Source organism: Mitsuaria sp. GD03876, assembly GCF_029840635.1.
Lineage (GTDB): Bacteria > Pseudomonadota > Gammaproteobacteria > Burkholderiales > Burkholderiaceae_C > Roseateles.
The window spans coordinates 1-55245 of sequence record NZ_JAOCCU010000033.1 but is presented as its reverse complement, the minus strand read 5'-3'; the positions used below and the strand labels follow the sequence as shown (position 1 = coordinate 55245).

50 protein-coding genes and 2 tRNA genes are annotated in these 55245 nt (G+C 71.2%); 29 read left to right on the top strand and 23 right to left on the bottom strand.

Annotated elements, in window-relative coordinates:
• Nucleotides 1-70 precede the first annotated feature (70 nt).
• From N5D62_RS19775 to N5D62_RS19765, 3 genes are all read left to right on the top strand, one after another.
• Nucleotides 71-1267, top strand: a complete 1197-nt coding sequence (locus tag N5D62_RS19775) for a CaiB/BaiF CoA-transferase family protein (RefSeq protein WP_279759599.1) — start codon at nucleotides 71-73, stop codon at nucleotides 1265-1267.
• Between the two features lie 9 nt (nucleotides 1268-1276).
• Complete coding sequence (locus N5D62_RS19770) at nucleotides 1277-2266, top strand: hydroxymethylglutaryl-CoA lyase (RefSeq protein WP_279759598.1); 990 nt, start codon at nucleotides 1277-1279, stop codon at nucleotides 2264-2266.
• A gap of 125 nt (nucleotides 2267-2391) precedes the next feature.
• Nucleotides 2392-3381 carry a tripartite tricarboxylate transporter substrate binding protein gene (locus N5D62_RS19765; protein ID WP_279759597.1) on the top strand — a complete coding sequence of 330 codons (990 nt, stop codon included), beginning with the start codon at nucleotides 2392-2394 and terminating at the stop codon, nucleotides 3379-3381.
• 78 nt (nucleotides 3382-3459) lie between these two features.
• Here the strand turns inward: N5D62_RS19765 and urtE are convergent, their stop codons facing one another.
• The 5 genes from urtE to urtA all read right to left on the bottom strand — a co-directional run bounded on the left by urtE (nucleotide 3460) and on the right by urtA (nucleotide 9291).
• Nucleotides 3460-4164 carry an urea ABC transporter ATP-binding subunit UrtE gene (gene urtE, locus N5D62_RS19760; RefSeq protein ID WP_279759596.1) on the bottom strand — a complete coding sequence of 235 codons (705 nt, stop codon included), beginning with the start codon at nucleotides 4162-4164 and terminating at the stop codon, nucleotides 3460-3462.
• Nucleotides 4165-4274: 110 nt separating this feature from the next.
• The gene (gene urtD, locus N5D62_RS19755) at nucleotides 4275-5111 is read right to left on the bottom strand and encodes an urea ABC transporter ATP-binding protein UrtD (RefSeq protein WP_279759595.1); all 837 of its coding nucleotides are present in this window, start codon (nucleotides 5109-5111) and stop codon (nucleotides 4275-4277) included.
• A complete protein-coding gene (gene urtC, locus N5D62_RS19750; RefSeq protein ID WP_279759614.1) occupies nucleotides 5108-6286 on the bottom strand; it encodes an urea ABC transporter permease subunit UrtC in 1179 nt (392 codons plus the stop codon). The genes urtD and urtC overlap by 4 nt, the downstream gene beginning before the upstream one ends.
• A 27-nt stretch (nucleotides 6287-6313) precedes the next feature.
• Nucleotides 6314-7921: an urea ABC transporter permease subunit UrtB gene (gene urtB / locus N5D62_RS19745; protein WP_279759594.1), complete on the bottom strand. Its 1608-nt coding sequence runs from the start codon at nucleotides 7919-7921 to the stop codon at nucleotides 6314-6316.
• A gap of 80 nt (nucleotides 7922-8001) precedes the next feature.
• Nucleotides 8002-9291, bottom strand: coding sequence for an urea ABC transporter substrate-binding protein (gene urtA / locus N5D62_RS19740; protein ID WP_279759593.1), 1290 nt, complete (start codon nucleotides 9289-9291; stop codon nucleotides 8002-8004).
• Between the two features lie 157 nt (nucleotides 9292-9448).
• Between urtA and N5D62_RS19735 the strand changes: the two genes are divergently transcribed.
• From N5D62_RS19735 to N5D62_RS19720, 4 genes are all read left to right on the top strand, one after another.
• A complete protein-coding gene (locus tag N5D62_RS19735; protein ID WP_279759592.1) occupies nucleotides 9449-10036 on the top strand; it encodes a 2OG-Fe(II) oxygenase in 588 nt (195 codons plus the stop codon).
• A gap of 153 nt (nucleotides 10037-10189) precedes the next feature.
• Nucleotides 10190-11200: a hypothetical protein gene (locus tag N5D62_RS19730; RefSeq protein ID WP_279759591.1), complete on the top strand. Its 1011-nt coding sequence runs from the start codon at nucleotides 10190-10192 to the stop codon at nucleotides 11198-11200.
• 133 nt (nucleotides 11201-11333) lie between these two features.
• Nucleotides 11334-11678, top strand: a complete 345-nt coding sequence (locus N5D62_RS19725) for a hypothetical protein (protein ID WP_279759590.1) — start codon at nucleotides 11334-11336, stop codon at nucleotides 11676-11678.
• A 2-nt stretch (nucleotides 11679-11680) separates the two neighbouring features.
• Nucleotides 11681-12463: a hypothetical protein gene (locus N5D62_RS19720; RefSeq protein ID WP_279759589.1), complete on the top strand. Its 783-nt coding sequence runs from the start codon at nucleotides 11681-11683 to the stop codon at nucleotides 12461-12463.
• Between the two features lie 7 nt (nucleotides 12464-12470).
• On the opposite strand, the gene N5D62_RS19715 is transcribed toward N5D62_RS19720, so the two are convergent.
• Genes N5D62_RS19715 through N5D62_RS19700 form a run of 4 tightly spaced genes read right to left on the bottom strand, consistent with a single transcriptional unit; the run spans nucleotide 12471 to nucleotide 18503 of the window.
• Entirely contained in the window at nucleotides 12471-13364 is an 894-nt protein-coding gene (locus N5D62_RS19715; protein ID WP_279759588.1) for an NAD(P)/FAD-dependent oxidoreductase, read from the bottom strand.
• Nucleotides 13354-13824, bottom strand: a complete 471-nt coding sequence (locus tag N5D62_RS19710; RefSeq protein ID WP_279759587.1) for an Rrf2 family transcriptional regulator — start codon at nucleotides 13822-13824, stop codon at nucleotides 13354-13356. Before N5D62_RS19710 ends, N5D62_RS19715 begins: the two co-directional genes overlap by 11 nt.
• Before the next feature lie 54 nt (nucleotides 13825-13878).
• Nucleotides 13879-14904 carry a response regulator gene (locus N5D62_RS19705; RefSeq protein WP_279759586.1) on the bottom strand — a complete coding sequence of 342 codons (1026 nt, stop codon included), beginning with the start codon at nucleotides 14902-14904 and terminating at the stop codon, nucleotides 13879-13881.
• Nucleotides 14901-18503 (bottom strand): ATP-binding protein, encoded by a 3603-nt coding sequence (locus N5D62_RS19700; RefSeq protein ID WP_279759585.1) that lies wholly within the window; start codon nucleotides 18501-18503, stop codon nucleotides 14901-14903. The genes N5D62_RS19705 and N5D62_RS19700 overlap by 4 nt, the downstream gene beginning before the upstream one ends.
• A 226-nt stretch (nucleotides 18504-18729) precedes the next feature.
• On the opposite strand from N5D62_RS19700, the gene N5D62_RS19695 reads away from it, so the two are divergent.
• The 7 genes from N5D62_RS19695 to ureG are packed head-to-tail and all read left to right on the top strand — an operon-like array spanning nucleotide 18730 to nucleotide 23735.
• On the top strand, nucleotides 18730-19032 hold the full coding sequence (locus N5D62_RS19695) for an urease subunit gamma (RefSeq protein WP_279759584.1): 303 nt from the start codon (nucleotides 18730-18732) through the stop codon (nucleotides 19030-19032).
• 8 nt (nucleotides 19033-19040) lie between these two features.
• On the top strand, nucleotides 19041-19628 hold the full coding sequence (locus N5D62_RS19690) for a HupE/UreJ family protein (protein ID WP_279759583.1): 588 nt from the start codon (nucleotides 19041-19043) through the stop codon (nucleotides 19626-19628).
• Nucleotides 19625-19942: an urease subunit beta gene (locus N5D62_RS19685; protein ID WP_279759582.1), complete on the top strand. Its 318-nt coding sequence runs from the start codon at nucleotides 19625-19627 to the stop codon at nucleotides 19940-19942. Before N5D62_RS19690 ends, N5D62_RS19685 begins: the two co-directional genes overlap by 4 nt.
• Nucleotides 19942-21660 (top strand): urease subunit alpha, encoded by a 1719-nt coding sequence (ureC, locus tag N5D62_RS19680; protein WP_279759581.1) that lies wholly within the window; start codon nucleotides 19942-19944, stop codon nucleotides 21658-21660. Before N5D62_RS19685 ends, ureC begins: the two co-directional genes overlap by 1 nt.
• On the top strand, nucleotides 21660-22379 hold the full coding sequence (ureE, locus tag N5D62_RS19675; protein WP_279759580.1) for an urease accessory protein UreE: 720 nt from the start codon (nucleotides 21660-21662) through the stop codon (nucleotides 22377-22379). Before ureC ends, ureE begins: the two co-directional genes overlap by 1 nt.
• Nucleotides 22315-23064, top strand: a complete 750-nt coding sequence (locus tag N5D62_RS19670) for an urease accessory UreF family protein (protein WP_279759579.1) — start codon at nucleotides 22315-22317, stop codon at nucleotides 23062-23064. The genes ureE and N5D62_RS19670 overlap by 65 nt, the downstream gene beginning before the upstream one ends.
• Complete coding sequence (gene ureG / locus N5D62_RS19665) at nucleotides 23061-23735, top strand: urease accessory protein UreG (protein ID WP_279759578.1); 675 nt, start codon at nucleotides 23061-23063, stop codon at nucleotides 23733-23735. The genes N5D62_RS19670 and ureG overlap by 4 nt, the downstream gene beginning before the upstream one ends.
• Before the next feature lie 45 nt (nucleotides 23736-23780).
• On the opposite strand, the gene N5D62_RS19660 is transcribed toward ureG, so the two are convergent.
• The 3 genes from N5D62_RS19660 to N5D62_RS19650 form a co-directional block, all read right to left on the bottom strand.
• Nucleotides 23781-25934, bottom strand: coding sequence for a hypothetical protein (locus N5D62_RS19660; RefSeq protein ID WP_279759577.1), 2154 nt, complete (start codon nucleotides 25932-25934; stop codon nucleotides 23781-23783).
• A gap of 61 nt (nucleotides 25935-25995) precedes the next feature.
• Nucleotides 25996-26631 carry a hypothetical protein gene (locus N5D62_RS19655; protein ID WP_279759576.1) on the bottom strand — a complete coding sequence of 212 codons (636 nt, stop codon included), beginning with the start codon at nucleotides 26629-26631 and terminating at the stop codon, nucleotides 25996-25998.
• A gap of 95 nt (nucleotides 26632-26726) precedes the next feature.
• Nucleotides 26727-29870: a hypothetical protein gene (locus N5D62_RS19650; protein ID WP_279759575.1), complete on the bottom strand. Its 3144-nt coding sequence runs from the start codon at nucleotides 29868-29870 to the stop codon at nucleotides 26727-26729.
• Between the two features lie 152 nt (nucleotides 29871-30022).
• Here N5D62_RS19650 and N5D62_RS19645 point away from each other — a divergent pair, with 152 nt between their 5' ends.
• Complete coding sequence (locus N5D62_RS19645) at nucleotides 30023-31522, top strand: hypothetical protein (protein WP_279759574.1); 1500 nt, start codon at nucleotides 30023-30025, stop codon at nucleotides 31520-31522.
• Between the two features lie 91 nt (nucleotides 31523-31613).
• Nucleotides 31614-32384, top strand: coding sequence for an SDR family oxidoreductase (locus N5D62_RS19640; protein ID WP_279759573.1), 771 nt, complete (start codon nucleotides 31614-31616; stop codon nucleotides 32382-32384).
• Between the two features lie 4 nt (nucleotides 32385-32388).
• On the opposite strand, the gene N5D62_RS19635 is transcribed toward N5D62_RS19640, so the two are convergent.
• The 4 genes from N5D62_RS19635 to N5D62_RS19620 form a co-directional block, all read right to left on the bottom strand.
• Nucleotides 32389-33939, bottom strand: coding sequence for a tripartite tricarboxylate transporter permease (locus tag N5D62_RS19635; RefSeq protein WP_279759572.1), 1551 nt, complete (start codon nucleotides 33937-33939; stop codon nucleotides 32389-32391).
• Between the two features lie 7 nt (nucleotides 33940-33946).
• On the bottom strand, nucleotides 33947-34372 hold the full coding sequence (locus N5D62_RS19630) for a tripartite tricarboxylate transporter TctB family protein (protein WP_279759571.1): 426 nt from the start codon (nucleotides 34370-34372) through the stop codon (nucleotides 33947-33949).
• A 197-nt stretch (nucleotides 34373-34569) separates the two neighbouring features.
• Nucleotides 34570-36036 carry a methyl-accepting chemotaxis protein gene (locus N5D62_RS19625; protein ID WP_279759570.1) on the bottom strand — a complete coding sequence of 489 codons (1467 nt, stop codon included), beginning with the start codon at nucleotides 36034-36036 and terminating at the stop codon, nucleotides 34570-34572.
• Nucleotides 36037-36173: 137 nt separating this feature from the next.
• Nucleotides 36174-37127 (bottom strand): LysR family transcriptional regulator, encoded by a 954-nt coding sequence (locus N5D62_RS19620; RefSeq protein ID WP_279759569.1) that lies wholly within the window; start codon nucleotides 37125-37127, stop codon nucleotides 36174-36176.
• A 110-nt stretch (nucleotides 37128-37237) separates the two neighbouring features.
• Here N5D62_RS19620 and N5D62_RS19615 point away from each other — a divergent pair, with 110 nt between their 5' ends.
• Nucleotides 37238-38098, top strand: coding sequence for an NAD(P)H-dependent oxidoreductase (locus N5D62_RS19615; protein ID WP_279759568.1), 861 nt, complete (start codon nucleotides 37238-37240; stop codon nucleotides 38096-38098).
• 84 nt (nucleotides 38099-38182) lie between these two features.
• Here N5D62_RS19615 and N5D62_RS19610 read toward each other — a convergent pair whose 3' ends face one another.
• Nucleotides 38183-39052, bottom strand: a complete 870-nt coding sequence (locus N5D62_RS19610) for a cyanophycinase (protein ID WP_279759567.1) — start codon at nucleotides 39050-39052, stop codon at nucleotides 38183-38185.
• A 226-nt stretch (nucleotides 39053-39278) separates the two neighbouring features.
• Here N5D62_RS19610 and N5D62_RS19605 point away from each other — a divergent pair, with 226 nt between their 5' ends.
• Genes N5D62_RS19605 through N5D62_RS19595 form a run of 3 tightly spaced genes read left to right on the top strand, consistent with a single transcriptional unit; the run spans nucleotide 39279 to nucleotide 41768 of the window.
• The gene (locus N5D62_RS19605; protein WP_279759566.1) at nucleotides 39279-39983 is read left to right on the top strand and encodes a hypothetical protein; all 705 of its coding nucleotides are present in this window, start codon (nucleotides 39279-39281) and stop codon (nucleotides 39981-39983) included.
• Nucleotides 39980-41113 (top strand): M48 family metallopeptidase, encoded by a 1134-nt coding sequence (locus N5D62_RS19600; protein ID WP_279759565.1) that lies wholly within the window; start codon nucleotides 39980-39982, stop codon nucleotides 41111-41113. Before N5D62_RS19605 ends, N5D62_RS19600 begins: the two co-directional genes overlap by 4 nt.
• A 40-nt stretch (nucleotides 41114-41153) precedes the next feature.
• Nucleotides 41154-41768: a hypothetical protein gene (locus tag N5D62_RS19595; protein WP_279759564.1), complete on the top strand. Its 615-nt coding sequence runs from the start codon at nucleotides 41154-41156 to the stop codon at nucleotides 41766-41768.
• 85 nt (nucleotides 41769-41853) lie between these two features.
• On the opposite strand, the gene N5D62_RS19590 is transcribed toward N5D62_RS19595, so the two are convergent.
• A tRNA-Ser gene (locus N5D62_RS19590) sits at nucleotides 41854-41943 on the bottom strand.
• A 29-nt stretch (nucleotides 41944-41972) separates the two neighbouring features.
• Entirely contained in the window at nucleotides 41973-42803 is an 831-nt protein-coding gene (locus N5D62_RS19585) for a symmetrical bis(5'-nucleosyl)-tetraphosphatase (protein WP_279759563.1), read from the bottom strand.
• A gap of 99 nt (nucleotides 42804-42902) precedes the next feature.
• On the opposite strand from N5D62_RS19585, the gene N5D62_RS19580 reads away from it, so the two are divergent.
• From N5D62_RS19580 to N5D62_RS19565, 4 genes are all read left to right on the top strand, one after another.
• Entirely contained in the window at nucleotides 42903-44204 is a 1302-nt protein-coding gene (locus N5D62_RS19580; RefSeq protein ID WP_279759562.1) for a hemolysin family protein, read from the top strand.
• Nucleotides 44201-44944 carry a SapC family protein gene (locus N5D62_RS19575; RefSeq protein ID WP_279759561.1) on the top strand — a complete coding sequence of 248 codons (744 nt, stop codon included), beginning with the start codon at nucleotides 44201-44203 and terminating at the stop codon, nucleotides 44942-44944. Before N5D62_RS19580 ends, N5D62_RS19575 begins: the two co-directional genes overlap by 4 nt.
• Nucleotides 44945-45074: 130 nt before the next feature.
• Nucleotides 45075-46454, top strand: coding sequence for a lyase family protein (locus N5D62_RS19570; RefSeq protein ID WP_279759560.1), 1380 nt, complete (start codon nucleotides 45075-45077; stop codon nucleotides 46452-46454).
• A gap of 466 nt (nucleotides 46455-46920) precedes the next feature.
• A complete protein-coding gene (locus N5D62_RS19565; protein WP_279759559.1) occupies nucleotides 46921-47673 on the top strand; it encodes a long-chain N-acyl amino acid synthase in 753 nt (250 codons plus the stop codon).
• 5 nt (nucleotides 47674-47678) lie between these two features.
• Here the strand turns inward: N5D62_RS19565 and egtD are convergent, their stop codons facing one another.
• The gene (gene egtD, locus N5D62_RS19560) at nucleotides 47679-48593 is read right to left on the bottom strand and encodes an L-histidine N(alpha)-methyltransferase (protein WP_279759558.1); all 915 of its coding nucleotides are present in this window, start codon (nucleotides 48591-48593) and stop codon (nucleotides 47679-47681) included.
• On the bottom strand, nucleotides 48590-49861 hold the full coding sequence (egtB, locus tag N5D62_RS19555) for an ergothioneine biosynthesis protein EgtB (RefSeq protein WP_279759557.1): 1272 nt from the start codon (nucleotides 49859-49861) through the stop codon (nucleotides 48590-48592). The genes egtD and egtB overlap by 4 nt, the downstream gene beginning before the upstream one ends.
• Before the next feature lie 231 nt (nucleotides 49862-50092).
• Here egtB and N5D62_RS19550 point away from each other — a divergent pair, with 231 nt between their 5' ends.
• On the top strand, nucleotides 50093-50971 hold the full coding sequence (locus N5D62_RS19550) for a helix-turn-helix transcriptional regulator (RefSeq protein ID WP_279759556.1): 879 nt from the start codon (nucleotides 50093-50095) through the stop codon (nucleotides 50969-50971).
• Here the strand turns inward: N5D62_RS19550 and N5D62_RS19545 are convergent.
• Nucleotides 50940-51329, bottom strand: a complete 390-nt coding sequence (locus N5D62_RS19545) for a VanZ family protein (protein ID WP_279759555.1) — start codon at nucleotides 51327-51329, stop codon at nucleotides 50940-50942. The two genes, N5D62_RS19550 and N5D62_RS19545, sit on opposite strands and share 32 nt — an antisense overlap.
• 170 nt (nucleotides 51330-51499) lie before the next feature.
• Nucleotides 51500-52282 (bottom strand): siderophore-interacting protein, encoded by a 783-nt coding sequence (locus tag N5D62_RS19540; protein WP_279759554.1) that lies wholly within the window; start codon nucleotides 52280-52282, stop codon nucleotides 51500-51502.
• A gap of 58 nt (nucleotides 52283-52340) precedes the next feature.
• Between N5D62_RS19540 and N5D62_RS19535 the strand changes: the two genes are divergently transcribed.
• From N5D62_RS19535 to N5D62_RS19520, 4 genes are all read left to right on the top strand, one after another.
• The gene (locus N5D62_RS19535; RefSeq protein WP_279759553.1) at nucleotides 52341-52796 is read left to right on the top strand and encodes a MarR family transcriptional regulator; all 456 of its coding nucleotides are present in this window, start codon (nucleotides 52341-52343) and stop codon (nucleotides 52794-52796) included.
• A gap of 94 nt (nucleotides 52797-52890) precedes the next feature.
• Nucleotides 52891-52966: transfer RNA gene (locus N5D62_RS19530), tRNA-Thr, on the top strand.
• Between the two features lie 90 nt (nucleotides 52967-53056).
• Nucleotides 53057-54436 (top strand): amino acid deaminase, encoded by a 1380-nt coding sequence (locus N5D62_RS19525; protein ID WP_279759552.1) that lies wholly within the window; start codon nucleotides 53057-53059, stop codon nucleotides 54434-54436.
• A 311-nt stretch (nucleotides 54437-54747) separates the two neighbouring features.
• Nucleotides 54748-55014: a hypothetical protein gene (locus N5D62_RS19520; RefSeq protein ID WP_279759551.1), complete on the top strand. Its 267-nt coding sequence runs from the start codon at nucleotides 54748-54750 to the stop codon at nucleotides 55012-55014.
• Nucleotides 55015-55245 lie beyond the last annotated feature (231 nt).

Here is a 55245-nt window from a genome sequence, read left to right as displayed (position 1 = left end):
GCGTCTCCCGCATTCCGTTTCCGCCGCGACCTTCCCAGAATCCGCTCCCATCACAAGGAGACATCGGACCATGGACGGATTGCAGGCGCTGCAAGGATTGCGCGTCGTCGAGATGGGCCAGCTGATCGCCGGCCCGTTCGCCGGCAAGACGCTGGGCGATTTCGGCGCCGACGTCGTGAAGATCGAGGCCCCCGGCAGCGGCGACCCGCTGCGCAACTGGCGAATGATCCAGGACGGCACCTCCGTGTGGTGGCAGGTCCAGTCGCGCAACAAGCGCTCGATCGCGCTGGACCTGCGCCAGAAGGAAGGCCAGGACATCGCCCGCGCCCTCATCGCCGAAGCCGATGTCCTCATCGAAAACTTCCGCCCCGGCACGCTCGAGGGCTGGGGCATGTCCTACGACGAGCTCGCCAAGGCGAACCCCGGCCTGATCATGCTGCGCATCAGCGGCTACGGCCAGACCGGCCCCTATCGCGACCTGCCGGGCTTCGGCGTGATCGGCGAGGCGATGGGTGGGCTGCGCCACCTCACCGGCGAGGCCGGCCGCGTGCCGGTGCGCTGCGGCATCTCGATCGGCGACACGCTGGCCGCGCTGCACGGCACCATCGGCGTGCTCACCGCGCTCTACCACCGCAAGGTCAACGGCGGCCGCGGCCAGGTCATCGACGTCGCGCTGACCGAGGCGGTGCTCAACGTGATGGAAAGCCTGATCCCCGAGTACAGCGCCTTCGGCGCGGTGCGCGGTCCCGCCGGATCGGCGCTGCCGGGCATCGCGCCGTCCAACGCCTATCCCTGTGCCGACGGCGTCGTGCTGATCGCCGGCAACGGGGACTCGATCTTCAAGCGGCTGATGCAGGTGATCGGCCGGGACGACCTCGCCAACGACGAGGCGCTGGGCAACAATGCCGGCCGCGTCGCCCGCGTCGAGGAGATCGACGCCGCCATCGGCGCCTGGGCCGCGACGCGCAGCGTCGAGCAGGTGCTCGCGCCGCTGGCCGAGGCCAGCGTCCCCGCCGGCCGCGTCTACACCGCCAAGGACATCGTCGAGGACCCGCATTTCCGCGCCCGCGACATGATCCTGCGCCAGCAGACCCGCGACGGCCATGAACTGGACGTGCCCGGCATCGTGCCCAAGCTGATGGGCACGCCCGGGGCCGTGCGCCGCGCCGCGCCGCGGCTGGGCGGCGACACCGACGAGGTGCTGCGCGAGATCGGCCTCACCGCCGGGCAGATCGCCGCGCTGCGCGACCGCAAGATCGTTTCCTGAGGTGCCGCGATGACTGCTGCTTCCCCCGTCTGGACCGGCGCCGGCCGCCGCATCTTCATGCAGGACGTCGGCACCCGCGACGGCCTGCAGGCCGAGACCGCCTTCGTGCCGACCGCCGACAAGATCGCGCTGGTGGACGCGCTGTCCGAGGCCGGCCTGGCCAAGGTCGAGGTCACCGCCTTCGTCTCCCCCAAGGCGATCCCGGTGCTGGCCGACGCGTCCGAGGTGATGCGCGGCATCGCGCGCAAGCCGGGCGTCGTCTACACCGTGCTGGTGCCCAACGTCCGCGGCGCCGAGCGCGCGATCGACGCCCGCGCCGATGAGCTCAACCTGGTGATGTCGGCCAGCGAGAGCCACAACCTGTCCAACCTGCGCATGACCCGCGCGCAGTCCTTCGCCGGCCTGGCCGAGGTCGCCGCGATGGCGCACCAGGCCGGTACCGCGGTGAACGTGTCGCTGTCGTGCTCGTTCGGCTGCCCGATGGAGGGCGACGTGCCGGTCGGGACGGTGCTGGACTGGTGCGGGCGATTCATCGACGACCTCGGCGCGCGCGGCGTGACGCTGTGCGACACGACCGGCATGGCTTATCCGACGCAGGTGGTCGGCCTGGTGCGCGCGTTCCGCGAGTGCTGGCCCGGCGCCGAGCTGACGCTGCACTTCCACAACACGCGCGGCATGGGCCTGGCCAACGTGATCGCGGCGATCGACGCCGGAGCGGACCGCTTCGACGCGTCGCTGGGCGGCATCGGCGGCTGTCCGTACGCGCCGGGCGCGACCGGCAACGTCTGCACCGAGGAGATCGTCCATGCGCTGCAGCTGATGGGCTGCGACACCGGCGTCGACCTGGAGCGGCTGATCGCCGCGGCGAAGCGGCTGCCGCCGCTGATCGGTCATCCGGTGCCGAGCCAGATCGTCAGCGCCGGCCGGCGGCTGGACCTGCATCCGAAGCCGCGCGACTTCGACGCGATCCGCGAGCGCGCGCTGGCCCGCGAGGCCTGACCGCCCGGACCACGCCGGCGGTCTAACGCCGATCCCGAGCCCTTCGGACGCCCGTCCCCCATTCCCGATCACCCGATTCGCATCAACGACAACGCCGCCCCGAGCGGCCCTTCCTGGAGACACCCATGAACCATCTCCGCCGCCGCCTCGTCGCGGCCGCCGCGCTGAGCGCGACCTCCCTGGGCGCGCTGGCGCCGGTCGCCACCGCGCAGGCGCAGTCGCCTTACCCCAACAAGCCGATCACGATGCTGGTCGGCGCCGCGCCGGGCGGCACCACGGACATCGCCGCGCGCATGCTGGCCGAGCCGCTGGGCAAGGCGCTGGGCCAGACCGTGGTGGTGGACAACCGCTCCGGCGCCAGCGGCGCGCTGGCCGCCATCGCGACCAAGCGCGCGGAGCCGGACGGCTACACGATCCTGATGCAGTACTCCGGGTATCACGTGATCACGCCGCACATCCAGAAGGCGGCCTGGGACTTGAAGGACCTGCGCCCGGTGGCCAACGTGCTGACCGCGCCGCAGCTGATCGTCGTGCGCGAGGGTGTGCCGGCGAAGACCACCGCGGAGCTGCTCGCCTACGCGAAGAAGAACCCCGGCAAGCTGTCGTTCGCGTCGTCGGGCAACGGCTCGCTGCAGCACGTCACCGGCGTGATGCTGGAGCAGCAGGCCGGCATCCAGATGATCCACGTCCCCTACAAGGGCACCGGCCCGGCGCTGCAGGACCTGCTGGGCGGCCAGGTCGACCTGACCTTCGGCACGCCGCCGCCGTTCATGCCCTTCATCGCCTCGGGCAAGCTGCGCGCGGTCGCGGTGACCGGCAAGGAGCGCCTGTCCTCGCTGCCCGACGTGCCGACCGCGGCGCAGGCGGGACTGCCCAACCTGGACGCGGGCTCGTGGTTCGCGGTGTTCGCGCCGGCCAAGGTGCCGCAGGCGGTCGTCGACAAGCTGACCGCCGAGATCCAGAAGATCATGGCCACGCCCGAGTTCAAGAAGAAGGCCGCCGAGCTCGGCGCCACCGCGGACTACATGAATCCGCAGCAACTGCAGGCGCATTCGGATGCCGAGTTCCTGCGCTGGGGCAAGGTCATCAGCGCCGCCAAGATCCAGGCGGACTGAGGCCGTCGCGAGCGGAGCGGCGAGAGGGCGCGTCGCGGGCAAGCGATACCGCTGGCGGCGCCGGCCCTCGGATCGCGCTCAGATCGCCACCAGCCCGCGGATCTCCGGCGTCTGCATCGCCGCGTGGTCGCCCCGCGCGATGACGCTGCCGCGCTCCAGCACGAGGAACTCGTCGGCGAGTTCCGCGGCGAAGTCGTAGTACTGCTCGCACAGCAGGATCGCGACCGGGTGGCCGTCGAGGCCCTCGTCGGCGAGCCGCCGGATCACCCGGCCGATGTCCTTGATGATGCTCGGCTGGATGCCTTCGGTGGGCTCGTCCAGGATCAGCAGCCGCGGCGACGCCGCCAGCGCCCGCGCGATCGCCAGTTGCTGCTGCTGGCCGCCGGACAGGTCGCCGCCGCGGCGCCGCAGCATCTGCTGGAGCACCGGGAACAGCGCGTAGAGGTGCTCCGGGATCGGCGTCCCACCAGGCTTGCTCGCCAGCCCCATGCGCAGGTTCTCCTCGACCGTCAGCCGCGCGAAGATCTCGCGCCCTTGCGGCACGTAGCCGATGCCGGCCCGCGCGCGCTGGTACGGCGTCGCGCGCGTGATGTCGGCACCGGCCAGCGTCACGCGGCCCGCGCGGACCGGCACCAGCCCCATCAGGCTCTTGAGCAGGCTGGTCTTGCCCACGCCGTTGCGCCCCAGCAGCACGGTGATGCGGCCCGGCGTTGCGCTCACCGACACGTCGCGCAGGATGTGCGAGCCGCCGTAGTACTGGTGAATGGACTCAGCGATGAGCATGAAATGGCATCTCGTCGTTATCAAAGCAAGCGGACCCCATGGAACCGGCTTCGCCGGGCCATCGGGGTCGCCCCCTTGAGGGGGCCGGCGAAGCCGGCAGGGGGTGGGTCCTATCTCCCAAGGTACACCTCGATCACGCGTTCGTCGGCCTGCACCTGCGCCAGCGTGCCTTCGGCCAGGACCGAGCCCTCCGCCAGCACGGTGACCTTCTCCGCGATGCGGTCGACGAAGCCCATGTCGTGCTCGACGACGACGATGCTGTGCCGGCCCTTGAGCGTCAGGATCAGCTCCGCGGTGCGTTCGGTCTCCTGGTCGGTCATGCCGGCCACCGGCTCGTCCAGCAACAGCAGCTTCGGGTCCTGCACCAGCAGCATGCCGATCTCCAGCCACTGCTTCTGCCCGTGGCTCAGCAGCCCGGCCGCGCGCGTCATGCGGTCCTGCAGCCGGATCAGCGTCAGCACCTCGGCGAGCCGGTCCTTCTGCGCGCCGGTCAGCGTGTCCCACAGCGACGCCCGCAGCGCGCGCGAGCCCTGCAGCGCAAGCTCGAGGTTCTCCACCACGCTGAGCGCCTCGAACACGGTGGGCCGCTGGAACTTGCGCCCGATGCCGAGCTGCGCGATCTCGGCCTCGCTGTGGCGCAGCAGGTCGATGGTGCCGCCGAAGAACACGGTGCCGCGGTCCGGCCGGGTCTTGCCGGTGATGAGATCCATCATCGTGGTCTTGCCCGCGCCGTTGGGGCCGATGATGCAGCGCAGCTCGCCGGGCGCGATGTCGATCGACAGGCCGTTGATCGCGCGGAAGCCGTCGAAGCTGACGTGCACGTCCTCCAGGTACAGGATGCGGCCGTGCGCCAGGTCCAGCTGGCCCGGCAGCACGACGCGGCCGTAGCCGGGACCGCTGGCGGCGCGCAGCCGGTCGCTGCCTTGCTCGAGCAGGTCGGGGCTCATGGGGCGGTCTCCTCGGACTTCTTCCCGAACTTGCGCTTGAGCAGCCCGGCGATGCCGTCCGGCATGAACAGCGTCACCGCGACGAACAGCGCGCCCAGCAGGTACAGCCAGTACTCCGGTGCGACCTGCGTCAGCCAGCTCTTGGCGCCGTTGACCGCGAACGCGCCGGCGATCGGGCCGACCAGCGTGCCGCGCCCGCCGACGGCGGCCCAGACGGCGATCTCGATCGAGTTGGCGACGCTCATCTCGCCGGGGTTGATGATCCCGACCTGCGGCACATACAGCGCGCCGGCCAGGCCGCAGATCAGCGCCGACAGCACCCAGGCGGCCAGCTTGTAGGGCAGCGGCGAGTAGCCGCAGAACATCAGCCGCGACTCGGCGTCGCGCACCGCGCCGAGCACGCGGCCGAACTTCGCGCGCGTCAGCCAGCGCAGCCCGAGCGCGCAGCCGGCCAGCGCCAGCGCGCTCAGCACGAACAGCGCCATGCGCATGCCCGGCGTCGTGATCGACAGGCCCAGCAGCCGCTTGAAGTCGGTGAAGCCGTTGTTGCCGCCGAAGCCGGTCTCGTTGCGGAAGAACAGCAGCATCGCGGCGTAGGTCATCGCCTGCGTGATGATGGAGAAGTACACGCCCTTGATGCGCGAGCGGAACGCGAAATAGCCGAACACGAAGGCGATCCCGCCCGGCACCAGCAGCACCAGCAGCAGCGTCGCGGCGAAGCTGTCGCTGAGCGCCCAGTGCCAGGGCAGCTCCTTCCAGTCCAGGAAGATCATGAAGTCCGGCAGCGTGCTGCGGGATTGGCCCTCGGTGCCGATCTGGCGCATCAGGTACATGCCCATCGCGTAGCCGCCGAGCGCGAAGTACAGGCCGTGGCCCAGCGACAGGATGCCGGCGAAGCCCCAGATCAGGTCCATCGCCAGCGCGCACATCGCGTAGCAGCAGAACTTGCCCAGCAGGCTGATCCAGTAGCCGTCGACATGCAGCGCATGGCCGGGCGGCACGAGCAGGTTGAGCGCGGGCAGCAGCACGCAGGCGACGGTGAGCGCCGCCAGCACGGCGAGCCAGCCGGCGCGGCTGAGCAGGGCCGGCCGCTGAGGCAGCGTCAGCGCCACGGCGCGGGCGTCCGGCCGTGCAGCGGCTGGCGCAGCGGGCGCGAGGGGCGGAGGGGAGGTCATGGCGGGGGCGTCGGGGTCGGCGCGCATTCAGGTCTCCTGGGCGCGGCCCTTGACCGCGAACAGCCCCTGCGGGCGCTTCTGGATGAAGACGATGATGAACAGCAGCACGGCGATCTTGGCGAGCACCGCGCCGACGACGCCTTCGAGCGCCTTGTTCGCCAGGCCCAGTCCCAGCGCGGCCAGCACCGTGCCGGCCAGTTGGCCGACGCCGCCCAGCACGACCACCATGAAGGCGTCGACGATGTAGCTCTGGCCCAGGTCCGGGCCGACGTTGCCGACCTGGCTCAGCGCGCAACCGGCCAGTCCGGCCAGGCCGGAGCCGAGCGCGAAGGCGTAGGTGTCCACGCGGGCGGTGGGCACGCCCATGCAGGACGCGATCGGGCGGTTCTGCGTGACGGCGCGGACGAACAGGCCCAGCCGCGTGCGCGCGATCAGCAGCGACATGCCGCCCAGCACCGCCAGCGCGAAGACGATGATGGCGATCCGGTTGGTCGGCAGCGCCAGGCCCGGCAGCAGCGCGAGCGAGCCGCCCATCCACGACGGGCTCTCGACGGCCACGTTCTGCGCGCCGAACAGCGAGCGCACCGCCTGCATCAGCGCCAGGCTCAGGCCCCAGGTGGCCAGCAGCGTCTCCAGCGGCCGGCCGTAGAGCCAGCGGATGACGCTGCGCTCCAGCGCGGCGCCGACCAGCGCCGACGCGAGGAAGGCGGCCGGCATCGCCACGAGCAGGTAGAGGTCGAAGGCGCCCGGCAGCCATTGCCGGAAGGCGACCTGGACGAGGTAGGTCGCGTAGGCGCCGATCATCATCAGCTCGCCATGGGCCATGTTGATCACGCCCATCAGGCCGTAGGTGATCGCCAGGCCCAACGCGACCAGCAGCAGGATGCTGGCCAGGCTGACGCCGGTGAACAGCGCGCCCAGGCGTTCGCCCCAGGCCAGGGTGTCCTCGACCGCGCGCAGCGAGCGCTTGAGCGCGCGCTGGACCTCGGGGTCGGCTTCGTCGGCCAGGCGCTGGTTGAGCAGCAGCCGGGTCTCCGGGCTGTGGGATTCGCCGAGGAGCTTCGCGGCCTCGAGGCGCTTCGCGGTGTCGGGACTCGCGGCCAGCGCGGCGGCGCGGGCGAGCTTGAGCGCGTCGAGGACGGTGCCGTCCTGTTCCCGGGCGATCGCGCCGTCGAGCAGCGCGACGCGCCCGTCGTCGCCGCCGGAGTCGAGCAGCGCCTTCGCGGCGGCGAGGCGCTCGCCCTTGTCGGCGCTGGACAGATGCAGCGCGGCGAGGGCGCCGTCGAGCTCTCCACGCAGCCGGTTGTTGAGCATCACGTCCTCGAGCGAGGACAACGCATCCGGCGCCAGCGCCACGGCGGCGCCGGTCGCCGCGTCGACGACGCCGGTGTCGACGGCGATCAGCACGCGGTGGTCGGGTGTGAGCTTGAGGCGCTCATCGGCCATCGCCTGCAGCAGCGCCGCGGTGCGCGCGTCCGGCGCGGCGACGAGCCGGCCGATCGCCGCGATGCGGTCGTCGGTCTCGCCCTGCGCGACGGAGAGCGCCTGCGGCTGCGTCAGCGCGTGGGCGACCGGCGCGAGCGACAACAGGGCTACCGGCAGCAGCGCGGCGCACCGGCGAAGGAACTGGATCATGGTGAAGCGGTCTCTCGCAACGCCCTCTCCCGCACTGCGGGAGAGGGTGGGGGTGAGGGTCGTGCGCGACGCGCGGTGCCTTACTTCTTCACCGGCTCGTCAGGCTTGCCTTCGTTGCCCGCGATGTACGGGCTCCACGGCTTGGCCTTCACCGGCGCCGGCGTCTTCCACACCACGTTGAACTGCCCGTCCGCGCGGATCTCCCCGATGAACACCGACTTGTGCAGGTGGTGGTTCTTCTCGTCCATCGTCGAGGTGATGCCCGACGGCGCGCTGAAGGTCTGGCCGCCCATCGCCGCGATGACCTTGTCGACGTCGGTCGACTTGGCCTTCTCGACGGCCTGCTTCCACATGTTGATGCCGATGTAGGTGGCCTCCATCGGGTCGTTGGTCAGCGGCTTGTCCTTGTGGCCCGGGATGTTCTTCGCCTTGGCATAGGCCGACCACTTCTTGATGAACGCGTCGTTGGTCGGGTTCTTGATCGACATGAAGTAGTTCCACGCCGCCAGGTGTCCCACCAGCGGCTTGGTGTCGACGCCGCGCAGTTCCTCCTCGCCGACCGAGAACGCGACCACCGGCACGTCCTTGGCCTTCAGGCCGGCGTTGCCGAGTTCCTTGTAGAAGGGCACGTTGGAGTCGCCGTTGATGGTGGACACCACCGCGGTCTTGCCGCCGGCGGAGAACTTCTTGATGTCGGCGACGATGGTCTGGTAGTCGCTGTGGCCGAAGGGGGTGTACTTCTCGTCGATGTCCGAGTCCTTCACGCCCTTGCTCTTGAGGTAGGCGCGCAGGATCTTGTTGGTGGTGCGGGGGTAGACGTAGTCGGTGCCCAGCAGCACCCAGCGCTTGGCGCCGCCGCCGTCCTTGGACATCAGGTAGTCGACGGCGGGGATGGCCTGCTGGTTGGGCGCGGCGCCGGTGTAGAAGACGTTCTTGCTGAGTTCCTCGCCCTCGTACTGCACCGGGTAGAAGAGCAGGCCGTTGAGCTCCTCGACGACCGGCAGCACCGACTTGCGCGACACCGAGGTCCAGCAGCCGAAGATCACCGCGACCTTGTCCTGGGTCAGCAGCTGGCGGGTCTTCTCGGCGAAGAGCGGCCAGTTGGAGGCCGGGTCGACGACCACCGGCTCGAGCTTCTTGCCGAGCACGCCGCCCTTGGCGTTGATCTCGTCGATCGCCATCAGGACGGTGTCCTTGAGCACGGTCTCGGAGATGGCCATCGTGCCCGACAGGCTGTGCAGCACGCCGACCTTGATGGTGTCGGCGGCGAAGGCGGGCAGGGCGGCGAGGTTCAGGCCGGCCAGCGCGCCGGCGACGGCCAGCGTCTTGAGCGTTAGGCGGCGGGGGGCTTTCGTCGGATGCGAGGACATGGAGGGCTCCGGTGGATGGGGAGGGCGCCGGGCGGCGCCGCTGGACTTCGCAAGACTTCGGGAAGTGACCGGATGCTAGGAACGGGGGGCCGGGCGGCCTATACGGCACATGGCGTACGTGGGGCGGCGGCGCGACGCCGGGGGAGAATCGCCGGCCATGCAGATCCATGTCCACAACGACCGCGTCTTCACCGTGCCGGGGTTCCTGTCGCCCGCGGAATGCGCCGAGGTGACCGCGCTGGCCGAGCAGGGCGGCTTCGAGGCGGCGACGGTGCGGACCTACCTCGGTCCGAAGATGCTCACCGACATCCGCAACAACGAGCGCGCGATGGTCGAGAGCGCCGACTGGGTCGCGCGGCTCTGGGAGCGGCTGCGCGGACTGCCGCTGCCCGAGCTCGACGGCCAGCGCGCGGTGGGACTGCCCAAGGACCTGCGCTTCTACCGGTACTCGCCGGGGCAGCGCTTCCGCATGCACAAGGACGGGCCGTGGCGCGAGGACGGCCGGGTCAGCCGGCTGACCTTCCTGGTCTACCTGAACGACGGCTTCGCCGGCGGCGGCACCGACTTCCGGGACTTCGTCGTGCAGCCGGAGACCGGCACCGCGCTGCTGTTCATCCACGACACCTGGCACGAGGGCAGCGAGGTCACGGCGGGCGTCAAGTACGTGCTGCGCTCCGACGTGATGTACGCGCCGGCGTCGGAGATCGAGGCCGATCGGTTCGGCGCATCGAGTGACCGGTCGTAACACCTTGGCCGGGGGGGCGTCTACCGACCTCCGCGTCACGCCGTTGTGGCAAGGTCCGGCCCTTCCCGGGCGACGGCCCGCCGGGGCCGTCGAGGAAGGCGGACCCGCAGGACACCAGACAACATGAACGAACCAGGAGGTACCGTGCACACGATGACTTCAACCCTGATGCCGGCCACGCGGCCCCACCACGCGATCGCGCGGGCGCTGCTGATGGCGGCGATGCTGCTGATCTCGCTGCTGAGCGGCACGTCGGCGTTCGCGCGCGACGATGGCCAATGGCAGATCATGAATGCCCGGTACGGCACGGCGCAGCGCAACATGGACGTGACCGACCGGCTGCGCGAACTCGCCCGGCGCGACGACCGCGTGCGGGTGAGCAACGAGTTCTTCGGCAACGACCCGGCCTACGGCCAGACGAAGACGCTGCGCATCTACGCGCGCAGCCGTGACGGCCAGACCCGCACTTTCGAGTTCCCGGAAGGCAGCGTCATCGACGGCAACGACTTCACCGGCTGGCGCGGTGGCGAGTGGGGCCAGGGCGGCGGCAATGGCGGCTGGGAAGGCGGCGGCGGTGGCCGTGACGATGGCGCGTACGCGATCCTCGGCGCGCGCTACGGCATTCCCGACGCGAGCATCGACGTGACCGGCCGCCTGCGCGAGCTGGCGCGGCGCGACGCCCGGGTGCGGGTGACCAACGACCTGTTCCGCGACGACCCGGCGGTGGGCCGCACGAAGACGCTGCGCATCTTCGCCCGCGACCGCGCCAATGGGCAGATCCGGACCTTCGAGTACCGCGAGGGCTCGTGGATCGACGGCAGCCAGTTCTCCGGCTGGGGCCGTGGCGACTGGGGCCAGGCGGGATGGAACGGCGGCTGGGATGGCCGGCCGGGTTCGGGCTCGGGCGGCGGCTACAACCCGGGGCGCGATCAGCTGACGATCGTGCGCGCGACCTACGGCAGCGGCCTGCGTTCCATCGACGTGACGGACCGCCTGCGCAACATCAGCCGCGGCGGCTCGTTGGACGTGCGGGTCGACAACGACCTGGCTGGGCGCGATCCGGCGTATGGCGAGAGCAAGACGCTGCGCGTGGTGTACCGCGTCGGCCGCGGTCGCGATCAGTCCGCCGAGGCTCGCGAGGGCGATCGGATGCGTCTGCCCTGACGATCACGGCGCGATCGACGCATGCATGACGAAGGCCCCGAAAGGGGCCTTCGTCGTTTTCGCCTCTGCTTGAGCGTGTGGCAAACTGCAGCATATTGAAGCACTATGCGGCAGTTTGCGACGGGAGAGGATCATGAACTCGAACTCGATTCGAATCAGCAACCAGCTGTTCCGCGACGCCCAGGAGACTGGTGAGTTCGTCGCCCGATCGGCGGCCCAGCAAGTGGAGTTCTGGGCGCGCATCGGTCAGGCGCTGGAGGCGTCCGGTGTCCGCTCCCAGACGCTGCTGGAGTTGCTCCGCGGGGACCACGGCAGCCAGGCGTTGGTTCGCGTGGAGGATGAACTGCGCGCCGCCAAGCGGGTCGAGCAGGCGCGCGACATCGAAGCGGTCAAGTCTGGCAAGGCGGCTCCCGACGCGACGATCGGCGTCACCGCGAGACGGGCGAAGAATGCGAAGGCCTTGGACTCGCCCTATTGACCATGACCACGCAGCCCTCGATCCCGGATGACGAAGCGCCGTTGAACGGCGTCTTGCTTGAGCGCGTGCTCACCAGCCTGCCGCCCGGGGTCATCCTCGTGGGCGGCCAGGCGCTGGGCTTCTGGATGAACCGCTTCGGCATCCCCACGGAGGGCGCGGCGGTGACCGCGGACGCGGACGTCATCGGCAGCGTGGCGGACGCCCAGGAAATCGCTCGTCGCCTTCGGGCGCGCATCGAGCTGCCGAGGAAGACCGCGCGCACCTCGCTGGTCGCGCAGGTGCGGATTCCGACGACCGCGGGCAGGGAAGGCAACGTCGACGTCCTGCATCTGCTGTTCGCTCACGGCGGCCTTCGCAAGTGCGGCGTCTTCACGCGACGAGTCATCGCGGGCTGCCTTTCCTTCGATCTTGGCGGAGGTCACGTCCTTCGCGTGATGGATCCCTTCGACGTCCTCGAGTCGCGCATTCACAACCTGGCGGGCCTGCGCGGGAGCAAGGGCGACCACGTCGAGACGCAGGCGCGATGGGGCATCCAGGTGGCCAAGGCGGCGCTGTTCTCTCAGGCATCGGGGAACGAGGAATTCGCCTCCCGCGTGGGCGCGGCCGTCCAACGGCTCTTCCATCTCGCGAAGAGCGCAGCGGGCCGGAAAGCGTTCCGGCTGTACGGCATCGACGTGCTGGAGGCGATCGATGCGGACCTGCTCGAGGCGATCGTCCCCGCCTGCGCTCGTCAGCTCGACGGGGTCCGATCGATGCAGGCGGAACGCCGCACCGGCGAGGGCTGACCGCCGGTCAGGCCATCGACGCGCGATGCGCCGCGAGGCCCGCCATCGCGCCGTCCGAGACGGCCAGCGTGACGCTGCCGGCGGCGCGCGCGGCGTCCCCGCAGGCGAAGACGTTCGGGACGCTGGTGTCCTGCATCTGGCCGACCTTGATGAACGGGCCCATCGGGCCATCCTCCATCGCGCAGCCGAGCTGCGCCGCGACCGGGCTCACGATCTGCGTGCGCGGCTGCGTGAACAGCCCGTTCATCGTCAGCCGCCGCCCATCCTGGAGGACCACGTCCGCGAAGCCGTCGATGCGCGCGATCGGCGTGGGCTCCACGCGCGTGCCGCGGCGGGCGAACGCGTCGAGGTCCTCGGCGCTCGGCTCGTAGGCGCCATTGAGGAACAACGTCGGCTGCCCCCAATCCGGCAGCATCAGCGCGTGGTGCTGCGCCAGCGCCGACGCCGCGACGATGCCGATCTGCCCCTGGTCCGTCTCATAGCCATGGCAATAGGGGCAGTGGAAGACGCTGCGCCCCCAGCGCTCGGCGAGACCGGGCACCGGCGGGAGTTCGTCGCGCACGCCGGTGGCGAGGATCAGCCGCCCGGCGCTGACGGCGACATCGCCGACGTGGAATTCGAGCCGGCCGTCCGGCGCGACACGGGCGTTGTCGGCGAGACCGGCCATCCAGTGCACCGTTGGATAACGGCGCAGCTGGCGCAGTCCTTCCTCCGCGATCGCGCCGGGCGCGCGACCATCCTGGGTCAGGAAACCGTGGGCCTCGCCATCGTGGTCGTCGACGCACTGGTTGCGGCGGCGTCCCGCGTCGACGACGAGGACCTGGCGACGCGCCCGCGCCAGCTGGAGCGCGGCGGAGAGTCCGGCATAGCTGCCGCCGATGACGGCGAAATCAATCTTCATGGTGGTGCTCCTCGAGGCGATGGGGCGCGTGGCCGGTCTCGACCATGCGGCGATGGAAGTCCTGGGACAGGGTGGCGAGCGTCACGCCGCCGAGCCGCTTGAGCAGCACCGCTTCGGCCTCCTGCACCGCGTTGCCGAGCGCGTCGTTGACGGCGCGGGCGACCAGGCAGTCGGGGTGCTCCTCGCGGAAGCCGAGCGACACCAGCCCCGGCGCGCCGAGCGCCTCATGGACGTCGCGCAGCGTGATGCGGTCGAGCGGGCAGGAGATCACCCAGCCGCCGCCGTGGCCCTTGGCGGAGGAGACGAAGCCCGCTTCGCGCAGGCCGCCCATCAGGCGGCGCAGCACGACGGGATTCGTCCGCATCGCCGCGGCGAGCGCCTCGGACGTGGCGGGGGTGTCCCTCTCGGCCATGTGCAGCAGCACGTGAAGGACATCGGACAGTTGGCTGTTGACTCTCATGGAACATTATGTGTTGCATGAGAAAGGCCTTGTCGACGACGAGGCTTCCCAGCCTCACACCTCCCACTGCGGATGCATCTCCCTCACCCGCGTGAGCGCCATCGCTGCGGCCGCGGTGCGGGTCTCGACCCCCAGCTTGGCGTGGATCCGCTCCAGGTGCTTCTTCACCGTCGCCGGACTGGCCCCGAGGATCTCCCCGATGTCGCGGTTGATCTTGCCCTTCACCACCCAGTACAGCACCTCGCCCTCGCGCGCCGTCAGGCTGAAGGCCAGGCCCAGCGAGCGGATCACCGCCGCGTCCGACACCTCGCGCATCACGATCAGCCAGTCGCCGCCCGCCAGGCCGCTGCCGGGCGTCTCGTCGCCGCCGATGCAGTGATGCAGCCGGAAGCTCAGCCGCCGCGCGCCGAGCTCGGCGCTCAGCCGCGGCGGTTCCTGCGCCGGCGAGCCCGCGCCCGGGCCGCTCGACGCCATCTCCGCCAGGCACCTGCGCAGCCACGCGAGCACCGGTGCCGGCGTCTGCGGCGCCACCGTGCCGTAGTAGAGCTGCAGCAGCTCTCGCGCCAGCGGCGTCTGCCACAACAGCCGGCCCGACGACGCCCGCACCGCGATGCTCGCGTACCCGAACGCGTCCAGCGCCTGTCGCGTCTGCCGCGCCTGCCGAGCGCCCTGCAGGTGGACCTGCATCCTTGCGAGCACCGCCCGCGGGTCCAGCGGCTTGGTCACGTAGTCGACACCGCCGGCCTGCAGCGCGGCGACCAGGTGCTCCGTCTCCGTCAGCCCGGTCATGAAGATGATCGGCATGTGCGCCGTCGACGGATCGGCCTTCAATCGCCGCGCGACCTCGAAGCCGTCCATGCCCGGCATCATCGCGTCCAGCAGCACGATGTCGGGCCGGCCCTGCTGCGCGCAGGCCAGCGCCGCTTCGCCGCTGGTCGCCGCGAGCACCGTGTAGCCGTGCTCGTCCAGCGCGTCATGCAGCAGCGACAGGTTGTCCGGCACGTCGTCGACCAGCAGGACCCGGTCGCCCGGCTGGCGGTCCAGCAGCGCGGCCACGGAGGAGGGAAGCGGCGTGTTCATCGCGGTCGGTCCGGCAGGTCGTCATTCGCGGGCACTTCGCCGCGCGCCTCGCCGCGCATCAGGCCGCGCAGCATCGCCTCGAACTGGAATTGCCTGGCCAGCGCCCGCTGCGTCTCGCAGAAGGCGCGCCAGCGCGGGGCGGTCGCCTCGATCTCGTCGAGCTGCTGCATCACGCCCCGGTAGTAGCCGAGCTCGAGCGCCTCGCGCAGTCCCGCGAGCTGCGCCGGCGGCGGGATCTCGACCGGCGCAGGCGGTTCGACGGCGATCGCGGCCGCAGAAGCCGCAGCGCCCGGCACGGTCCCCGCATCGGCGCGCCAACGCAGCGACAGCCGCTCGGTCAACCAGTCCAGCAGCAGTTCATGCCGCACCGGCTTCAGGATGAAGTCGCGCGCGTCGATGCCGGCATCGTTCTCCTGCCCGCGCTCGAACGCGTTGGCCGACACGATCGCGATGACGGGCGGGCGGACGCCCAGGTCCTCCAGCATCCGCCGCAACCGGCGGATCGTTTCCCAGCCGTCGATGCCCGGCATCGCCAGGTCCATCAGCACCGCGTCCGGCACCCAGCCAGCCGCCACCAGGTCCAGCGCGTCATGGCCGCTCGACGCCTCCCGCACGGTGAAGCCGAGCGGCTCCAGCAGCTCGATCAGCAGGTGCCGGTCGTCCGACTCGTTGTCGACGACCAGCACGCGCGGCGAGACGCCGTCGAGCCGGGTGCGCTCCGGCGCCGGGCGCCGATGCCGCGTGTCATCGGGCACGCGGCCGTGCAGCTCCGGCACGAACAGCCGCACGCGGAAGGTCGATCCGCGCCCTGGCGCGCTGCTCGCCGACATCTCGCCGCCCATCAGCTCGGTCAGCATCTTCGCGATCGTCAGGCCCAGTCCCGCGCCCGGCGCGCCGCCGGCGCCGCTCGCCCCGCGGGCGAAGGGCTCGAAGATCCGCGCCAGTTCCGCCGCATCCAACCCGGGCCCGGTGTCCGCGATCTCCACCGTCGCCATCTCGCGGCCATGGCGCACGCGCAGCACGACCTCGCCCTCGGCGGTGAACTTGATCGCGTTGCCCAGCAGGTTGATGAGGATCTGGCGCAGGCGGCGTTCGTCGGCCCGCACCCATTCGGGCAAGGTCCCGTGCGGCTCGAAGCGGAAGCCGAGGCCCTTCGCTGCGGCCTGCGGCTCGAACATGTCGGCCAGTTCCCGCAACAGGTCGGCGAAGCGGACCGGCGCCGGCTCCAGGCTCAGCCGCCCGGCCTCGATGCGGGCGATGTCCAGCGTGCCGTCGATCAGCTGCATCAGGTGCTCGCCACCGCGCTTGATCACCTGCACCGCCTGCCGCCGCTGCGGCGGCAGCGAGGCGTCGGCCGCCATCAGCTGCGCGTAGCCCAGGATGCTGTTCAGCGGCGTGCGCAGTTCATGGCTGATGGTGCTGATGTAGCGGCTCTTGGCCTGGTTGGCCGCCTCGGCCGCGGCCTGCGCGCGCTCGGCTTGGTGGCGCGCGCCCTGCAGCGCCTCGTCGGTGCGTCGGTGCGAAGCGATCTCGCGCATCAGCGCCTGCGTCTGGCGCTTGGACTCCTCCTGCGCGACCTCGCGGCTCTGATGCGCCAGCACCAGCCACCACGCGACCGTGCCGGCCACCAGCAGCAAGGCGAAGAAGGCCTTCAGCAGCCCCGCGCGCAGGCTGGCGCGCAAGGCCTCCTGCGCCGCCGCGTCGATCAGCGGCGGCAACTGCTGCAGCTGCTGGTGATAGAGCAGGCCGAACAGCGTCGCCAGCAGCGGCGTGATCACGCCCATCAGCAGCAGGTAGTGGCCAAGGCCCGTGTCGAGATAAGGCCAGACACGACGCGGCAACACGCGGCGCAACGCCGCCGTCCATTGCGCCGACAGGTTCGCGCGCGGCTTGCACAGGTCGCCGCAGCGCGCGTCCAGCGTGCAGCACAACGAGCAGATCGCCCCGCGGTAGGCGGGGCAGTGCGCCATGTCGGGGCCCTCGTAATCGCGCTCGCAGATCACGCAGCGATGGACGGCGACAGCAGCCGCCTCGCCGCTCGCGCCGCCGAACTTGCCGGTGCCGGGCTCGCCGGGCCCGAGTTCGCCTGGATCGACCTCGCCAACGCCACCGAACTCGCCCGCCGGCCGCGCGAGGTAGTAGCGCCCCTCGGTCGCCCACGCGATCAGCGGCGAGGCGACCAGCGCCGTCACCATCGCGATCGCCGCGGACCACGCCTGCGCCATCGGTCCCATCACCCCCAGATGCGCCGCCACCGACAGCACCGAGGCCAGCGCCATCGCGCCAACGCCGACCGGATTCACGTCATACAGATGCGCGCGCTTGAACTCGATGCCCGGAGGCGACAGCCCCAGCGGCTTGTTGATGACCAGGTCCGCGACGACCGCCATGATCCAGGCGATCGCCAGATTGGCGTACAGGCCGAGCACGTGGCCGAGCGCCTCGAACACGTTCATCGACATCAGCATGAACGCGATGAGCGTGTTGAACACGACCCACACGACCCGGCCGGGATGGCTGTGCGTCAGCCGCGAGAAGAAGTTGCTCCACGCCAGCGAGCCGGCGTAGGCGTTGGTGACGTTGATCTTCAGCTGCGAGACGACGACGAACAGCGCCGTCGCCGCGACCGCCCAGCCGTAGCGGGGGAAGACGTACTCGTAGGCGGCCAGGTACATCTGATTGGGATCGACCGCGCGTTCCGGCGGCACCGCGTGGCTGACCGCCAGCCAGGCCAGCATCGCGCCGCCCAGCATCTTCAAGACGCCCAGCACGATCCACCCCGGCCCGCCCGCCAGCACCGCCGCCCACCAGCCGACCCGGTTGCGCGCGGTCAGGCGCGGCATGAAGCGCAGGTAGTCCGCCTGCTCGCCCATCTGCGTGATCAGCGCGACCCCGACCGTCAACGCCGCACCGAAGGCGTGCGCGTCGAAGGCCGCCGTCCCGGACTGCGACCCAACTTGGGTCGTGATGCCGTCGAACGCACCAGGATGGCGCCACCCCACCCACGCGAACGGCAGCACCAGCAGCGCCAGCCACAGCGGCTGCGTCCACAGCTGCAGCCGGCTGATCGCCGAGATGCCATGCGTCACCAGCGGGATCACCACCAGCGCGCACAGCAGGTAACCCCACTGCGGCGGAATGTCCAACGCCAGCTCCAACGCATAAGCCATCACGGCGGCCTCGAGCGCGAAGAAGATGAAAGTGAAACTCGCGTAGATCAGCGAGGTCAGCGTCGAACCGATGTAGCCGAAACCCGCGCCCCGCGTCAGCAGGTCCATGTCCACGCCATGGCGCGCGGCGTAGACGCTGATCGGCAAGCCCGCCAGGAAGATGATCAGCCCCGTCGCCAGGATGGCCAGCGCCGCGTTGGTCCAGCCGTAATGCAGCAGCAACGTGGCGCCGACCGCCTCCAGGATCAGGAAGGACGCCGCGCCGAACGCCGTGTTGGCGACACGCCAGGTCGACCAGCGCCGGAAACGGTGCGGGGTGTAGCGCAGCGCGTAATCCTCCAGCGTCTCCCTCGCCACCCAGGCGTTGTAGTCCCGGCGCAGCTTGATGATGTGCTGCGGGGCGTCGGGGGAGGGGAGTGGGGCGTCCATGGGCGTTCGAGGCGGAGGCTGCAGGAAACGTGCCGAGATCGAGCGCCAGACTGGCAAGCGGGGGCTGTCTTCTCCATGTCCTCCTTTGCCGGCCTACCCGGCCGGCAAATTCCCCCTAATACTTCCGAAGACAGCCCCCGCTCGCCAGTCCCCACGAGGCGCTCGCTGTGCGCGTTTTCTTGCACCGGCATGGGGATTGCTAGTCCTCCCTCAGGAAAGGTGATCCATGGAACTCACGCCCAGAGAGAAGGACAAGCTGCTGATCTTCACCGCCGCGCTCCTCGCCGAGCGACGCATGGCCAAGGGGCTGAAGCTCAACTACCCCGAAGCCGTCGCCTACCTCAGCGCCGCCGTCATGGAAGGCGCCCGCGAAGGCAAGACCGTCGCCCAGATGATGAAAGCGGGCCGTGAGTTGCTCACCCGCGACGACGTCATGGACGGCGTGCCCGAAATGATCCCCGACATCCAGGTCGAGGCCACCTTCCCCGACGGCACCAAGCTCGTCACCGTCCATCAACCCATCCCCTGAGGACCCCGATGACCCGACGCCTCCTCGTCGCGATCGCCGTCGCCACGCTGCCCGTCCTCGCCACCGCGCACACCGGCGACACCGCCCACGCCCACGGCTTCACCGACGGCCTCTCGCATCCGTTCACCGGCCTCGACCACCTCGCCGCCATGCTCGCCGTCGGCCTGTGGAGCGCGCTGACCCAGCGCGGCCCCCGCATGCTGGCCGCGCCGCTGGGCTTCGCCGCGCTGCTACTCGTCGGCGCCCTGGTCGGCGCGACCGGCATCGCCCGCGTCGCCTTGCCCGGCGTGGAGTCGATGGTCGCCGCCTCGGTGCTCGTCCTCGGCCTGATCGCCGCCGCGCGCTGGCAACTCGGCACCGGCGCCTCCGCCGCGCTCGTCGGCGCCTTCGCGGTCTTCCACGGCCTCGCGCATGGCAGCGAGTTGTCCGGCGCGGCCGCGCTGGCCGGCATGGTCGTCGCGACCGCGGTGCTGCATGCGGGCGGCCTCGCGCTCGGGCTGAAGCTGCGGGCGCTGTCGCCCCGGTGGTCCCGGCTGGCCGGCGGCGCGATCGCGCTGCTGGGCATGGGCCTGCTGACGCGCCTGGTGGCCGCATGAGCACCCGCCTCGTGCCCGGCGAACTGCTCGTCGACGACGGCGAGATCGCCCTCAATCCCGGCCGCCGCACGGCGACGCTGACCGTCGTCAACGGCGCGAACCGGCCGATCCAGGTCGGCTCGCATTACCACTTCGCCGAGACCAACGCGGCGCTGGTCTTCGATCGCGAGGCCGCGCGTGGCATGCGGCTGAACATCGCTTCCGGCACCGCCGTGCGTTTCGAGCCCGGCCAGCAGCGCACCGTCGAGCTGGTCGACATCGGCGGCCTGCGCGAGATCTGGGGCTTCCGCGGCCTGGTGCAGGGAGCGCTGTAATGGCCCGCATCGGCAAACGCGCCTACGCCGAGATGTTCGGCCCCACCGTCGGCGACCGCGTCCGGCTCGCCGATACCGCGCTGGTCATCGAGGTCGAGCAGGACCTGACGCTGCGCGCCGGCGGCTACGGCGAGGAAGTGAAGTTCGGCGGCGGCAAGACGATCCGGGACGGCATGGCGCAGTCGCAGCGCACGCGCGCGCAGGGCGCCGTCGACACGGTGCTGACCAACGCGCTGATCCTGGACCACTGGGGCATCGTCAAGGCCGACATCGGGCTGAAGGACCACCGCATCGTCGCGATCGGCAAGGCCGGCAACCCGGACACGCAGCCCGGCGTGGACATCGTCATCGGCCCCGGCACCGAGGTCATCGCCTGCGAGGGCGCGATCGTCACCGCCGGCGCGATCGACTCCCACATCCACTTCATCTGCCCGCAGCAGATCGAGGAGGCGCTGGCCAGCGGCGTGACGACGATGCTGGGCGGCGGCACCGGTCCGGCGACCGGCACCTTCGCCACGACCTGCACGCCGGGCCCCTGGCACCTCGAGCGCATGCTGCAGGCGGCCGACGCGTTCCCGATGAACCTGGGTTTCCTCGGCAAGGGCAACGCCAGCCGGCCGGAGGCGCTCGTCGAGCAGATCGAGGCTGGCGCGATCGGGCTGAAGCTGCACGAGGACTGGGGCACGACGCCCGCGGCGATCTCCAACTGCCTGGACGTCGCCGAGCTCACCGACACGCAGGTCGCGATCCACACCGACACGCTCAACGAGAGCGGCTTCGTCGAGGACACGGTGGCCGCCTTCAAGGGCCGCACGATCCACACCTTCCACACCGAGGGCGCGGGCGGCGGCCATGCGCCCGACATCCTGAAGGTGGTCGGCGAGGCCAACGTGCTGCCCAGCTCCACCAACCCGACGCGGCCGTACACGATCAACACGCTCGACGAGCACGTCGACATGCTGATGGTCTGCCACCACCTGGACCCGGCGATCGCCGAGGACCTGGCCTTCGCCGAGAGCCGCATCCGCAAGGAGACGATCGCGGCCGAGGACATCCTGCACGACCTCGGCGCGATCAGCATGTTCAGCTCCGACTCGCAGGCGATGGGCCGCGTGGGCGAGGTGGTGCTGCGCTGCTGGCAGACGGCGCACAAGATGAAGCAGCAGCGCGGCCAGCTGCCGGGCGACTCGGAGCGCCACGACAACGGGCGCGTGAAGCGCTACGTCGCCAAGCTCGCGATCAATCCGGCGATCGCGCACGGCGTGTCGCACGAGGTCGGCAGCATCGAGGTCGGCAAGTGGGCCGACCTGGTGATCTGGAAGCCGGCCTTCTTCGGCGTGAAGCCCTCGCTGATCCTCAAGGGCGGCGTGATCGCGCTGGCCGCGATGGGCGATCCCAACGCGTCCATCCCGACGCCGCAGCCGGTGCACTACCGGCCGATGTTCGGCAGCTTCGGCGGCTCGCTGGCGCGGGCCTCGCTGAGCTTCGTGTCGCAGGCGGCGCTGGCGGCCGGCGCGCCGGCGCGCTACGGCCTGGCCAAGACGGCGGTGGCGGTGAAGGGCATCCGCGGCGTGGGCAAAAGGGACATGGTCCACAATGCCTACGCCCCGCGGATGGAGGTCGATCCCCAGACCTACGCGGTGCGCGCCGACGGCCTGTTGCTGCACTGCGAGCCCGCCACGGTGCTTCCGATGGCGCAGCGCTACTTCCTCTTCTGATGATCCAAGTCTCCAAACTGCTGGCCCAGGGCGCCGGCCTGGCCCCGGTGCTGCTCAAGCGCGCCGCCACCGTGACGCTCGACTGGGACACGCGCCAGAAGAGCCGCTTCCAGGCGACCGACAGCCAGGGCCGCGAGCTCGGCGTCTTCCTGCCGCGCGGCACCGCGGCGCGCGGCGGCGACGTGCTGGTGGCCGAGGACGGCTCGCTGATCCGCGTGGTCGCGGCGCCGCAGCCGCTGCTGCGCATCACCGCCTGCGCCGCGCACGGCTCGCCGTTCGACCTGGTGCGCGCGGCGTATCACCTGGGCAACCGCCACGTGCCGATCGAGCTCAAGCCCGATCACCTCAAGATCGAACCCGACCACGTGCTGGCCGAGCTGCTGCGCGCGATGCACCTCATCGTCAACGAGGTCGAGGAGGGCTTCGAGCCCGAAGGCGGCGCCTACGCGGCCGGCGGTCATGGCCATGGCCACGCGCACGGCCACGCGCACGGCGACACGCACGACCACGGCCATGCGCACGGCCACGATCACGCGCATGACCACGGCCACGCGCATGGTCACGAGCACAAGCCCGCCGGGAAGAAGACGATCGCGATCCAGGCCGCGCCGGCACCGCACGTGCACGGCCCAGGCTGCGGCCACGACCATTCGCATGACCACGAGCACCCGCACGAGCACGGTCACTCCCACGCCCACGATCACAAGCACGGTCACTGATCCGGTCCCGCCGCTGCTGCGGCTGGTCTGGCTCGCGTCGCCGGCGCTGCCGATCGGGGCCTTCTCGTATTCGGAGGGGCTGGAGGCGGCGGTGGAGCACGGCCTGGTGCATGACGACGCGAGCGCCGGCGACTGGCTGAGCCAGCAGCTGCGTCTGCTCGCGCGCGGCGACCTCGCCGCCATCGCCCAGGGCATCGCCGCCTGGCGCGCCGACGACGGGCCCGTGCTGCGCGAGCTCGCGCGCTGGCTGCGCACGACCCGCGACGGCGCCGAGGCGCGGCTGCAGGGCGAGCAGATGGGCCAGTCCCTGCTCGTGTGGCTGCGTGGCCAGCCGATGGCGAGCGCCGCGCAGCTCGCGCGCCTCGCCGACTGCTGCGACGGACAGCCCCCGCCCTACGCGTTCGTGATGTCGCTGGCGCTGTCGACGATCGCCGTCCCCGCCGACCAGACGCTGCACGCGCAGGCCTTCGGCTGGGCGGAGAACCAGGTCCAGGCCGCGCTGAAGGCGGTGCCGCTGGGCCAGAGCGCGGGCCAGCGCGTGCTGGCGCGGCTCGCGTCCGAGATTCCCGCCGCGGTGGCCGAGGCCCTCGCGACGCCGCCCGCGCGGCGGCAGCTGTTCGCGCCGATGCTGTCCATCCTGGCGGCGCGCCACGAAATCCAGTACTCCCGACTGTTCCGATCATGAGCACCACGACCTCCACGGCTTCCGCTTCCGCGCTTCACCACATCCCGGGCCGCACGAAACGCCTGCCGCCGCTGCGCGTGGGCATCGGCGGGCCGGTCGGGTCGGGCAAGACGACGCTGCTGGAGATGCTGTGCAAGGCGATGCGCGACAAATGGGACCTGGTCGCGATCACCAACGACATCTACACGAAGGAGGACCAGCGGCTGCTGACGATCAGCGGCGCGCTGCCGCCGGAGCGGATCCTCGGCGTGGAGACCGGCGGCTGTCCGCACACGGCGATCCGCGAGGACGCGTCGATCAACCTCGAGGCGATCGACCGCATGCTGGCGCAGTTCCCTGACGCGGACGTCGTGTTCATCGAGTCCGGCGGCGACAACCTCGCCGCGACCTTCAGCCCGGAGCTCAGCGACCTGACGATCTACGTCATCGACGTGGCGGCCGGCGAGAAGATCCCGCGCAAGGGCGGCCCCGGCATCACGAAGAGCGACCTGTTCGTGATCAACAAGACCGACCTCGCGCCGCATGTCGGCGCCAACCTGGACGTGATGGCGGCCGACACGACCCGGATGCGCCCGACACGGCCCTTCGTGATGACCAACCTCAAGACGCTCAGCGGACTGGACCAGGTGGTCGCGTTCATCGAGGACAAGGGGATGCTGGGCGCCGCGTGACACCGCGCGTCCCGGGACGGACGCGCGGCGTCACGGCCGGGCGCCTCAGTTCGGCCCGGTGTAGCGGCGGGTGAACTCGACCGGGATCCGGACCTTCACCGCGCCGGCCTGCACCGCGGCGATCTGGTGCCGGCCGATGAAACTGGCCGGCGGGCCGCGGAACAGGTGGCAGAAGCTGCCGTCCGGACGCGCGGTCGTCGACCCCAGCGACGGGCCGTCAGGACCGTCCACGTGCAGCGAGACCGCGCCCGGCGTGAAGCCGGAACCGAAGACCGGGAACGTGTCCTCGACGCCGACCTTCTGCGCGTAGTCCGGCAGCGGACGCATCGGGCAGCCGGTGTCGCCGTAGAAGCTGCCGGTCAACAGGAGACGGGTGTTGCCGTTCCCGGCGCCGTTGGCCGCGGCCACCTCGATCGGAACGCTCGCCTGCGCGCCCGCCGTCGTGGCGCGCAGGCTGTGCGTGCCGCCCGCGAGTCCGGCGGGAATCCGCACCGTCGCGGTGAAGCTGCCGCTGCCGTCCGCCGTCGTGGTGCCGAGCGCGACGTTGCCGTCCAGCGCCAGCGCGATGCCCTGCGCGCCGCCCGTCGCGGTCGTCAGCGGCAGCGGCGGCGTCCAGGCGCTGCAGGTGAACGGATCGCAATCCCGCGCCCGCAGCCGGTACGCCGTGGCGGGCGTGAGGGGACGCAGCGCATGGCGACCCGCGCAGGCCGACCCGTTGCCGCTCGGCGGCAGCCGGTCGACGCGTGGCGCGGCGCCGGCCGCGGCCCATTCGAGGTCCGTGCCGCCGCCGTTGCAGGCCGCCGTCGCCGGACGGTCGAACGACAGGTTCAGCACCGTGCCGTCGACGCTGGCCGGGAAGAAGCGGCCGCCGATCTCGATCGCGGTGCCCGCCACGGCGATCGGCGGCGCCTGCAGGCTCGGTGGCGCGAAGCCCGGCGTGGCGTTGCCCAGCACGCGCCGTCCGGACGCGAGCGCGTTCTGCCGCGCGGTCTGCGTGCGCTGCGCCGGCGTCACGCAGACGACGTCGCCGGAGCGGCCGTCGCGCCAGACAAAGCCGGATCGGCAGGTGTTGGGGCCGTAGGCGCCAGGGGTGCGGCGCGAGGCCGCTGCCGCGTTGTCGAGCGCCGCCTGGCGACGCTCGTCCGGCGTCACGCAGACGGTGTCGCCGGACCAGGCCTCGCGCCAGACGAACCCGTCGCGGCAGGTCGCCTCGCCGAAGGGCAGCGCGACGTTCTCGAAGCGCGGCGGCGCGATCGCCGGATGCACCGCCTTGAGCACGAGGTCCTGCCGCTCGATGTCCACCTCGAGCGTGCTGAACGCCGCCAGCACGCGCCCTCCCGGACTGGCGCCGTCGGCGCACGCGGGACTGGCGCGCAGCTCGGCGATCGCCGCGTCGAGGGGAAGCGAACGCCTCGAGCTCGCGGCTTGGATGGCGCGCTCGGCGGCGGGGAACTTGTTGCCCAGGAAGATCGGATCGACGATGTTGCGGGCGATGTCGCCGGCGGCGTTGTGCGTGTCGATCTGCACCGCATGCAGGTTCACCGTGCCCGGTTCCGTCGTCATCGCGCACAGGCCGGGCGTGCGCAGCACGGTCCAGACCTCGCTCGCGAAGCGCACGCTGAGCAACGGATCGGTCGGGCAGAGCGGGGTGCCGCCACCGGGACGACAAGTGAACGGCGAGGTCGCGCGGAACTCGACCAGGTTGCCGGGCAGTTGGTAGCTGAGGTAGAGGGTCGCGCCGACCTGTCGAACCAGCACCATGCCGGTCGTCGCCAGGCGGCACTGGATATCGTAGGCCGAGAACCCGGCGCCGATCTCGCTGACCTGCCGCGCCACGCGCTCGCGGATGCCGTCGGGACCGTCGCAGGCGGACTGGCGCGGCGTCATGCCGCTGCGCGGGTCGACGGTGGTGTTCCAGTCGTTGTCGAACAGCGGCCCCAGCGGCTTGCCGAGCAGCGCGCCCATCTTCGGCCCCAGCAGCGCGTCGGGCAGCGCGATCTCGACCGGCTGGCCGCTGTCGCGCTGCGGCGCGATGGCGCGCAGCAGCACCCGGCCGCCGGTGATGTCGATCGGACTGGTGTACACGGGCAGGTTGCCCGAGGGTTGCGCCTGCCCCGCGATCGCGGCGGCGGCCAGGAGGGTGGTGACCGACAGCCGCCGGGAACGCCGGACGATGTCGATGCGAGTTGAAGCTTTCATGGTTTTCTCCCTGACAACGGATTCCCCGGATCGCGCCGCGCGGCGCGCGGGGATGGGGTATTCAGATCGAACGGGACCAGCCGGCCTGGACCAGCTTGGCGCCGCCGCTGGCATAGGCGCGCTGCAGGGCGCCGGCGGGCACGTGGGCCGCGGCGTCCTCGAACTGCAGCCCCATGACGATCAGGTCCACGCCGCCCAGCTGCGACTGCCAACCGGGCGGTTCGGGCCGGGGCCGGGGCAGGTGCAGCCGCAGGTCGTTGCCGCACAGTTCGTCGACCTGCGACAGCAAGCGCGCGCCGACGCGGATGCGACCGTCGTCGCCGGCGTGCGCCCAGGCGGCCCATTCGTCGGCCTGGGCCGCGCGCTGGATCAACTCGTCCGCCAGCGTCGCGGCGAATGCCCAGCGCGGCGGGAGCGGCTGCGGATTCAGCGCCGCCAGGTCCGGCGACGACGCGACGGCGAACAGCCAGGGCGGACGTGGCGGATAACCGGGGTCGAGTTCCTCCGGCGGCGGCAGCGTGAGGCGCGATCGCGTCCCCAGCAGGCGCTTGCCCACCCGGGACAGCACCGCATCCCACGGCGCGGGCGGCGGCGTGTCGTCCCGGTCGGGCATCGCGCCCAGCAGCCGACGCACGAGGCTGATGAGCTGGCGCTGCGAGAGCCCGCTGGCGCCGGCCTGTGTTGCAAGCGTTTCCATGACAGCTGTTCCTTGTCACCGGCGGCGGGCGCCGGGAAGGCGCCGCTTGAGGACCGCGGTGACCGGAGCGTGCGGCGGCGCGACCTACCGATCGCTTACGCATGCGCGGCAACGGCGCGCGGGCCGGTGGGAGCGCGGCCCGGGCCGCTCAGGCCGGGAGCAGGGGCTCGACCAGGCGCCGGATCGGCGACGCGTCGGGATAGAAGTCCAGCGCGCGCAGGTACAGGGAGGTCGAGGCCCGAGGGTCGCCCTCCAGCCGCCGTTGCTCGCCCAGGCGCAGCGCCAGGTCGAGCAGCTTGCCGCGCACCCGCTCCGCGGCCGACAACGCCCAGGGCTGCAGGCGCTCGGCGGGCAGCAGCGGCCCGGGGAAGTCGAGGAAGGCCTGCTCGACGAGTGGGCCGGGGACGGCCCCCGGACGCTGCCAGGCCAGCGCGTCCCGCACGCGCGATTCCCACCACCCGAGGTCGACCCACACCCGGCCCGCGGCGAAGCGCACGCTGCCTTCCGCGCTGGACGACCAGCTCGGCGTCCCCCAGCAGGCGGCGCAGGCGGTGCAGCGCCTGCTCGCAGGCGGCCTTGGCGCGATCGCCGTCGGCATCGGGCCAGAACGCGTCGTGCAGGTCCACCAGCGCGCAGGTGTGGTCCCGGGCCAGGGCGAGCATGCGCAGGATGTCCAGCGACCGCGCCGGCGTCTTGGCGCCGGGTTCGAGCGGGACGCCGTCGCGCTCGACCGCGAAGCCGCCGAGCACCCGGATCCTGAGCGCCCAGGGCCAGTCGGGCGGCGCATCCGCCGGCGGGTCGAGCCGGCGCTCGCGGATCAGCGCGCGGCAGCCGTCGGGGTCGATCCGCTCGGCCAGCGCGTCGGCGCAGACCTGCGCCAGCTGCCGCGGCAGGTTGGCCCACACCGACGACCAGCCGGTCTGCCGCAGCAGCGTCCACGCCGCGCGCAGCCGGCGCCGATAGGCCCTCGGGTCGGTCGACTGGCGCGCCTGCCAGGCGCGCGCGAGGGCGATGCAGGCCTCGGTGCGCAGCCGGATGCCGCCGTCGAACAGCGCGAGCCGGTCCTCGAGGCACCGCGCCGCCTCGTCGGCCCGGCCGTCCGCGACCAGCACCTGATGGGCGGTGATGAAGTGGGGCCAGCGCTCGATCGGCGGTTCGTCGGCGGCATCGATCGCCGCCATGAAACGCGCGCAGTCGAGGTGCGCCGCCGCCAGGTCGCCCTGGTGGACGTGCGCCGCCGCCTGGCAATCGGCGACCACGGCGACCTGGGTCGTGTGGCGGCTGTCGGCGATCGCCGCGAGCCGCGCGACCCAGGCCGAGCACGCCACCCAGTCGTTGCGCAGCTTCGCCTGCAGCTGCAGGTGGTAGAGCGCGCCGAACTCGACGCCGCGCAGCGCTTCCCGCTCGCCGATCGCCACCGCTTCCCGCAGCGCGGCTTCCGCCGACGCATAGGGCAGTCCGCGGCGCGCGCAGGGGAAGTAGCGGCCGCTGGCGGCGCCGAAGGCGACCAGCCACAAGCCGAGGGCCCAGGGCGACGCGTCGCGGTGGCGCAGGTCCTCCAGCACGCAGTCGACGGCCTGCGCGAAGAGGTCGGCGTCGCCGGCCGAGCCGGCGCATTCGATCAGCGTCTCGCTGGCCAGCAGGCGCGGCGTGGGCGCGGTGCCGTCCGGGTGGCGCAGCAGGGCCAGCAACCGTTGCGAGATCGCCTGTCGGGCGGCTTCGCCGCCGCCGTACTCCTCGCCGAAATCCAGCGCCCGGAGCAGCCCGGTCAGCACCAGCAGCGCCTCGGGCGGACGCAGCGGCGGCAGCTCGCCTTCCAGCAACTGGCGCGCGCGCTGCGTCCACAGCGCCAGGCCGTGGTGGGTCCGCCAGCTGTCGGTCTTGGCCAGCACCGCGTGCGCCGCGGTGAGGCACTGTCCGGCCCGGTCGCCCCGCGCCGCGAAATCCGTCCAGGCGCGCGCGAACCAGCCCTCCGCGACCGCGTCGTCGCCCAGATGCGCCACGCCCAGCCAATAGCTCAGCCAGGCGTCGAGCTCGCCGGCCGGCATCCTCGCGCACCACTCCGAGAGCGTGACGCGCCGCCCCTCGGCCAGCAGCGCTTCGGCCCGTGCCGAGATCAGGCGCCGCGCGAGCGGCCAGGACGCCGCCCGCAGCGCCAGGTCGATGGCCGCGTCGACATGGCCGGCCGCCTCCAGCAGGCCGGCGGCGTGCGTCCTCAGGCGGGCCAGCTCGGACGGCGCCAGCCGGCGTTCGAGGCAGCCCTGCAGGAACTCGCGCATCAGGTCATGCATCCGGAAGGTCACGCGTCCCTTCCAGCCGCTCATGACCAGCAACTGGCGCCGGTGCAGCTGTTCGAGCGCGTGCCTGGGCTGGTCCGGGCCGGCAAGCGCCGTGGCCAGGTCCGCGGTGATCTCGGGCAGCAGGCTGAGGTGGAGCAGCAACTGCTGCTCGGGCGGGGGCAAGGTGTCGAACAGGCGCGGGCCGAAGGCCGAGAAGACCGCGCCCTCGTCGCTGGGCGGCTGCTCGCCCGCGATCATCCGCGCGTGCTCCGCGCCGCCGGCCTCGCGCTGGGTGAGCGTCAGCAGGCCGACGGCCCAGCCCCGCGCCGCGGACAGGGCGCGGGCATCGGGCGCCGCCTGGCCGCGCGCGCCGGCCATCGCGCAGGCTTCCTCGTCGGTGAACTCCAGCTCCGACTGGCCCAGGACGGCCATGCGGCCGGTCAGCAGCAGGTCGTTGAACTCGGGCGGCGGCAGGGTGCGCGACAGGCAGGCGCAGCGCAGCGCGGCGGGCAGTTCCTGCAGCAGGATCGCCAGCGTGGCCCGGAAGGACGCCGAGTCGGCGTGGTGCAGGTCGTCGAGCACCAGCAGCGTCCCGGGACGAAGACGCGCGAAGCGCTCGCGGAAGTAGCGGCGCGCGAAGGCGGCGGGCTGCTCGGCGTACTCGGGCCCGAAGACCGCCGCGCGCGCCTGGCGCGGCCGTGCGATCGCGAAGGCCTGGGCCAGGTCGTGGAAGAAGGCGGCGATGTCGCGATCGCCCTCGTCGACCCGGTACCAGAGGCTCGGGGCCGGGAGCGCCGCGGCGAAGTCGGCCATCGCGGTCGTCTTCCCGTAGCCGGCCGGCGCGGCCATCCAGCAGATGCCGCCCTGCAGCGACCGCTCGATCGCGTCGGCGACGCGAGGCCGCCGGACCGTGCCGGTGGCGCGAGGCGCGACGAGCTTCGCGATCTGGACAGCGTCCATGCCTCACCTCCCCGTGGGCTTGTTGGCCGGCCAGTCTGCCCGCGGCCGGTGCCGGCCGCACCCCCACGTTCGTGGAACCCGCGATGTCGGCGTCGGGCGACCACGCCCGCTTGGGGGAAGAACCCGTCGGAGGACCCCGGGACTGATCGGCGATGCAGTCCATCACGCCGACGTCCTCCGCCGCGAGCACCAGTGCTTCTTCCGGCGCCAGTGCCAGTGCCAGCGCCAGCTCCAAGGCCTCCGAATCCGCGCTGATCGACGACGCCGTCGACACGCTCGGCGCCGCCGGCGTCGAGGCATCCGCGCGACTCGCACGCGATCTCCTCGACGGCATCGATCTCCGCGCCGCCCGCGACTCGGCGGCCGATCGCGTCGACCGCTTCCTCCGTGACGGCGATGCGCAACGCCTCCCGGACGCGCTCCAGGACACCGCCGCCGAGGCGTTGGCGCTCGAACCGGACTCGCGTTGCGCCAGCGGCCGGCTGCGCGCCGTGATCGCCGCGTTCGGCCGCGCGGCGGTCAACCTCGCCCACTGCGGCGCGCGCAGCTTCGGCTCGGTCGCGCTGCCCACGATGGCGCGCCAGGCCGTGGGCCGTGCGCTGGACCTGGCGTTGGCCGACAGCGTGTCCGAGACTGCGCGCACGCTGCTGTCCTGCGCCTGCCTGGCGGTGCCGGTGAGCGGCCAGGTCGTGCTGCTGCTGCGCGACGAGTTCAGCGGCGACGCCACGCGCTACTCGCGCGCCACCCGCGTCGTGCTGATGGCGTTGCCGGCCGGCGCGGCGGCGCTCGGCGCGACGACCGGCACCTTGCTCAACGCCGGCACGCGCTTCGCCGAAGTGATGCTCTACCCGCTGCTGCGCGATGGCGTGCAGGCGTGCTGGCCGATGCGCACCGCGCCCGACAGCGGCCCGACCCGGCGCGCGCTCGCGCTGACGGGCCTGGGTTATGCGATCAACCAGCTGGCGGTCAGCCGCGCGTTCACGGCGGCGCCCGATGTCGGCCCTGGTGGCCGGACGCTGTTGCCCGGCGGCATCGTGCTGCGTGGGCTCGCGAACTGGGGCGGCGAGACGGTGGACCTGTGGACGCTGCTGATGCTGTATCACGCCTGCCGGCACGGCACCGCCACGCAAGCGCGCATGCGCGTCGGGGAGGGCAGCCTCGGGGAGGCGCTGCGCTCGCCGGGTCACTGGGACACGATGTCGGCGCGCGGCTGCTTCGTCGCGGGGTTCAACCAGCTCTACGACTCGCTGTTGGACGAGCGCACGCTGGCGCGCTGGCTGCAACCCCTCGTCGGCGACGCCCGCGCGCCGGTGGCCGCGGACTGGCTGACCGAGCTCATCGCCGGCGCGCTGACCGCGCCCACCTACCTGTTCTGGACCGACCCGCTGCATGCGCGCGGCATCGAGCTCCAGACGCTGGACGAGCAGGCGAGGGGTGTCGCGCCGCCGCGCCAGTACGCCGGCAATCGGCGCGAGCCGGCGCTGCCGGATGCCGAGGGCATCGTGTTGACGCACGTGCGTGAGTTGCGGGAGGCATCCGAGACGCAGGAAGCTCGGCAGACGCGAGAGACGCGAGAGACGGGAGAGACGCGCCGCGACGTGTCCGGCGCGAAGCCTCTTCCTGACCCGACCGCTCCGCCGGACGGCGCGTGACGAGCGGAATTTCATGTCCGCATCCGGCCAGACGCCGGGATCGCGCGACGGAACACTGCGGCTCCTTCACCACCACCCCAGGGAGCCCCTCATGCAATCCTTTGAACTGACCGGCCAGGTCGCGCTGATCACCGGCGCCAGCAGCGGCATCGGCCGTGCCGCCGCGACGCTGTTCGCGCGCGCCGGTGCCGCCGTCGTCGTCGGCGCGCGGCGCCGGGTGGAACTCGACACGCTGGTCGCGGAGATCGAAGCCGCCGGCGGCCACGCCGCCGCGCTGGCCGGCGACGTGCGCGACGAGTCCTATGCGCAGGCGCTGGTCGCGCTGGCGCGCTCGCGCTTCGGCGGCCTGGACATCGCCTTCAACAACGCCGGCGCCTTCGGCCACCTCGGCCCGACGACCGAGGCCTCGCTCGAGGCCTGGCGCGAGGCGGTCGACGTGAACCTGACCGGCGCCTTTCTCGGCGCCAAGCACCAGCTGCCCGCGATGCGCGAACGCGGCGGCGGCGCGCTGATCTTCACCTCGACCTTCGTCGGCCACACCGCCGGCATCCCCGGCACCGCCTGCTACGCGGCCAGCAAGGCCGGTCTGGTCGGCCTGGCGCAGGCGCTCGCGGTGGAGGTCGCGGCCGACGGCATCCGCGTCAACGCCTTGCTGCCCGGCGGCACCGACACGCCGATGGCGCGCGAGATGAACGGCACGCCCGAGCAGATGGCCGCCGTCGCGCGGCTGCACGCGCTGGGCCGCATCGCCGCGCCCGAGGAGATCGCCCGCGCGGCGCTGTTCCTGGCATCGCCGGCCTCGTCCTTCATGACGGGCACGGCGATGCTGGTCGACGGCGGGGTGTCGATCCGCAAGGTGTGAGCGGTCAGGCCTCCTGAGGCGCCACCGTCCCCGCGTCCGGATCCTGGTCGTGGTCGTTGCCGCCCGTCTTCTTCGCGCCCTTGCGGTTGGCCATCAGGAAGGCGATGAACTGCCAGCCGATGAACACCGCGATGATCCCCAGCAGCGTCGCGCTGATCGGGCGCTGCACGAAGACATCGAAGTGGCCGCGGCTGATCAGCATCGCCCGGCGGAAGTTCTCTTCCAGCATCGGGCCCAGGATGAAGCCCAGCATCAACGGCGCCGGGTCCATGTCCAGCCGCATGAAGATGTAGCCCGCCAGGCCGAAGGCCGCCGTGACGAAGATGTCGTCCAGGTTGTTGTTGACGCTGAACGTGCCGATGCAGCAGAAGAACAGAATCGACGGGAACAACACGTTGTACGGGATCTTGAAGACCGACAGCCAGTAGCGCACCAGCGGCACGTTCAGCACCACCAGGAACACGTTGCCGATCCACATCGACGCCACCAGGCCCCAGAAGATGTCCGGGTGGCCGGCGATCATGTTGGGACCCGGCTGGATGCCCTTGATGATGAACGCCGCCATCATCAGCGCCATCACCGGGTTCTCCGGGATGCCGATGCTCATCAGCGGGATGAAGCTGGTGCGCGCGGCCGATTCGTCCGCCGCGGCCTGGCCGGCCACGCCCTCGATCGCGCCGTCGCCGATCTCGTGGCGGTACTTGCTGACCTTCTTGTCCACGGCATAGGCCGCGAACTGCGCGATCGTCGGGCCGCCGCCGGGCAGGATGCCCAGGATAGACCCCACCACGCTGCCGCGCAGCGCGCTCGGGATGATCCGCTTGAACTCCGGCCACGTCGGCATCAGGTGGATCTTGCCGTTGAAGGGCGTGCGCTCGTTCTTGGCGTCCAGGTTCTTCGAGATCTCCGCGATGCCGAAGCAGCCCAGCGCGATGCTCACCAGGCCCACGCCTTCGGCCAGGAAGGGCATGTCGAAGGTGTAGCGCTCCATGCCCGAGTTGACGTCGGTGCCGATCTGGCCGAACAACACGCCGATCAGGCACATCGCCAGGCCGTTGAGCAGGCTGCCCGTGGTCACGAAGCTGACGCACAGGAAACCCAGCAGCATCAGCGAGCAGTAGTCCGCCGGGCCGAACAGGAAGGCCACTTCGCCCAGCGTCGGCGCCAGGCAGGCCAGCACGACGATGGCCACGGTGCCGCCGATGAAGCTCGAGATGCCCGCGGTGAACAGGGCCAGGCCCGTCTTCCCCTTCAAGGTCATCTGGTACCCGTCGATGCAGGCCACGATCGAGCTCGCATGCGGGATCTTCATCGTGATCGCGCTGACGCTGTCGCCGTACTGCGCGCCGTAGTAGATGCCGGCGAGCATGATCAGCGCGCCGTTGACCGGGATCGAATAGGTCAGCGGCAGCAGCACGCTAATCGTGGCCAGCGGGCCCAGGCCCGGCAGCAGGCCGACCAGGGTGCCCACCACGCAGCCGATCGCGCAGAACATCAGGTTCTGCCAGGTCAGCGCGTGCTCGAAGCCGAAGGCGAGGTTGTGCAGGATTTCCATGGGCACCTCAGAGCAGCGGCAGGTTGAGACCGAGGAACTTCTGGAAGACGAAGGCGATCGCCAGCAAGCCGGCCGAGATCACCACATTGCGCTTCCAGGAGTAGTTGCTGCCCGCGGCCGTCGCGATGAAGACCATGACGACGATGCCGGCCGACATGTTCGCGAAGCGCGAGACCAGCGAGAACGCGCACAGCGCCCCCAGGATCAGGCCGATGTTGCGGTACTTGAAGTCCAGCCCCGGGCCGCCGGAGACGAGGCCGCGCACGATGGTGGCCAGCGCCACCAGGCCCAGCAGGACGCTGATCATCAGCGGGAACAGGCCCGGACCGGCATGGTCCATGCGGCCGATGGGATAACGCAGCGCGCCCAGTCCGAAGAACAGGGCCACCGCGGCGAGGAACAGGCCTCTCGCGAGCGAACGGTTGAAGGTCATGGAACACACCAGGGAGGGTCCGAGATGTGCCCATGGTTCCGGCGACGCCCCGCCGTGTCGTACGCGTTTCTGCGCAGCGGCGCGCCGTTCGACCCGCCTCGACAGCTTGCGGACAGCTTCAGGTCAAGAGGTCGTTAGCGCGCTGTTGAAGCCGCGTTGTCGAGGTGTCGCGAGCGCGTCGCGATGTCGCTGATCCGCTACGCCGAGGCGCCCAGGTCGAACGCGCCGACGACGCGGCTGAGGCGGCTGGCGTGGTCGTCGAGCGTGGTCGCGGTGGAGGCCGACTCGACCACCAAGGCCGCGTTGCGTTGCGTCATCTCGTCGAGCTGGCTGACCGCCGCGTCGATGCGGCCGAAGTCGCGGCGCTGCTCGCCGGCGGCATCGGCGATGTCGTTGATCAGCGCCGAGACGCGCTGCACCGCGCCGACGATCTCGCCCATCGTGCTGCCGGCTTCCCGCACCAGCGCCGCGCCGGTGCCGACCTGCTCGGTCGACGCGGTGATCAGCGCCTTGATCTCGCGCGCGGCCTGGGCCGAGCGCTGCGCCAGCGATCGCACCTCCGCCGCGACGACGGCGAAACCGCGGCCTTGCTCGCCGGCGCGGGCCGCCTCGACCGCCGCGTTCAAGGCCAGGATGTTGGTCTGGAAGGCCAGGCCGTCGATGACGCCGATGATGTCGGCGATGCGGCTCGACGCCTGGTGGATGTCCGTCATCGTCGCCACCACGCGCGTGACCGCGCTGCCGCCGGCGTCGGCGACCCGCATCGCCTGGTCCGACAGTTCGCGCGCCTGCTGCGCCGCCTCGGCCGTGTGGCGCACCGTCGCGGAAAGCTGCTGCACCGACGCCGCCGTCTCCTGCAGGCTGGCCGCGGCCAGCTCGGTCCGGCCGGACAGGTCGGCGTTGCCCGCGGCGATCTGCGTCGACGCGCTGCCGATGTGCTGGGCCGCTTCGCGCACCCGCGCCATCGCGCCGTTCAGCCGTTCGAGCGATTCCTTGATCCGGCGGCCCGCCGGCGTGCTCGCCTTCACGTGCGCCACGTCCAGCGCCAGCCGGTCGTCGCGGCTGCCCAGCGCGCGCACCAGGTCGTGCAGCTCCAGGCCTTCCTTCGTGTTGCGCCGCATGTGCGCGGCCATCACCAGCTCGATGCCGGTCTGCGCCACCACGTAGGCCGCGTGCAGCACGATGCGGCCCAGGTCCGGCTCGCTCAGGCAGTAGGTGCCGAAGCCCGCGGCCAGCAGCCGGTCGAACAGCAGGTGATGGACCGCGAAGAGCGCCGCGCCCACCACCAGCACCTTCCAGTCGCGGTACATCAGCAGGTAGGCCAGCGTGACGAAGACGCCGAAGTGCAGCTCCACCATGCCGCCGCCCACGTGGATGTGCAGCATCACCATCAGCGCCTGCGCGGTGGTGAGCGTCATGCGGGTGGCCATGGCGCCCGGCGCCGCCGCGTAGGCCAGCCCGGCGCCGGCCAGCAGCGCGGTGCCCAGCCCCGCGGCCAGCCCCATCTGCGCGTAGCGCCAGCCCAGCCCCAGCGCGAGCAGCCAGCTCACCGCCAGGATCAGCAGCATGGCGCGGTCACATGCCGCGTAGATCTTTCGGAAGCCCGTCAGGCCGGCGTTGCGGTCGGGGGTGGCGGTCTGGCTGGCCCCGGTGTGCTGAGTCATCGTCGTTCTCCCTCGCTGCGATGGACGTGGCGGCGCGTTCAAGTCGGCTCTGGCCACGCGGGGCGGATGTTCGTTTCAGGATGTGACGAACGCCCTGGGAGAAACGCCGAGACGCAACACCCGCCCCGCGACGGAATTCACGGAACGGCGGCACCGTGGTCAGCGTTGTCAGCCGTCGCGCCGGCGCGGCCGCGCGGGGCCGCCGCCGCCAGCACCTGGTCGCGCAGCCAGCGCTGCGCGGCGTGGCCGTGGTTGCGTTCGTGCCAGACCATCGCGATGTCGAAGCCGTCGATCTTCAGCGGCGGCGGCAGCACCTGCAGCCCGGCGGCGCGGCCTTGGACCAGGCGCTCCGGCACCAGCGCGACGAGGTCGGAGCGGCTGACGATGTCGGGCACGAACAGGAAGGACGCGGCCGACAGCACCACCTGGCGCTTGAGCCCGAGCGCCGCCAGCGCATGGTCGACCGGCGTGGCGAAGGCGCCGCCGGCCGGCGAGACGACCACCTGCTCGAGCGCGGCGAAGGCCTTCGCGCTGAGCTTGCCGGACGCCGCCGGATGGCGGCGGCGGGCGATCAGCACGTAGCGCTGGTGGAACAGCGCGCGCATGCGCAGGCTGGGCGCGGCCTCGATCGGCTGCATCAGGCCCAGGTCCACGTCGCCGCGCGCCATCTGCGCCGCGTGCTGGCTCGGGTCCAGGTGCCGGATGGCGACGCGCACGCCCGGCGCCACCCGGCGCAGCCGCAGCACCAGCGGTTGCAGCACCACCGCCTGCAGGTAGTCGGAGGCGGCGATCGTCACCGTCAGGTCGGCGGTGGCGGGGTCGAAGCTCAGGTGCGAGCCCGCGACGCCGCGCACCTGGTCCAGCGCCTGGCGCAGCGGTTCCAGCAGCGCCAGCGCCTTGGCCGTCGGCGTCATGCCGCGTTGCGCGGGCAGCAGCAGCGGGTCGTCGAAGACGTCGCGCAGCCGGCTCAGCTGCGCGCTGACGGCGGGTTGGCTCAGGTGCAGCCGCGCGGCCGCCTTGGTGACGTTGCGCTCGGTGAGCAGCGCCTCGAGGGTTACGAGCAGGTTCAGGTCGAGTCGGCTGGTATCCATGCGGTCGATAGTAGGGCAGAGGACAAGCAATTTCACGGATGGCGACCGGATCGTCAGACTCACATCCATTCCCGCTTCATCCCTCTCTGTCCTTCTCCAAGGAGTCCGTCATGAGTTCCGCCGCTTCCTTCCAGATCCCCTCGTCGTCCCCGTCCTCGTCGTCCGCCTCGTCAGCTTCCCCGTCGGCTTCCGCCGACGGTGGCAAGACCGTGCTGATCGTCCACGCGCAGCCGGAGCCGACCTCGCTGACGCGCACGCTGGTCGACGCGGCCGGCCAGGCGCTGGGCGCCGCCGGCCACCGCGTGCTGCAGTCCGACCTGTATGCGATGGGCTGGAAGGCCGTCTACGACGAGCACGACTTCCCGCGCCGCGCCGATGTCGAGCGGCTCGACTTCGTGCGCGAGTCCGGCCACGCGTATGAGCAGGGGCACCAGCCCGCCGACGTCGTCGAGGAGCAGCGCAAGCTGCTCGCCGCCGACCTGGTGATCCTGCAGTTCCCGCTGTGGTGGTTCGGCATGCCGGCGATCATGAAAGGCTGGATCGACCGCGTCTGGGCACGCGGCCTGGCCTACGGCCACGCCGGCCAGGGCAACCGCAGCCGCTACGGCGAGGGCGGCTTCTCGGGCCGCCGCGCGATGGTGTCGGTGACGACCGGCGGCCCGGCGGCGGACTACGGCCCGCGCGGCATCAACGGGCCGATCGACCAGTTGCTGTTCCCGGTCACGCATGGGACCTTGTTCTATCCCGGCATGTCGGTGCTCAAGACCCACGCGGTGCATGGCACTGGCCGGATGACGGCCGAAGGCGTCGAGGCCGCGGCGGCCGCGTGGCGCGAACGGCTGGCGGGCATCTTCGACGAAGCGCCCATCGCCTTCCGGGCCCAGAACGGCGGCGACTATCCGAACGGCCATGAGCTGGGCGAGGACGTCGCGCCGGGGCTGGCGGGCTTCGCGGCGCACGTCGCGGCCTGAACCGCCAGGGCTGCCTGTTGTTCCGTCGACCTGGTGGGCGATGAGGCCGTCGCCCGCCGGCGGGCGGCCGCGACGGCTCGCCGTTCAGCCGCGCAGCGAGGCGGCTGACGCCAGCGTGCGCAGCAGGCGCCGCAGGTGGGGCGGCGCGGGCGGATCCTCGAAGCGCAGCGTCGTGCCCGCGGGCAGCAGCGTGAGGCCGAGGTGCTCGAACGCGACGATGTCGCCCGGCTCGCGGCGGTCGGTCATGCGCGAGCCGTCGACGACGGTCACTGCGCCGGCGCCGACGACCCGAAGGTCCACGTCCGGGCGCACGATCAGCGCGGTGTCCTCGTCGATGCCGACACCGGTGCGGCGCGGATCGAGCGAGACCAGCTGCAGCAGCCGCGCATGGCGCTTGCGCTGCGCGAAGTGCTGGTCGACGACCAAGGCGGGCATCAACCCGAGCGCGCGGTGCAGCGGCTGCGCGGGACCGGCGAACTGCTCGTTGAGGTCGCCCACCGGCATGTGCGCGCCCAGCGCCGACGCGCCGGCGCTGGTGCCGGCGACGGCGAGCTCGCCGGCCGCGTGGCGTTCATGGATGAGCGCCTGCATCGGCGTGTCGGCCAGCACGTCGACGAGGCGCTCCTGGTCGCCGCCGGTCAGGAACAGCAGGTCCGCGTCGCGCAGCGCGTCCAGCGCGGCCGCGGCGCCGGCCGCGGCGCGATCGCGCGGGTCCAGCCAGGACGGCGTCGCGCCGAGGGCGCGGAAGGCGGGCTCGTACTGGGACCAGAGCAGCTCGGGCTCGCCGCTGGCGGTGCTCAGGACCACGATCCGCGGCGGCGCCGCGTCGGCACGCGCGGCGCGGCAGGTCGCGACCAGCTCGCGCAGCACCGGGCCCGGGGTCAGGCGGTCTTCGTTGCCGCCGATGAGCGCGAGCGGGGCCGGCAAGCGGGCGGGGAGGGAGCGGGAATTCATGAAGCTCGGAACGATACGCCAACCGCGATTCGAGCCCGCCGTCAGATCGCCCGGGCGTTGCATGGCGATGACGCCCCCCATTCCTGGGGACTTCCGTGGCGTGCGCCACGAAACGGTGGGCCATTAGGGGCCGCTCCCGATGTGGACCTCCCAGCCGGATGGGCTAGATTCCCGCACCCGTCGGCGGAGATCGGCGGGACTTTCGCATCGAGGAGGGGGAAATCCCATGAGCATCCGCAATCTGCTGGCCGCCGCATTGCTGGCCGCCGGCGTGGCCGTCGCGCCGGCCGTCTTCGCCCAGGACAAGAACCTGGCACCCGGTTTCACCCAACTGCCCAAGGCGTCCGAAGTGGTCGTCATGCCGGTCGACGTCGAGCTGTTCTCGATGTCCGCGGGCGGCGTCAACGAGCCGCGCGCCGACTGGACCACGTCGGCGCAGGGCTTCATGAAGTCCGCGCTGCAGAAGAAGACCGGCACGCTCGGCCTGAAGACGCTGCAACTGGAAGAGAAGGACGCCGACGAGTTCGGCGAACTGATGTCGCTGCATGCCGCGGTCGCGCGTTCGATCGCGCTGCACCACTCGGTGGGCGGCGGCTGGAAGCTGCCGACCAAGGAAGGCCGCCTGGACTGGAGCTTCGGCGACGCGATGCGTCCGCTGCAGGAGAAGACCCATGCCCGCTACGGCCTGTTCCTGTGGGTGCGCGACAGCTACGCCAGCGCCGAGCGCAAGGCCGCGATGATCGCCATGGCGCTGCTGGGCGTGGGCCTGACCGGCGGCGCGCAGGTGGGCTACGCCTCGCTGGTCGACCTCGAGAGCGGCCAGGTGCTGTGGTTCAACCAGCTCGCGCGCGCCTCGGGCGACCTGCGCGAGGCCACGCCCGCCGCCGAATCGATCGACGCGCTGCTGAGCGGCTTCCCGCGCGTGCAATGAAGCGCCGCGCGATGCTGGCCGGCCTGGGCGCCGGCTGCCTGCACTGCACCGGCTTCGCCCAGGCGGGCGACTGGGTCGCGCCGCCGCGTTTCGAGAAACCCGCCGTCGAGAGCGACGAGGGCGGCCTGTGGGCCATGATGGAACGCGAGGAAACGAAGCTGCGCCGCAGCCCGTTCCTGATGCGCGACGCGCCGCTGCGCGACTACCTGCAGGACATCGCCTGCAAGCTCGGCGGCGAGCATTGCGCCGACGTGCGCGTCTATCCGGTGCGCACGCCGTTCTTCAACGCCAGCATGGCCCCCAACGGGATGATGCAGGTGTGGTCCGGCCTGCTGCTGCGGGTGGACAACGAGGCGCAGCTCGCCGCGGTCATCGGCCACGAGATGGGGCATTACCTGCAGCGCCACACGCTCGAGCGCATGCGCGACATCAAGTCGCGCAGCGCCGGCAACCTGGTGCTGGCGATGTTCGGCGTCATTGGCGCGGTCGGGCAGATCATCAACTCGGCGGGCGCCTTCGGCTTCTCCCGCGACCATGAGCGGCAGGCCGACGCGATCGGCCTGGCGCTGATGCGCAAGGCCGGCTACGACACGCGCGAGGCCGCCAAGATCTGGGAGAACCTGCGCCTGGAGATGGCCGCCGCGCACGACCCGACCAAGAGCAGCGGCGGCGGGCTGTTCGCGACGCACCCGCCCAGCGCGGAGCGCAGCGACACGCTGGCGCGCCTGGCCGAGGCCGACACCGGCGGCTTCGTCGGCGACACGGAGTTCAACCAGCGCCTGGCCGGCCTGCAGCAGATGATGCTGGAGGACGAGCTCAAGCGCGGCCAGCACGGCGAGACGCTGGTGCTGCTGAACCGGTTGATCGGCCGCTCGCCGCAGCGCGCGGACCTCGTCTACTACCGGGGCGAGACCCACCGCATGCGCAACCAGCCCGAGGACGGCGACATGGCGCTGGCGGACTTCGACGCCGCGCGCGCGATGGGGCACGAGCCGCCGCAGCTGTACCGCTCGATGGGCTACCTGATGAAGGCCCGCGAGCAGACCGACAAGGCGCGCGAGGCATTCGCGCGCTACGTCGAGATGGCGCCCGACGCCGCCGACGCCAGCCTGATCAAGAGCTATCTGTAATGAACATGCGGACGCCGCGGGCGTCCGCCGAGGAGCAATCATGAACAAGCAATCCTGGACATCCGTGAACGCCGCCTGGACCCAGCGCCTGGCCGCCCTGGCCGTGGCCGTGGTGCTGACCGGCTGCGCGGCGGTGAGCCACGTGGCCACCGGCGACGCCGTCGTCGGCAACCGCCTGGCGCTGAAGCTGGACACGCCGTGGAACCAGTTCGAGCAGGGCATGAGCACCTCGACGCCGACCTGGACCGTCGAGGGCATCACCGTGGACGCGCTGCAGTTCTACGTCGGCGTGAAGGACGGCGCGCCGATCACGCGCGTCAACGGCTCGGACAACGGCAAGAAGCCGCTGACCTTCAAGGCCGCGATGCAGCCGCAGGACATCGTGTCGCTGTACGAGGCGCTGCTGACCCGCGACGGCTCGAGCTTCCAGCTCGAGAAGCTGGAGCCGACCGAGTTCCTCGGCGGCCAGGGCTTCCGTTTCGAGTACACGCTCAACCGCAAGACCGACGACGTGCCGATGCGCGGCCTGGCCGTCGGCGCGGTGCGCAACGGCGAGCTGTTCGTGATCCAGTACAGCGCGCCGCGCCTGGTGTTCTTCCCCCGCTACCAGCCGCGCGTCGAGGCGCTGATCCGCAGCGCGTCGCTCAAGGGCTGAGCGCCGGGCCTTGGCCCAAAGACGAAGACCGCCCGAGGGCGGTCTTTTTCATTGGGGCCTCGCCAGTGGCAGGGCGGGCGGATTCTGGCGGAGACGGTGAGATTCGAACTCACGGAGGGCGCGAACCCTCGGCGGTTTTCAAGACCGCTGCCTTCAACCACTCGGCCACGTCTCCTGGAAGAAGGCGCGCATTGTATGCGCGGCTCAGTCGGCGCCCGGCTTCCTCGCCTGCGCGCAGGGCACCTGGATGATCTCCAGCGCCTGGCCGTCGGCCACGCGGGCCGCCGTCAGCTCGCCGCCCCAGACGCAGCCGGTGTCCAGCGCCAGCAGGTCGGGACGCTGCACCAGCCCCAGCGTCGACCAGTGCCCGAACGCGACCGGCTGTCCCGCCGTGAGCCGCCCCGGCACGTCGAACCACGGCAGGTAGCCCTCCGGCGCCGTGCCCAGGCCTTCCTTGGTCTTGAAGTCCAGCTTGCCCCGGGCATTGCAGTAGCGGATCCGCGTCAGCACGTTGATGATGAAGCGCAGGCGCGGCACGCCGGCCAGATCGTCCTTCCAGCGGTCGGGTTCGTTGCCGTACATCTGCGGCAGGAACTCCGCCAGCTCCGGCCCGCGCAGCAGCGCGTGCACTTCCTCCGCCAGCGCCAGCGTCCGTGCGGTGTCCCACTGCGGCACCATGCCGGCGTGCACCATCAGCCAGCCCTGCGCCTGCATCGCCAGGCGCTGCCGGCGCAGCCACTCCAGCAGCGGCTCGCGGTCGGGGGCCTGCAGGATCGCGTCCAGGGTGTCCCCTTTGTGCGGGGCGCGCACGCCCGCGGCGGTGGCCAGCAGGTGCAGGTCGTGGTTGCCCAGCAGGCACTGCGCCGCGTCGCCCAGCGACTGCAGCCGGCGCAGCGTGGTCAGCGAATCGGGGCCCCGGTTGACGAGGTCCCCCAACAGGTAGAGCCGGTCACGCGACGGGGAGAAATCGATCTTGTCGAGGAGCCGCGCGAGCGCGTCGCAACAGCCTTGGAGGTCGCCGATCAGGTAATGCATAGCGGGATTTTGCGGTGTCGATGTCACATCGGCTCTGCTACCCTTGCCGGCCTTGTGTTTTGGGCGCGACTCGGGGTAACTACCCGGTCCGCGCTGTCAATGGATACCGCCCTAGTTCTCTTCCTGATACTGCTCAACGGATTGTTCGCCATGTCGGAGATGGCCCTCACGGCCTCCCGCAAGGCTCGCTTGCAAGTGATGGTGGAGAGCGGCGAGGCCGGGGCGCAGGCCGCGATGGACCTGCATGAGAACCCCACCAAGTTCCTGTCCACCGTGCAGATCGGGATCACCTCGATCGGCGTGCTCAACGGCATCGTCGGCGAGGCCGCCTTCTCCGCGCCCGTCGCCTCGTTCCTGCTCGCGCACTTCCCGCTGACCGCGCGCGCCGCGGAGATCACCGCCACCGGCCTGGTCGTCGTGATCCTGACCTTCGTGACCATCATCTTCGGCGAGCTGGTGCCCAAGCGGCTCGGCCAGATCTTCCCGGAGACCGTCGCCCGCCTGGTGGCGCCGCCGATGGAGATCATGTCGCTGATCACGCGGCCCTTCGTCAAGCTGCTGAGCTTCTGCACCGAGTTCACGCTCAAGCTGCTGGGCATGGGCGGCCGCGCCAACCGCGCGGTGACCGAGGAGGAGATCGCCGCCAGCCTCGAGGAAGGCCGCGACGCCGGCGTGATCGAGGAACACGAGCACCAGATGGTGCGCAACGTGTTCCGGCTGGACGAGCGCCAGATCGGCTCGATGATGATCCCGCGCGCCGAGATCGCCTGGCTGGACGTCACCGACCGCGCCGAGCAGGTGCTGCAGATCCTGCGCGCCCACGGCTACAGCCGCTACCCGGTGTGCCGCGGCGGGCTGCACGACGTGGTCGGCACCGTCAGCGCGCAGACGCTGCTGGCGCGCGCGCTGGCCGGCGAGAGCATGGACCTGGCGCACGGCCTGGAGGCGCCGGTGTTCGTGCCCGAGACGCTGTCGGGCATGGAGCTGCTCGCGCACATGCGCGGCACGGAAACGCCGCTGGCATTCGTCGTCGACGAATACGGCGAAGTGCAGGGCGTCGTCGCGATGCGCGACGTCCTGGAGGCCATCGCGGGCGAGTTCAACTCGTCCGATGGCGAGGACGCCTGGGCGGTGCGACGCGAGGACGGCAGCTGGCTGATGGACGGCCTGATTCCCGTGACCGAGCTGAAGGACCGCCTGGACTTGAAGGAACTGCCCGAGGAAGACCGTGGGCGCTACAACACCCTGGCCGGCATGGTGATGCTGCTGCTGGGGCGTCTGCCGCGCACGGCCGATGTGGCGGAGTGGGACGCGTGGAGATTCGAGGTGGTCGACCTCGACGGCAAGCGTGTGGACAAGGTGCTGGTCTCGCGACTGGCGGACGATGGAGTGAATGAATGAGCAACCCCCCGATGTATGAGAACCTGGTCCCGGTGGACCGGGTGCAGCACAAGAACACGCGCATGAAGATCGGCGCCCCGGTGCTGGACCGCGTGACGCCACTGAACTCGCTGTTCATCGCGGTGGCCGAGTTCGCCGACGCCAGCCTCGAATACCCGGTGGTGTTCGTGCGCATCGGCCAGGCCGCCGAGGGCCAGCGCCCGGCGGTGGCCCCGCTGGCCGTGTTCGGCCTGAAGCAGGGCAGCAACCTGTTCATCAAGAACGGGGAATGGACCGGCCGCTACGTGCCGGCCTACGTGCGCCGCTGGCCCTTCGCGATGGCCCGCATCGAGGAGAACGGCAGCGACATGGCGCTGTGCCTGGACACCGGCTCCGGCGCCTTCTCCGAGACCGAGGGCGAGCCCCTGTTCAAGGCCGACGGCGAAGCCTCGGACCTGCTGCTCAACGCCAAGCAGTTCTGCGAGGACTTCGAGCGCGAGGCCGAGCGCACCCGCCAGGCCTGCGACCTGCTGCAGGAACTGGACCTGCTCCAGGACATGCGCTTCGAGGCGCAACTGCCCAGCGGCGAGAAGATCGACGTGGACGGCTTCATGACGATCAACGAGAAGGCCCTGGCGGACCTGCCCGACGCCAAGATCGTCGAGCTGCACCGCAACGGCCTGCTGGAACTCATCACGATGCACCGCCTGTCGCTGCGCCTGATGAGCCGCCTGGCCCAGATGTACGTGCCGGCCAACTGAGCCCCCGGGGCCCTCGGATGAGGGCCCGCCGGCGGGCGATCACCGGCCGAGACAAACCCCAAGCGGGTTTGCTTGAGTACGGCGTACGCGCGAGCCTCGATAGCATTCGCGTCCTCCGAGAGGATGTTGGATGTTGTTCGAGGCTTTTTTGTCTTCCACCGCGATGGAATCGGTGTTCTCGCCGACCGCGGTGGTCCAGTCGATGATGGACGTGGAGGCCGCGCTCGCGCGAGCGGCGGCCCGCACCGGGCTGATCCCCGCGCAGGCCGCGCCGGCGATCGCCAGCCTGTGCCGCGCCGAGCTCTATGACGTGCAGGCGCTGGTCGCCGCCGCGCCGCGCTGCGGCAACCTGGCGCTGCCGGTGGTGCAGCGGCTGCGCGAGACGGTCGCGCTGTTCGACCCGGCCGCCGCGGTCTACGTGCATCGCGGCGCCTCGGCCCAGGACCTGATCGACACCGCGATGGTGCTGCGCACCCGCGAGGCGCTGCGGCTGCTGGACGACGACCTGCAGCAGCTGTGCGCGCGGCTGCTGGACCTGGCCGAGCGGCACGTCGCCGTGCCGATGCTGGGCCGCACGATGATGCAGCCGGCGCAGGTGATCAGCCTGCGCTTCAAGCTGATGAACTGGCTGATGCCGCTGCTGCGCAGCGCCGAGCGGCTGCGCGAGCAGGGCCGCGCGTCGCTGCTGCTGCAGCTCGGTGGCGCGGTGGGCACGCTGGACGCGATGGGCGATCGCGCCGACGACATGGTGGCCGCCGTCGCGGCCGAGCTGTCGCTGGCCCGCCCCGACATGTGCTGGCACACGCAGCGCGACCGCTGGCTGCGCCTGGGCCTGGAGGTCGGGCTGCTGTGCGGCAACCTGGGCAAGCTGGCGCAGGACTTCGCGCTGATGGCGCAGGCGGAGGTCGACGAGCTCAACGAGCCGCCCGGCGAGGGCTACGGCGCCTGCCTGTCGATGCCGCACAAGAAGAACCCGGTCGCCGCGCTGCAGGCGATGGCGGCGGTGCAGCGCGCGCCGCAGCGCGTCGCCGGCCTGATGAGCTGCATGACGCCGGAGCACGAGCGCGGCCTGGGCCAGCACCAGGCCGAACTCGCCGAATGGAGCGGCCTGATGGGCGGCGCGCACGCGGCGGTCGAGGCGCTGCATCGCGCGCTGGCCGAGCCGGTCATCCGGCTGGACCGGATGCGGGCCCATGTGCTCGAACGCCAGGGGCTGGTCGCCAGCGAGCGGCTGGAGCACCTGCTGCTGCCGCGGCTGGGCCGCCAGCGCACCGCCGCGGTGATCCGCGACCTGATCCACCGCGTCCGCCAGGGGCAGGGCACGCTGGAGCAACTGCTGCATGCCGCCATCGAGGTCGGCGACCTGCCGGCGATGGCGCTGTCGTCGGAGGAACTGGCGGCGATGTTCGACCTGGATGCGATCGCCGCGCAGGCGGACGGCCGCGTCGAGGGGCTGCTCGCCGAGGCCCGGCAGCGGCTGGACACGCTCGCCGCGACGCCTTGCGCCTGACCGTTTCGCCGGTCCGGCGGCGCCTCCTTCAGAAGCAACGAGATACGAACTTTCTTGGCCGCATCGCGTTCGCATCGGGCGTCCCGCGACGAATATCCCTAGTTTCTGTAGGCATTTCCGCAAAAAAGTGGCGGGCGACTGTCCCCTGAATTCGGCAAATGAACTGGGAGCATTTAGTTACACCTGCAACAGAACCAGCCGGAAACCACGGTGGAATCGGGTGTCGAGGGTTCGGTGAACCGGACCTTCCGCGAGGGTTCCCGCGCGCTGCGAGGTGGGCGGGCGCTTTGTAACTGAATTCCCTCAAATGCGGGGTTTCGCCCTGGCAAGGGATTGACCCGGGCGGGAACCCGGGACAGACCCGTAAGGTCAGGGTCGCATTTGTTAACTATCGTAGCGGCCAAAGCTAATTACTTTGTGTGGGCCATAGACTCGCCCTTGATAACCAAGCAGTCTGGAGTTGGGAATGAGCGACGAATCTCATCTGACGAACATCGATCTGGAAGCGCCTGCAAGCCCGTTGCAGGCGCTGCAGTCGTTTCGTTCGGAGATTCCGTTTGTCCGCTCCGATTCGGTCGAGCTCGTTTGCCGCGACACCGACTATGGCCGCATCGAGATCCGCGCGCTGCTGGACGGCGCCGGACACGCGCTGCTGGAGCGCCGGTACGCGTCACGCGGTTACCGGCTGAGCCGCTCGGCCGACGTGACGCTGGGCGCCTATTGGGAAGGCCGCCTGGTGGCGACGCTGGGCCTGCGGCGCGACGGCGGCAGCCTGGCCGCCGACCAGAGCTTCCCCGACCAGATGACCGACATGCGCCAGCAAGGCTGGCAGCTGTGCGAATTCACCCGCCTTGCCGCCGATCCGGACGGCCCGTCCAAGCTGGTGCTGGCCAGCCTGTTCCACCTGGCCTACCTCCATGCGGTGCACCACTGGGGGGCGGAGTTCGTGGTGATCGAGGTCAACCCGCGCCACAAGGCTTTCTACCGCCGCATGCTGGACTTCCAGCCGCACGGCGAGGAACGGCTGCATCGTGGCGTCGGCGCGCCGGCGGTGCTGATGAGCCTGTCGCTGGCCTATGTCGCGACGCAGGTGCGCAAGCACGGCGGCTCGCTCAACGAGGACGGCCGCTCGCGCACGCTGTTCCCCTATTCCTTCCCGCCCGAGGAAGAGACCGACCTGCTGGCCAAGCTGGCCGACGTCTACGGCTACGACGCCTGAGCGCCTCAGGCCTCCAGCCAGTGGAGGCTGAACCAGCGCTGGTCGTCGGTCCAATGCGCCGACGGCCGGAAGCCCGCCTCGCGCGCCAGCGCCTGGAAACTCTCGACGCTGTACTTGTACGAGTTCTCGGTGTGCAGGCTCTCGCCGGGCTGCAGCGTGTAGCGCCGGCCCTGCAGCTGCAGCTGCTGCTCGCCACGCGGCAGCAGGTGCATCTCGATGCGGTGCTTGCGCGGGTCGTAGAACGCGTAATGGTCGAAGCCCGCCGCGTCGCATTCCAACCCCAGCGCGCGTTGCGCGTGGCGCAGCAGGTTGAGGTTGAAGCGCGCCGTCACGCCCTGCGCGTCGTTGTAGGCGGCGTGCAGCAGCGCCGGGTCCTTGATCAGGTCGACGCCGATCAGCAGCGCCCCGCCATCGAGTTCCGCGCGCAGCAGCCGCAGGAACTCGAGCGCCTCGGCCGGATCGAAGTTGCCGATGCTCGATCCCGGGAAGAAGCCGATGCGCCTGCCGTTGGGCGGCGGATCGGGCAGCACATGCATCTTCGTGAAGTCGGCGACCACCGGCAGGATGCGCAGCGCCGCCTGCTCGCGCTGCAGCGCGTCGCACGCGGCCAGCAGGTGCGGGCCGGAGATGTCGACCGGCACGAAGCTGTCCAGGCGCTCGGCGCGCTCCAGCAGCAGGCGCACCTTGACCAGCGCGCCGGCGCCGTACTCGATCAACTGCGCGCCGGAGCCCATGCGCGCGGCGAAGTCGCCGGCATGGCGGCGCAGCAGCGCGAGCTCGGTGCGGGTCGGGTAGTACTCGGGCAGCTCGCAGATCTGCTCGAACAGCGCCGAGCCCTGCGCGTCGTAGAAGTACTTGGGCGAGATCTCGTGCTCGGGGCCGGCGAGCGCGGCGTGAAGGTCCTCGGCGAAACTGCTCATGCGGGGGTCTCCGCGCGCGGACGCGCATCGCGGGCCAGTCGCAGCCCGGTGAACTGCCAGCGCGCGGCCGGCGGGAAGAAATTGCGGTAGGTCGGGCGCGCATGGCCCGGCGGCGTCGCCAGGCTGCCGCCGCGCAGCACCAGCTGGCCGACCATGAACTTGCCGTTGTATTCGGAGGCCACGCCCTCCAGCGGGCGGAAGCCCGGATAGGGGTGGTACGCCGAGCGCGTCCACTGCCAGGCCTGGTCGTCGAGCTGCGCGATGCCGGGCAGCGCCGCGGCCGCCTCCCATTCCTGCTCGCTGGGCAGTCGCGCGCCGGCCCACTCGGCATAGGCCGCCGCCTCGTAGAAGCTCAGCTGCATCACCGGCGCCGACGGGTCCATCGCCCGCAGCCCGTGCAGACCGAAGACCGACCAGCGCGAGGGCGCGCCGCCTTGGCCGTCGCCTTCACCGTCGCTGGCGTCCACCCAGTAGGGCGGCGCCCGCCAGCCCTGCGACTGCACCGTGGCCCATGCGTCGGACAACCACCAGCGCGGGTCGCGATACCCGCCGTTGTCGATGAAGCGCTGGAACTCGCCGCAGGTGACCAGGTGGCTGGCGATCTCGAACGGCTCGAGCCAGGCGCGGTGGCGCGGCCCTTCGTTGTCGAAGGCAAAACCCGCCCCCGCGGCGCTCGCGTCGTGGCCGATGTCGACCAGTCCGCCGTCATGGCGCAGCCATTCGCTCGCGTGCGCGACCGCCGGCACCGGCGCGGTGTCCCGCAGCGCCGGCCGCCACGGATGGCAGGACAGCAGGTGCAGCGCGTCGGTCAACAGCAGTTCCTGGTGCTGCTGCTCGTGGTGCAGGCCGAGCTCGAGCGTCGGCGCGATCGCGGCCCAGGTCGCGTCGTCGCAACCCGCGATCAGCTGCTGGATGTGCGCGTCGACATGGCGGCGATAGGCGCGGACCTCGTCGAGCGACGGCCGCGTCAGCAGGCCGCGTTGCGGTCGCGGATGGCGCGGGCCGAGGCCTTCGTAATACGAGTTGAAGAGATAGTGGTGGGACTCGTCGAGCGGCCGGTAGCCCGGCAGGTGCGGGCGCAGCAGCAGCGCCTCGAAGAACCAGCTGGTGTGGGCCTGGTGCCATTTCGCGGGACTGGCGTCCGGCATCGACTGGGCGGCCTGGTCCTCGGCCGACAGCGGCTCGGCCAGCGTCAGCGTGTGACGCCGGACCGCCTCGTAGCGGCGCGCGAGATCGCGCCGCTCGGGCGGCAGATCGTGATCCGACATGCAAGCAACTCCTGCCGGTCCGGGGGAGTCGGACCGAGCGGCTACGGTAGCCGATTTGCCAAGCCCGTGTCCGGCGCGGGACGCCGCGCGCGGCCGGGTGGGCCGGCACAACTGCCACCCGATGTCAGCAAGGGCAAGGCCGGTTCCCGCCGCGCGCGTCCGGGGTGCGCCTTCATCGCGGCGTCATCCCGCGCGGGCAGGCTCACGGCGACCCGGCTCACGCATTCCCCCATGGCCATGACGCCGCACGCGATGTCTTCCTCGATCCCGACGCCCGTGGCGTCGTCGCCGACCCTGTCCACGCCGAGCGCCTTGCCGGCCGGCCTGGCCGACGGCGACGCCTTGCCGCTGTCCTGGCTGCAGGACCATGTGCTGGTCGAGCGCCTGCTGGAGGCGCTGTGGAGCGCGCGCCAGCCGGCCACGCCGGCACAGTTCTTCGTCTGGAGCCAGAGCCGGCTGCAGCCGCTGCTGCCGCACCGGCTGCTGGTGTGCGTCGGCGACCAGCCGCCGTCGCCGCGGCTGACGGCGCAGCTGTTCCATCTGAAGCCGATCGGCGACGCGCTGCAGGCGCAGCTGGAGGCGCCCGACCACGGCTTGTGGCTGCACCTGATCCGGCGCTGGGGCGACGGCCGGCGGCCGTTGCACCTGGACCTGACGCGGGAAGCGCCGTCGGCGCTGTTCCAGCCGCTGCTCGAGGCGGGGCTGCGCGACGTGGCGCTGCATGGCGTCGCCGGCGACGGCGAGCGGCCGCAAAGCCTGTTCCTGCTCGCCGGCGACGGCTGGGAGGACGAGCACCTGCGGCGCCTGGAACTGCTGACGCCGTCGCTGCACGCCGCCTGGCGACGCGCGCGGCTGCAACCGCGGGGTCAGGCCGCGCCGCGGCGCGCCGGCGCGCTGGTGACGCCGCGCGAGCAGCAGATCGTCGAGGGCCTGCGCGCGGGCCTGAGCAACGAGGGGATCGCGATCCAGCTGGGCATCAGCATGTTCACGGTCAAGAACCACGTGCGCAAGATCCTGCGCAAGCTCGGCGCGAACAACCGCGCCCAGGCGGTCGCGATCGCGATGTCGCGCCGCGAGTTCAGCGAGCCGGAGCCGCCCTTGGCGCGATGACGCGCAGCACCAGCGCGTGCACGGCCAGTCCGATGACGGCGCCGATCATGTCGGCCAGGACATCGGCCGCGTCGGCGTCGCGGCCCGGGATCTGCGACTGCACCAGCTCGATGCCGACGCCGTAGGCCAGCAGCGTGGCCAGCACGATCCAGCGCCGGCGCGCGCCGGCGGCCAGGCACTGCATGCCCACGAAGGCCAGCGTGCCGAAGGCGGAGAAGTGATTCGCCTTGTCCCAGCCCAGGTCGGCCATGCGCGGCGGATGCGGCGAGAACGCCAGCCAACTCGCGCCGAGCACCACGGCGAGGAACAGCGTGCGCCAGGCGTTGCGCCAGCGCGGGTCATGCAGGACTTCAGACATCACGAGGGGCCCGCCTCCGATCCGGGCGAGCGGCAGTGTGCCACGCGGGTGTGAAGCCACGGTGAGGTCGACGGCGCCGATGCGCCTGTTCATCGGCCTCACCGGCACTCGACGCTCGCCGGGTGCCGGGTGCCGGGTGCCGGCGCACGCCGGCGCACGCCGGCGCGTCCTTACTCCAGATGCTCGTGATGGTGGCTGGCGCCGCGCTTCCAATAGGCCGACGCGCGGATCGCATGCCGGTCGTGCCCCTTCTCGTCGACCAGGATGCGGCGCAGCGCGGCCATCGACGCGGCCTCGCCGGCGCACCAGGCGTAGCCCTCGCCAGCGGGCAGCGTCAGCGCGCGGGCGGCGTCGAGCAGCGCGTCGTCGCCGTCGACCCAGCGCAGGTCCACGTCGGCCCGGGTGTCGAAGACGCGCCGGTCGGCCTCCGGCACGTTCAGCAGCGCGATCACGCGGGTGCCGGCCGGCAGTTCCTCCAGGCGGCGGGCGACCGCGGGGAGGGCGGTCTCGTCGCCGGCCAGCAGGTGCCAGTCGAAATCGGCCGGGATGATGAACGAGCCGCGCGGCCCGCCGACGGTCAGCGTCTGTCCCGGGCGCGCCTGCGCGGCCCAGTCGGCGGCGGGGCCGTCGCCGTGCTGCGCGAACTCGACCACCAGCTCGTGCGCGGCGGTGTCGAAACGGCGCGGCGTGTAGTCGCGCATCACCGGGCCGTCGGCGGCCTCGGCGTCGAAGATCAGCTTCACGTGGTCGTCGAAGGACGCGCTGACGAAGTCGGCCAGCGACTCGCCGCGCAGCGTGACGCGACGGAAGTTGGGCGTCACGTCGTCGACGGCGGCGACGGTCAGGACGCGGCGCTTCAGTTCATGCCGCACCCGCTGCACGCGGCTGGCGGGACGGCTGTCGGCGGAATCGGCGGGCAGGGGCGAGGGGGTGTTCAGGGACTCGGGCTTCATTGCGAGGTGGCTTTGTTTCGTTGACAATGTCATCCATCTTGCGACCGATCGATTGACAATGTCAACTAACACCACCGGCCGAAGGGTCAAGGACGACGACGTGCTGGAGCTGATCCATTCGGTGATGCACCGGTACCGCGCGCGCCAGTACCGCTTCCTGCGCGACGGTCCGCAGGACATCACCCACATGGAAGGCAAGGTGCTGTTCTTCTTCGAGCGGCATCCCGGCGGCACGCAGAGCGACCTGGCGCAGCACAGCGGGCGGGACAAGGCGCAACTGGCGCGGCTGATCAAGGGGCTGCGCGACAAGGGACTGCTCGAGGCGGAAACCGACGAGGCGGACCGTCGCCAGGTCCGGCTGCAGGTCAGCGAGGCGGGCCTGGCGGTGCAACGTGAACTCAAGCGCCAGGCGCGGCAGGTGTCGGTGCAGGCGCTGGCCGGGCTGAACGCCGCCGAGCAGGCGCAACTGGCCGAGCTGCTCAGGCGCGTGCAGGCGAATCTGGGCGAGGAGTGACGCGGCGCGCGTCGATGGAGAGACGCGGCGGTTCAAAAACTTGTCGGGTCGAAAAATCTGGCCTATACTCTTCGACTCTGTTGTTCGCGACAGCGCCGGTGTAGCTCAGTTGGTAGAGCAGCGCATTCGTAATGCGAAGGTCGGGAGTTCGACTCTCTTCACCGGCACCAATCCTGAAGGGCCCGATGTGCAAGCATCGGGCCCTTTTCATTTGCCGCGCGGGACGGCGAGGACCCTCGGTGGTGGCAACATGGCGCGCCATGACCCTCCCGACACCCACCGCCTCGCCCGATGACCGGCCCGATCACGCCTCGGTGAGCTTGCGCCTCGCGCCGCTCCTCGCCGAACCGCTGCCGCCCACGCTGAAGGGCCTGCCGGCGATCGCCGAAGGTGTCTTCCTCCAGGACCTGGACCGGCTGAAGTTGTCGCTGCTCGACGGCGACCTGCCGCTGCCGGCCGCGGTGTTGAAGGACTCGGCCCTGCGGCACAACGCGCGCTGGATGCGCGAGTTCACGGAACGTGCCGGCGTCAGCCTGGCCCCGCACGGCAAGACGACGATGGCGCCGCAGCTGTTCCAGCGCCAGTTCGACGAAGGCGCCTGGGGCATGACGGCGGCGACCGCGGCGCATGTCCGCACCTATCGCCGTTTCGGCGTGCCGCGCGTGCTGTTGGCCAACCAGTTGGTGGGCAAGGCGGACGTGGAACTCGTGTTCCGCGAGCTGGAGGCGGATCCGGATTTCGACTTCTATCTATTGGTCGACTCGATCGCGGGCCTCGAACTGCTTCGGCGCGCCGCGGCCGGGCGCGGCTTGCGCCGGCCGTTGCAGATCCTGCTGGAAGTCGGCACGCCGGGCGGGCGCTCGGGCGTGCGCACGTTGGAGGAGGGCATCGCGCTCGGCCAGGCCATTCATGACGCCGCGCCGGCGATCGCGCTGCGCGGCGTCGAGGCGTTCGAGGGTGTCTACAGCGGCTCGGACACGGCGCGGGTGGAACTCGGCGCGCTGACGATGATCGAGACGGTGGCGGAGTTGACCCGCCTGGGTTGCGCGCAAGGGTGGTTCGCGCCGGGCGAGGTGCTGCTCACCGCCGGTGGGTCCGCGTTCTTCGACATGGCGGCGAGGACGCTGGCGGCGGTCGAGGCCGCGGGGGCGGGCCACGCCTTGCGCGTGGTCCTGCGCAGCGGCTGCTACCTGTCTCACGACAGCCTTCAGTACGAACGCATGCAGGACCGCATGCGTCAGCGCGCCGGCGCGCTGTGGGGGGATGGACCCGGATTGCGCAACGCGATCGAGGTGTGGGCGCATGTGCAGTCGGTGCCGGAGCCGGGCCGGGCGATCTGCACGGCCGGAAGGCGCGACCTCAGCTACGACGCCTGCCTGCCGCAACCGCTGTGGTGGTTCCGGCCGGGGCTGCATGAGGCGCCGCAGGCGACGCCCTCGCACTGGTCGGTCACGAAGCTGAACGACCAGCATGCCTATGTCGACGCGACGGGGGAGGGCGCGGGCGCTCTGCCGCTGCAGGTGGGGGACTTGATCGCCTTCGGCATCGGGCATCCCTGCACGACCTTCGACAAGTGGCCGCTTCTCTATACGGTGGACGATGGCTACCGCGTCATCGGCGGGGTCCGCACCTTCTTCTAATAGAAGGGCACGCCGGCGCCATCGCTCGGCATCGAACGCGCTGTCGACGAAGGACGATCGCCCACATGGGTATGGCGAACGCCCCTGACCCCGATCGACCGCGCCGTTCCTTCGACGGGGGACCGGCTCGCAGACTTTCTTCCATGAAGGCCGCCGCGCGAGGCGGCCACCCCATCGACTACGGTCTGCCGCTTCGAATGCGCGGGTATCCGCCGGAGGCTCCACCCCGTACGCGACTCGTTCGCGACGGCATCGCGGCAGGTGGCGGGTCTCCGGAGGGCTTCTCGGACCGCGCGATGGAGGACCGAGCCATGGGTATCAAGAGCGCCGTGATGGGTGCGATGTTTGGCGGACCGCTGGGGGCCCTCGGCGGCGCCGTCGGCGGGGGAGGGGGTGCACTGCTGGGCAGCATGCTCGGAGGCTTCGGCGGCGGCATGTTGTCGCCCTTCATGGGTGGCCTCGCGAGCAACTTCCTGGGGATGTCGATGATGTCGCCCTTCGGCGGCATGGGCGGCTACGGCGGCTTGATGGGCGGCTTCGGCATGGGCTGCTACCCGATGATGGGCCCCCGCTGGTGAGGCGCATCGCCCTCTGAATCCCGCGCGTCGGAACGCCGCGCCCATGGAGAAACAAGGACTTGCCTCCGTTCCGTGCGAAACGCGGGCGGCCGTCAACGACTTTCTCTTGTAGTTCTTGCGAGCCGCGTAAACGCTGTGCTACAGTCGCGGTCTTCGCTGCACAGACACCTGTCTTGCAGCGGTCCCCGAAGGAACTGTCGGGGATGTCGAATGACTGACCGGGCTTTGCCC

Excerpts from the sequence above, each read along its gene's own strand:
- N5D62_RS19670 (WP_279759579.1), top strand. The coding sequence starts at position 22,315 with ATGACCACGAGCACCCGCACGAGCACGGTCACTCCCACGCCCACGATC.
- N5D62_RS19520 (WP_279759551.1), top strand. The coding sequence starts at position 54,748 with ATGGGTATCAAGAGCGCCGTGATGGGTGCGATGTTTGGCGGACCGCTG.
- N5D62_RS19685 (WP_279759582.1), top strand. The coding sequence starts at position 19,625 with ATGAGCACCCGCCTCGTGCCCGGCGAACTGCTCGTCGACGACGGCGAG.
- N5D62_RS19615 (WP_279759568.1), top strand. The coding sequence starts at position 37,238 with ATGAGTTCCGCCGCTTCCTTCCAGATCCCCTCGTCGTCCCCGTCCTCG.
- N5D62_RS19620 (WP_279759569.1), bottom strand. The coding sequence starts at position 37,127 with ATGGATACCAGCCGACTCGACCTGAACCTGCTCGTAACCCTCGAGGCG.
- N5D62_RS19550 (WP_279759556.1), top strand. The coding sequence starts at position 50,093 with ATGGCCATGACGCCGCACGCGATGTCTTCCTCGATCCCGACGCCCGTG.
- N5D62_RS19695 (WP_279759584.1), top strand. The coding sequence starts at position 18,730 with ATGGAACTCACGCCCAGAGAGAAGGACAAGCTGCTGATCTTCACCGCC.
- ureE (WP_279759580.1), top strand. The coding sequence starts at position 21,660 with ATGATCCAAGTCTCCAAACTGCTGGCCCAGGGCGCCGGCCTGGCCCCG.
- N5D62_RS19655 (WP_279759576.1), bottom strand. The coding sequence starts at position 26,631 with ATGGAAACGCTTGCAACACAGGCCGGCGCCAGCGGGCTCTCGCAGCGC.
- N5D62_RS19650 (WP_279759575.1), bottom strand. The coding sequence starts at position 29,870 with ATGGACGCTGTCCAGATCGCGAAGCTCGTCGCGCCTCGCGCCACCGGC.
- N5D62_RS19730 (WP_279759591.1), top strand. The coding sequence starts at position 10,190 with ATGACTTCAACCCTGATGCCGGCCACGCGGCCCCACCACGCGATCGCG.
- N5D62_RS19525 (WP_279759552.1), top strand. The coding sequence starts at position 53,057 with ATGACCCTCCCGACACCCACCGCCTCGCCCGATGACCGGCCCGATCAC.
- ureC (WP_279759581.1), top strand. The coding sequence starts at position 19,942 with ATGGCCCGCATCGGCAAACGCGCCTACGCCGAGATGTTCGGCCCCACC.
- N5D62_RS19720 (WP_279759589.1), top strand. The coding sequence starts at position 11,681 with ATGACCACGCAGCCCTCGATCCCGGATGACGAAGCGCCGTTGAACGGC.
- N5D62_RS19630 (WP_279759571.1), bottom strand. The coding sequence starts at position 34,372 with ATGACCTTCAACCGTTCGCTCGCGAGAGGCCTGTTCCTCGCCGCGGTG.
- N5D62_RS19565 (WP_279759559.1), top strand. The coding sequence starts at position 46,921 with ATGAGCGACGAATCTCATCTGACGAACATCGATCTGGAAGCGCCTGCA.
- N5D62_RS19575 (WP_279759561.1), top strand. The coding sequence starts at position 44,201 with ATGAGCAACCCCCCGATGTATGAGAACCTGGTCCCGGTGGACCGGGTG.
- N5D62_RS19700 (WP_279759585.1), bottom strand. The coding sequence starts at position 18,503 with ATGGACGCCCCACTCCCCTCCCCCGACGCCCCGCAGCACATCATCAAG.
- egtD (WP_279759558.1), bottom strand. The coding sequence starts at position 48,593 with ATGAGCAGTTTCGCCGAGGACCTTCACGCCGCGCTCGCCGGCCCCGAG.
- N5D62_RS19645 (WP_279759574.1), top strand. The coding sequence starts at position 30,023 with ATGCAGTCCATCACGCCGACGTCCTCCGCCGCGAGCACCAGTGCTTCT.
- N5D62_RS19585 (WP_279759563.1), bottom strand. The coding sequence starts at position 42,803 with ATGCATTACCTGATCGGCGACCTCCAAGGCTGTTGCGACGCGCTCGCG.
- N5D62_RS19775 (WP_279759599.1), top strand. The coding sequence starts at position 71 with ATGGACGGATTGCAGGCGCTGCAAGGATTGCGCGTCGTCGAGATGGGC.
- N5D62_RS19580 (WP_279759562.1), top strand. The coding sequence starts at position 42,903 with ATGGATACCGCCCTAGTTCTCTTCCTGATACTGCTCAACGGATTGTTC.
- ureG (WP_279759578.1), top strand. The coding sequence starts at position 23,061 with ATGAGCACCACGACCTCCACGGCTTCCGCTTCCGCGCTTCACCACATC.
- urtD (WP_279759595.1), bottom strand. The coding sequence starts at position 5,111 with ATGAGCCCCGACCTGCTCGAGCAAGGCAGCGACCGGCTGCGCGCCGCC.
- N5D62_RS19545 (WP_279759555.1), bottom strand. The coding sequence starts at position 51,329 with ATGTCTGAAGTCCTGCATGACCCGCGCTGGCGCAACGCCTGGCGCACG.
- N5D62_RS19660 (WP_279759577.1), bottom strand. The coding sequence starts at position 25,934 with ATGAAAGCTTCAACTCGCATCGACATCGTCCGGCGTTCCCGGCGGCTG.
- N5D62_RS19710 (WP_279759587.1), bottom strand. The coding sequence starts at position 13,824 with ATGAGAGTCAACAGCCAACTGTCCGATGTCCTTCACGTGCTGCTGCAC.
- N5D62_RS19725 (WP_279759590.1), top strand. The coding sequence starts at position 11,334 with ATGAACTCGAACTCGATTCGAATCAGCAACCAGCTGTTCCGCGACGCC.
- N5D62_RS19540 (WP_279759554.1), bottom strand. The coding sequence starts at position 52,282 with ATGAAGCCCGAGTCCCTGAACACCCCCTCGCCCCTGCCCGCCGATTCC.
- egtB (WP_279759557.1), bottom strand. The coding sequence starts at position 49,861 with ATGTCGGATCACGATCTGCCGCCCGAGCGGCGCGATCTCGCGCGCCGC.
- urtA (WP_279759593.1), bottom strand. The coding sequence starts at position 9,291 with ATGTCCTCGCATCCGACGAAAGCCCCCCGCCGCCTAACGCTCAAGACG.
- N5D62_RS19610 (WP_279759567.1), bottom strand. The coding sequence starts at position 39,052 with ATGAATTCCCGCTCCCTCCCCGCCCGCTTGCCGGCCCCGCTCGCGCTC.
- N5D62_RS19625 (WP_279759570.1), bottom strand. The coding sequence starts at position 36,036 with ATGACTCAGCACACCGGGGCCAGCCAGACCGCCACCCCCGACCGCAAC.
- urtE (WP_279759596.1), bottom strand. The coding sequence starts at position 4,164 with ATGCTCATCGCTGAGTCCATTCACCAGTACTACGGCGGCTCGCACATC.
- N5D62_RS19605 (WP_279759566.1), top strand. The coding sequence starts at position 39,279 with ATGAGCATCCGCAATCTGCTGGCCGCCGCATTGCTGGCCGCCGGCGTG.
- N5D62_RS19570 (WP_279759560.1), top strand. The coding sequence starts at position 45,075 with ATGTTGTTCGAGGCTTTTTTGTCTTCCACCGCGATGGAATCGGTGTTC.
- N5D62_RS19635 (WP_279759572.1), bottom strand. The coding sequence starts at position 33,939 with ATGGAAATCCTGCACAACCTCGCCTTCGGCTTCGAGCACGCGCTGACC.
- N5D62_RS19715 (WP_279759588.1), bottom strand. The coding sequence starts at position 13,364 with ATGAAGATTGATTTCGCCGTCATCGGCGGCAGCTATGCCGGACTCTCC.
- N5D62_RS19690 (WP_279759583.1), top strand. The coding sequence starts at position 19,041 with ATGACCCGACGCCTCCTCGTCGCGATCGCCGTCGCCACGCTGCCCGTC.
- N5D62_RS19600 (WP_279759565.1), top strand. The coding sequence starts at position 39,980 with ATGAAGCGCCGCGCGATGCTGGCCGGCCTGGGCGCCGGCTGCCTGCAC.
- urtC (WP_279759614.1), bottom strand. The coding sequence starts at position 6,286 with ATGACCTCCCCTCCGCCCCTCGCGCCCGCTGCGCCAGCCGCTGCACGG.
- N5D62_RS19640 (WP_279759573.1), top strand. The coding sequence starts at position 31,614 with ATGCAATCCTTTGAACTGACCGGCCAGGTCGCGCTGATCACCGGCGCC.
- N5D62_RS19770 (WP_279759598.1), top strand. The coding sequence starts at position 1,277 with ATGACTGCTGCTTCCCCCGTCTGGACCGGCGCCGGCCGCCGCATCTTC.
- N5D62_RS19735 (WP_279759592.1), top strand. The coding sequence starts at position 9,449 with ATGCAGATCCATGTCCACAACGACCGCGTCTTCACCGTGCCGGGGTTC.
- N5D62_RS19535 (WP_279759553.1), top strand. The coding sequence starts at position 52,341 with ATGTCAACTAACACCACCGGCCGAAGGGTCAAGGACGACGACGTGCTG.
- N5D62_RS19765 (WP_279759597.1), top strand. The coding sequence starts at position 2,392 with ATGAACCATCTCCGCCGCCGCCTCGTCGCGGCCGCCGCGCTGAGCGCG.
- urtB (WP_279759594.1), bottom strand. The coding sequence starts at position 7,921 with ATGATCCAGTTCCTTCGCCGGTGCGCCGCGCTGCTGCCGGTAGCCCTG.
- N5D62_RS19705 (WP_279759586.1), bottom strand. The coding sequence starts at position 14,904 with ATGAACACGCCGCTTCCCTCCTCCGTGGCCGCGCTGCTGGACCGCCAG.
- N5D62_RS19595 (WP_279759564.1), top strand. The coding sequence starts at position 41,154 with ATGAACAAGCAATCCTGGACATCCGTGAACGCCGCCTGGACCCAGCGC.